Origin of the sequence: Burkholderia sp. AU39826 (genome assembly GCF_020419965.1) — a bacterium.
Classification (GTDB): Bacteria; Pseudomonadota; Gammaproteobacteria; order Burkholderiales; family Burkholderiaceae; genus Burkholderia; species Burkholderia semiarida.
On record NZ_JAIZQG010000004.1, the window covers coordinates 278,229 to 325,003 of the forward strand.

The 46,775-nt window shown below is 65.0% G+C and carries 48 protein-coding genes and 1 tRNA gene (1 of these 49 only partly in view); 37 read left to right on the forward strand and 12 right to left on the reverse strand.

From position 1 onward, the window contains the following. From LGM42_RS12415 to LGM42_RS12440, 6 genes are all read left to right on the forward strand, one after another. Positions 1-253: the 3' portion of an acetolactate synthase 3 catalytic subunit gene (locus LGM42_RS12415; protein WP_059583623.1), read on the forward strand. The gene continues 1,511 nt to the left of window position 1, outside the view; 253 of the gene's 1,764 nt are visible here — the last part of the coding sequence; its start codon lies off the left edge, out of view; its stop codon occupies positions 251-253. A 111-nt stretch (positions 254-364) separates the two neighbouring features. Beyond that, complete coding sequence (ilvN, locus tag LGM42_RS12420) at positions 365-856, forward strand: acetolactate synthase small subunit (protein WP_006398781.1); 492 nt, start codon at positions 365-367, stop codon at positions 854-856. 88 nt (positions 857-944) lie between these two features. Further along, the gene (gene ilvC, locus LGM42_RS12425) at positions 945-1,961 is read left to right on the forward strand and encodes a ketol-acid reductoisomerase (RefSeq protein ID WP_060312091.1); all 1,017 of its coding nucleotides are present in this window, start codon (positions 945-947) and stop codon (positions 1,959-1,961) included. A gap of 127 nt (positions 1,962-2,088) precedes the next feature. Then, entirely contained in the window at positions 2,089-2,733 is a 645-nt protein-coding gene (locus LGM42_RS12430; protein WP_060312093.1) for a phosphatidylserine decarboxylase, read from the forward strand. 15 nt (positions 2,734-2,748) lie between these two features. Continuing rightward, positions 2,749-3,621: a CDP-diacylglycerol--serine O-phosphatidyltransferase gene (gene pssA / locus LGM42_RS12435; protein WP_059583621.1), complete on the forward strand. Its 873-nt coding sequence runs from the start codon at positions 2,749-2,751 to the stop codon at positions 3,619-3,621. 326 nt (positions 3,622-3,947) lie between these two features. After that, positions 3,948-5,492 (forward strand): 2-isopropylmalate synthase, encoded by a 1,545-nt coding sequence (locus tag LGM42_RS12440; protein WP_060312095.1) that lies wholly within the window; start codon positions 3,948-3,950, stop codon positions 5,490-5,492. A gap of 74 nt (positions 5,493-5,566) precedes the next feature. On the opposite strand, the gene LGM42_RS12445 is transcribed toward LGM42_RS12440, so the two are convergent. From LGM42_RS12445 to LGM42_RS12455, 3 genes are all read right to left on the reverse strand, one after another. Further along, positions 5,567-7,117 (reverse strand): SulP family inorganic anion transporter, encoded by a 1,551-nt coding sequence (locus LGM42_RS12445; RefSeq protein WP_059583618.1) that lies wholly within the window; start codon positions 7,115-7,117, stop codon positions 5,567-5,569. Between the two features lie 40 nt (positions 7,118-7,157). Beyond that, a complete protein-coding gene (locus tag LGM42_RS12450; RefSeq protein WP_059646593.1) occupies positions 7,158-7,811 on the reverse strand; it encodes a carbonic anhydrase in 654 nt (217 codons plus the stop codon). A 382-nt stretch (positions 7,812-8,193) separates the two neighbouring features. Continuing rightward, entirely contained in the window at positions 8,194-8,706 is a 513-nt protein-coding gene (locus LGM42_RS12455; protein ID WP_059583614.1) for a hypothetical protein, read from the reverse strand. A gap of 165 nt (positions 8,707-8,871) precedes the next feature. On the opposite strand from LGM42_RS12455, the gene LGM42_RS12460 reads away from it, so the two are divergent. The 28 genes from LGM42_RS12460 (at position 8,872) to LGM42_RS12595 (ending at position 35,907) form a co-directional block, all read left to right on the forward strand. Then, positions 8,872-10,131, forward strand: coding sequence for a branched-chain amino acid ABC transporter substrate-binding protein (locus LGM42_RS12460; protein ID WP_226232321.1), 1,260 nt, complete (start codon positions 8,872-8,874; stop codon positions 10,129-10,131). A gap of 107 nt (positions 10,132-10,238) precedes the next feature. Further along, the gene (rpsO, locus tag LGM42_RS12465; RefSeq protein WP_006398792.1) at positions 10,239-10,508 is read left to right on the forward strand and encodes a 30S ribosomal protein S15; all 270 of its coding nucleotides are present in this window, start codon (positions 10,239-10,241) and stop codon (positions 10,506-10,508) included. A gap of 291 nt (positions 10,509-10,799) precedes the next feature. After that, the gene (gene pnp / locus LGM42_RS12470; RefSeq protein ID WP_059583611.1) at positions 10,800-12,947 is read left to right on the forward strand and encodes a polyribonucleotide nucleotidyltransferase; all 2,148 of its coding nucleotides are present in this window, start codon (positions 10,800-10,802) and stop codon (positions 12,945-12,947) included. 146 nt (positions 12,948-13,093) lie between these two features. Continuing rightward, a complete protein-coding gene (locus LGM42_RS12475) occupies positions 13,094-14,113 on the forward strand; it encodes an NAD(P)H-quinone oxidoreductase (RefSeq protein ID WP_226232322.1) in 1,020 nt (339 codons plus the stop codon). A gap of 140 nt (positions 14,114-14,253) precedes the next feature. Then, positions 14,254-15,009, forward strand: coding sequence for a triose-phosphate isomerase (gene tpiA, locus LGM42_RS12480; RefSeq protein WP_226232323.1), 756 nt, complete (start codon positions 14,254-14,256; stop codon positions 15,007-15,009). 72 nt (positions 15,010-15,081) lie between these two features. Then, positions 15,082-15,459: a preprotein translocase subunit SecG gene (secG, locus tag LGM42_RS12485; RefSeq protein ID WP_059533209.1), complete on the forward strand. Its 378-nt coding sequence runs from the start codon at positions 15,082-15,084 to the stop codon at positions 15,457-15,459. 110 nt (positions 15,460-15,569) lie between these two features. Beyond that, positions 15,570-15,654 (forward strand) — tRNA-Leu (locus LGM42_RS12490). A 153-nt stretch (positions 15,655-15,807) separates the two neighbouring features. Beyond that, positions 15,808-16,167, forward strand: coding sequence for an NADH-quinone oxidoreductase subunit A (locus LGM42_RS12495; RefSeq protein ID WP_006398798.1), 360 nt, complete (start codon positions 15,808-15,810; stop codon positions 16,165-16,167). A gap of 62 nt (positions 16,168-16,229) precedes the next feature. Next, positions 16,230-16,709 carry a NuoB/complex I 20 kDa subunit family protein gene (locus LGM42_RS12500; protein ID WP_006398799.1) on the forward strand — a complete coding sequence of 160 codons (480 nt, stop codon included), beginning with the start codon at positions 16,230-16,232 and terminating at the stop codon, positions 16,707-16,709. A gap of 21 nt (positions 16,710-16,730) precedes the next feature. Further along, positions 16,731-17,333 carry an NADH-quinone oxidoreductase subunit C gene (locus LGM42_RS12505; protein ID WP_059583606.1) on the forward strand — a complete coding sequence of 201 codons (603 nt, stop codon included), beginning with the start codon at positions 16,731-16,733 and terminating at the stop codon, positions 17,331-17,333. 9 nt (positions 17,334-17,342) lie between these two features. Further along, complete coding sequence (locus LGM42_RS12510) at positions 17,343-18,596, forward strand: NADH-quinone oxidoreductase subunit D (protein ID WP_059583605.1); 1,254 nt, start codon at positions 17,343-17,345, stop codon at positions 18,594-18,596. Positions 18,597-18,780: 184 nt separating this feature from the next. Then, positions 18,781-19,266, forward strand: coding sequence for an NADH-quinone oxidoreductase subunit NuoE (gene nuoE / locus LGM42_RS12515; RefSeq protein WP_006478266.1), 486 nt, complete (start codon positions 18,781-18,783; stop codon positions 19,264-19,266). Further along, a complete protein-coding gene (gene nuoF, locus LGM42_RS12520; RefSeq protein ID WP_006478267.1) occupies positions 19,263-20,573 on the forward strand; it encodes an NADH-quinone oxidoreductase subunit NuoF in 1,311 nt (436 codons plus the stop codon). Before nuoE ends, nuoF begins: the two co-directional genes overlap by 4 nt. 81 nt (positions 20,574-20,654) lie before the next feature. Then, complete coding sequence (gene nuoG, locus LGM42_RS12525) at positions 20,655-22,985, forward strand: NADH-quinone oxidoreductase subunit NuoG (protein WP_226232324.1); 2,331 nt, start codon at positions 20,655-20,657, stop codon at positions 22,983-22,985. Continuing rightward, the gene (gene nuoH, locus LGM42_RS12530) at positions 22,986-24,053 is read left to right on the forward strand and encodes an NADH-quinone oxidoreductase subunit NuoH (protein WP_034207963.1); all 1,068 of its coding nucleotides are present in this window, start codon (positions 22,986-22,988) and stop codon (positions 24,051-24,053) included. 15 nt (positions 24,054-24,068) lie between these two features. After that, entirely contained in the window at positions 24,069-24,557 is a 489-nt protein-coding gene (gene nuoI / locus LGM42_RS12535) for an NADH-quinone oxidoreductase subunit NuoI (protein ID WP_006478270.1), read from the forward strand. Between the two features lie 112 nt (positions 24,558-24,669). Further along, on the forward strand, positions 24,670-25,320 hold the full coding sequence (locus LGM42_RS12540; RefSeq protein WP_011545812.1) for an NADH-quinone oxidoreductase subunit J: 651 nt from the start codon (positions 24,670-24,672) through the stop codon (positions 25,318-25,320). Positions 25,321-25,338: 18 nt separating this feature from the next. Next, complete coding sequence (gene nuoK / locus LGM42_RS12545; RefSeq protein WP_006478272.1) at positions 25,339-25,644, forward strand: NADH-quinone oxidoreductase subunit NuoK; 306 nt, start codon at positions 25,339-25,341, stop codon at positions 25,642-25,644. Between the two features lie 17 nt (positions 25,645-25,661). Then, the gene (gene nuoL, locus LGM42_RS12550) at positions 25,662-27,716 is read left to right on the forward strand and encodes an NADH-quinone oxidoreductase subunit L (RefSeq protein ID WP_059583601.1); all 2,055 of its coding nucleotides are present in this window, start codon (positions 25,662-25,664) and stop codon (positions 27,714-27,716) included. 18 nt (positions 27,717-27,734) lie between these two features. After that, positions 27,735-29,225 (forward strand): NADH-quinone oxidoreductase subunit M, encoded by a 1,491-nt coding sequence (locus LGM42_RS12555; protein WP_059646613.1) that lies wholly within the window; start codon positions 27,735-27,737, stop codon positions 29,223-29,225. 39 nt (positions 29,226-29,264) lie between these two features. After that, positions 29,265-30,719, forward strand: coding sequence for an NADH-quinone oxidoreductase subunit NuoN (gene nuoN / locus LGM42_RS12560; protein WP_059583598.1), 1,455 nt, complete (start codon positions 29,265-29,267; stop codon positions 30,717-30,719). Continuing rightward, complete coding sequence (locus LGM42_RS12565) at positions 30,719-31,015, forward strand: DUF2818 family protein (RefSeq protein ID WP_059583597.1); 297 nt, start codon at positions 30,719-30,721, stop codon at positions 31,013-31,015. The genes nuoN and LGM42_RS12565 overlap by 1 nt, the downstream gene beginning before the upstream one ends. Before the next feature lie 39 nt (positions 31,016-31,054). Then, the gene (locus tag LGM42_RS12570; protein WP_226232325.1) at positions 31,055-31,645 is read left to right on the forward strand and encodes an NUDIX domain-containing protein; all 591 of its coding nucleotides are present in this window, start codon (positions 31,055-31,057) and stop codon (positions 31,643-31,645) included. Between the two features lie 136 nt (positions 31,646-31,781). After that, a complete protein-coding gene (locus LGM42_RS12575; RefSeq protein ID WP_050016483.1) occupies positions 31,782-32,204 on the forward strand; it encodes a DUF1178 family protein in 423 nt (140 codons plus the stop codon). Positions 32,205-32,584: 380 nt separating this feature from the next. After that, positions 32,585-33,781, forward strand: a complete 1,197-nt coding sequence (locus LGM42_RS12580; protein WP_059583591.1) for an acyl-CoA dehydrogenase family protein — start codon at positions 32,585-32,587, stop codon at positions 33,779-33,781. A 19-nt stretch (positions 33,782-33,800) separates the two neighbouring features. After that, positions 33,801-34,934: an acyl-CoA dehydrogenase family protein gene (locus LGM42_RS12585; RefSeq protein WP_059583590.1), complete on the forward strand. Its 1,134-nt coding sequence runs from the start codon at positions 33,801-33,803 to the stop codon at positions 34,932-34,934. A gap of 38 nt (positions 34,935-34,972) precedes the next feature. Beyond that, positions 34,973-35,434, forward strand: a complete 462-nt coding sequence (locus tag LGM42_RS12590) for a MaoC family dehydratase (protein ID WP_059583588.1) — start codon at positions 34,973-34,975, stop codon at positions 35,432-35,434. Continuing rightward, complete coding sequence (locus LGM42_RS12595) at positions 35,431-35,907, forward strand: MaoC family dehydratase (protein ID WP_060312114.1); 477 nt, start codon at positions 35,431-35,433, stop codon at positions 35,905-35,907. The genes LGM42_RS12590 and LGM42_RS12595 overlap by 4 nt, the downstream gene beginning before the upstream one ends. Before the next feature lie 45 nt (positions 35,908-35,952). On the opposite strand, the gene LGM42_RS12600 is transcribed toward LGM42_RS12595, so the two are convergent. Continuing rightward, the gene (locus LGM42_RS12600) at positions 35,953-36,645 is read right to left on the reverse strand and encodes a glutathione binding-like protein (protein ID WP_060312147.1); all 693 of its coding nucleotides are present in this window, start codon (positions 36,643-36,645) and stop codon (positions 35,953-35,955) included. Positions 36,646-36,865: 220 nt separating this feature from the next. After that, a complete protein-coding gene (locus tag LGM42_RS12605; protein ID WP_226232326.1) occupies positions 36,866-37,657 on the reverse strand; it encodes an oxepin-CoA hydrolase, alternative type in 792 nt (263 codons plus the stop codon). Between the two features lie 199 nt (positions 37,658-37,856). Between LGM42_RS12605 and LGM42_RS12610 the strand changes: the two genes are divergently transcribed. Further along, positions 37,857-38,513 carry a glutathione S-transferase gene (locus LGM42_RS12610; RefSeq protein ID WP_226232327.1) on the forward strand — a complete coding sequence of 219 codons (657 nt, stop codon included), beginning with the start codon at positions 37,857-37,859 and terminating at the stop codon, positions 38,511-38,513. A gap of 43 nt (positions 38,514-38,556) precedes the next feature. On the opposite strand, the gene LGM42_RS12615 is transcribed toward LGM42_RS12610, so the two are convergent. Then, a complete protein-coding gene (locus tag LGM42_RS12615; RefSeq protein ID WP_226232328.1) occupies positions 38,557-39,729 on the reverse strand; it encodes a pyridoxal phosphate-dependent aminotransferase in 1,173 nt (390 codons plus the stop codon). Between the two features lie 28 nt (positions 39,730-39,757). Continuing rightward, positions 39,758-40,255 carry a putative toxin-antitoxin system toxin component, PIN family gene (locus LGM42_RS12620; RefSeq protein ID WP_059583577.1) on the reverse strand — a complete coding sequence of 166 codons (498 nt, stop codon included), beginning with the start codon at positions 40,253-40,255 and terminating at the stop codon, positions 39,758-39,760. Positions 40,256-40,312: 57 nt separating this feature from the next. Between LGM42_RS12620 and yaaA the strand changes: the two genes are divergently transcribed. Next, positions 40,313-41,095, forward strand: coding sequence for a peroxide stress protein YaaA (gene yaaA, locus LGM42_RS12625; protein ID WP_059583575.1), 783 nt, complete (start codon positions 40,313-40,315; stop codon positions 41,093-41,095). Positions 41,096-41,234: 139 nt separating this feature from the next. Then, positions 41,235-42,389 carry a M14-type cytosolic carboxypeptidase gene (locus LGM42_RS12630; RefSeq protein WP_060312120.1) on the forward strand — a complete coding sequence of 385 codons (1,155 nt, stop codon included), beginning with the start codon at positions 41,235-41,237 and terminating at the stop codon, positions 42,387-42,389. An 82-nt stretch (positions 42,390-42,471) separates the two neighbouring features. On the opposite strand, the gene LGM42_RS12635 is transcribed toward LGM42_RS12630, so the two are convergent. The 5 genes from LGM42_RS12635 to LGM42_RS12655 all read right to left on the reverse strand — a co-directional run bounded on the left by LGM42_RS12635 (position 42,472) and on the right by LGM42_RS12655 (position 46,595). After that, on the reverse strand, positions 42,472-43,128 hold the full coding sequence (locus LGM42_RS12635) for a BspC domain-containing protein (protein ID WP_059583571.1): 657 nt from the start codon (positions 43,126-43,128) through the stop codon (positions 42,472-42,474). A 139-nt stretch (positions 43,129-43,267) separates the two neighbouring features. Then, positions 43,268-43,942 carry an energy-coupling factor ABC transporter permease gene (locus LGM42_RS12640; RefSeq protein ID WP_059583569.1) on the reverse strand — a complete coding sequence of 225 codons (675 nt, stop codon included), beginning with the start codon at positions 43,940-43,942 and terminating at the stop codon, positions 43,268-43,270. 76 nt (positions 43,943-44,018) lie between these two features. Further along, a complete protein-coding gene (locus LGM42_RS12645) occupies positions 44,019-44,855 on the reverse strand; it encodes a response regulator transcription factor (protein WP_059583567.1) in 837 nt (278 codons plus the stop codon). 210 nt (positions 44,856-45,065) lie between these two features. Beyond that, positions 45,066-46,283, reverse strand: coding sequence for a DUF2863 family protein (locus tag LGM42_RS12650; protein ID WP_060312122.1), 1,218 nt, complete (start codon positions 46,281-46,283; stop codon positions 45,066-45,068). Between the two features lie 153 nt (positions 46,284-46,436). Next, on the reverse strand, positions 46,437-46,595 hold the full coding sequence (locus LGM42_RS12655; RefSeq protein ID WP_196493576.1) for a hypothetical protein: 159 nt from the start codon (positions 46,593-46,595) through the stop codon (positions 46,437-46,439). Between the last annotated feature and the right edge of the window lie 180 nt (positions 46,596-46,775).

A 46,775-nucleotide genomic window follows, 5' to 3' on the forward strand; every position in this document is an offset into this window, starting at 1 on the left:
ATACAGCAAGCGCTATTCGCATTCGTACATGGATGCGCTGCCCGATTTCGTGAAGCTCGCCGAAGCGTACGGCCACGTCGGCATGCGGATCGAAAAGACTTCGGATGTGGAGCCGGCGCTGAAGGAAGCGCTGCGCCTGAAGGACCGCACCGTGTTTCTCGACTTCCAGACCGATCCGACCGAAAACGTCTGGCCGATGGTACAGGCCGGCAAGGGCATCACCGAGATGCTGCTCGGATCGGAAGATCTGTAACGGCGCGACGCGCGCTCGGGCCCGATGCGGCCGCCTTCACGAAGGGCGGTGCGGCACGCGGCGGCGCGCGGCGCGAGTGAATCGACACGGCACATTCTGGAAGAAGCGAACATGAGACACATTATTTCCGTCCTGCTGGAGAACGAACCGGGCGCGCTGTCGCGCGTGGTCGGCCTGTTTTCCGCACGCGGCTACAACATTGAAACCTTGACGGTGGCGCCGACCGAAGACCAATCGCTGTCGCGGCTCACCATCGTTTCCATCGGCTCCGACGACGTGATCGAACAGATCACGAAGCATCTGAACCGCCTGATCGAGGTGGTGAAAGTGGTGGACCTGACCGACGGTGCACACATCGAACGCGAGCTGATGCTGATCAAGGTACGTGCAGTGGGCAAGGAGCGCGAAGAAATGAAGCGGATGTCGGACATTTTCCGCGGCCGCATCATCGACGTGACCGAGAAGACCTACACGATCGAATTGACGGGCGCGAGCGACAAGCTCGACGCATTCATCCAGGGGCTGGACGCGGGCGCGATCCTCGAGACCGTGCGCACCGGCAGCTCAGGCATCGGGCGCGGCGAGCGCATCCTCAAGGTGTGATGCCGACGCCGGGTGCGCCGTCATGTCCCGGCCCGCAGTACTCCATCCGAACGAATTGTTGAATTTTTGAATTAGCGAAGGAACCATCATGAACGTTTTCTACGACAAAGACGCCGACCTCTCCCTCATCAAGGGCAAGCAAGTCACGATCATCGGCTACGGCTCGCAAGGCCATGCACACGCGCTGAACCTGAAGGACAGCGGCGTGAACGTGACGGTCGGCCTGCGCAAGGGCGGCGCGTCGTGGAGCAAGGCCGAGAACGCCGGCCTGTCGGTCAAGGAAGTCGCCGAAGCGGTGAAGGGCGCGGACGTCGTCATGATGCTGCTGCCGGACGAGCAGATCGCCGACGTGTACGCGAAGGAAGTGCACGAGAACATCAAGCAGGGCGCGGCGCTCGCGTTCGCGCACGGCTTCAACGTCCACTACGGCCAGGTGATCCCGCGCGCCGACCTCGACGTGATCATGATCGCGCCGAAGGCGCCGGGCCACACCGTGCGCGGCACGTACTCGCAAGGTGGCGGCGTGCCGCACCTGATCGCGGTGGCGCAGAACAAGTCGGGCGCGGCGCGCGACATCGCGCTGTCGTATGCGGCGGCGAACGGCGGCGGCCGTGCCGGCATCATCGAGACGAACTTCCGTGAAGAAACCGAAACTGACCTGTTCGGCGAGCAGGCCGTGCTGTGCGGCGGTACCGTCGAGCTGATCAAGGCCGGTTTCGAGACGCTGGTCGAAGCCGGCTACGCGCCGGAAATGGCGTACTTCGAGTGCCTGCACGAACTGAAGCTGATCGTCGACCTGATCTACGAAGGCGGCATCGCGAACATGAACTACTCGATCTCGAACAACGCCGAATACGGCGAGTACGTGACGGGCCCGCGCGTCGTCACGGAAGAGACGAAGAAGGCGATGAAGCAGTGCCTGACCGACATCCAGACGGGCGAGTACGCGAAGAGCTTCATTCTCGAGAACAAGGCAGGCGCGCCGACGCTGCAGTCGCGCCGCCGCCTGACGGCCGAGCACCAGATCGAGCAGGTCGGTGCGAAGCTGCGCGCGATGATGCCGTGGATCGCGAAGAACAAGCTCGTCGATCAGACGAAGAACTAAGCGCGCCGTGCCGTTCCGGCCCTTCGAATGGAGGGTCGGCATCAAAAAGCCGTCCGAAGGCAGCAGTGCCCCGGGCGGCTTTTGCTATGCTACGTGCTTTGCAATTCACCGAACACAGAACGAATCCATGAACTATCCTCATCCGATCATCGCGCGCGAAGGCTGGCCGTTCATCGCGATTGCAGCCGTCATCGCGCTGTTGATCCATGCCGTCGGGGGCTTCGGCTTCGCGTGGCCGTTCTGGCTGCTGCTCGTCTTCGTCATCCAGTTCTTCCGCGATCCGCAGCGCCCGATCCCGGCGCAGCCGAACGCGGTGCTGTGTCCGGCGGACGGCCGCATCGTCGCGGTCGAGACCGCGCAGGATCCGTACGCGAACCGCGAAGCGCTGAAGATCAGCGTGTTCATGAATGTCTTCAATGTTCATTCGCAGCGTTCGCCCGTCGATGGCGCGATCAGCAAGGTCGAATACTTCCCGGGCGCGTTCCTGAACGCGGCGATCGACAAGGCGTCGACCGAGAACGAGCGCAATGCGGTCGTGATCCAGACGGCGAGCGGCAAGACGGTCACCTCGGTGCAGATCGCCGGCCTGATCGCCCGCCGGATTCTCTGCTACGTCCGTGCCGGCGAGCCGCTGTCGCGCGGCCAGCGCTACGGGTTCATCCGCTTCGGTTCGCGCGTCGACGTGTACCTGCCGCTCGGCAGCCGCGCGAAGGTGTCGATCGGCGAGAAGGTCTACGCGTCGTCGACGATCCTCGCCGAGCTCGAACAGTAAGCGGCGGGGCGCACGATGGCCGCATTCAAACCGCGTCGGCCGCGCAACGGCGCCGGCCAGACGCCACGCCCGTTCCGCCGCAACAAGGTGATGGCGCCGGATTCGGCGCCCATCGAGAGCCGCCGCGCCGCGCGCCAGCGGTTCCTGAAGACGCGCGGCATCTACCTGCTGCCGAATGCATTCACGACCGCCGCGCTGTTCTGCGGCTTCTTCGCGGTCGTGCAGGCAATGAACGTGCGCTTCGAGATCGCCGCGATCGCGATTTTCGTCGCGATGGTGCTCGACGGGATGGACGGGCGCGTCGCGCGCATGACGCATACGCAGAGCGCGTTCGGCGAACAATTCGACAGTCTGTCGGACATGGTGTCGTTCGGCGTCGCGCCCGCGCTCGTGATGTACGAGTGGGTGCTGAAGGATCTCGGCCGCTGGGGCTGGCTCGCCGCGTTCGTCTATTGCTCGGGCGCCGCGCTGCGCCTTGCGCGCTTTAATACGAACATCGGCGTGGTCGACAAGCGCTTCTTCCAGGGGCTGCCGAGCCCGGCCGCGGCCGCGCTGATCGCGGGCTTCGTGTGGCTCGCGACAGACAACCGCGTGCCGATGAAGCTCGGCTGGCTGCCGTGGGTCGCGTTCGTGCTGACGATCTACGCGGGCGTGACGATGGTGTCGAACGCGCCGTTCTACAGCGGCAAGGCGCTCGACGTGCGCCACCGCGTGCCGTTCGCGGCGATCCTGCTGGTCGTCGTCGCGTTCGTGCTCGTGTCCTCCGATCCGCCGCTGATGCTGTTCTGCCTGTTCGTGCTGTACGGGCTGTCCGGCTACGTGTTTTGGGCCTACATGGCCGTGCGCGGGCGGGCGAACCCGGCGCGCTCGTCGCAGCGCGAGCACTGACGCCGCGCACGATCTGCGATTTGCCCGGAAACGGCGGCCTCGGGGCCGCCGTTTCCATTTGCCCCTTTTTCTAGTCGGGCCGCGCCGATTCCCGGGTGCCGTCCGATTGCGCGGTCAACGGAATGTCGCTATAGTCTTTGGCATGACTGCATTTCCCCGCCTCTCCCTCCTTCTAGCCGGTGCGCCGCTACGCGCGCTAGCTTCGGCGCGCCTGCCGCGCTGACCGTTCTCGCCCTCCGTCAAGCCTCGTCTGTTGTTGAGCGTCGCCAGCGGTGGCGCGATCTCGTTACGTTTGACTTCCGTATAAAAGAGCCCTGGAGCCCCCCATGACAGACAAGCTGATCATTTTCGATACGACGTTGCGTGACGGCGAGCAATCGCCCGGCGCGTCGATGACGAAAGAAGAGAAAATCCGCATCGCGAAGCACCTCGAGCGGATGAAGGTCGACGTGATCGAGGCCGGCTTCGCCGCGAGCTCGAACGGCGATTTCGACGCGATCCACACGATCGCCGGTCTCGTGAAGGACAGCACGATCTGCTCGCTGGCGCGGGCCAACGACAAGGACATCCAGCGCGCGGCCGACGCGCTGAAGCCGGCCAACAGCTCGCGGATCCACACGTTCATCGCGACGTCGCCGCTGCACATGGAGAAGAAGCTGCGGATGACGCCGGACCAGGTGTTCGAGCAGGCGCGTCTCGCGGTGCGTTTCGCGCGCAAGTTCACCGACAACGTCGAATTCTCGCCGGAAGACGGCAGCCGTTCGGATCTCGATTTCCTGTGCCGCGTGCTGGAAGCCGTGATCGCGGAAGGCGCGACGACGATCAACATTGCCGACACGGTCGGCTACGGCGTGCCGGAGCTGTACGGCAACCTCGTGAAGACGCTGCGCGAGCGCATTCCGAACTCGGACAAGGCGATCTTCTCGGTGCATTGCCACAACGACCTCGGGATGGCGGTGGCGAACTCGCTCGCCGGCGTGAAGATCGGCGGTGCGCGCCAGATCGAGTGCACGATCAACGGCCTCGGCGAGCGCGCAGGCAACACGTCGCTCGAAGAAATCGTGATGGCCGTGAAGACGCGCAAGGACTACTTCGGTCTCGACGTCGGCATCGACACGACGCAGATCGTACCGACGTCGAAGCTCGTGTCGCAGATCACCGGTTTCGTCGTGCAGCCGAACAAGGCGGTGGTCGGCGCGAACGCGTTCGCGCACGCGTCGGGCATTCACCAGGACGGCGTGCTGAAGGCGCGCGACACCTACGAGATCATGCGCGCGGAAGACGTGGGCTGGACCGCGAACAAGATCGTGCTCGGCAAGCTGTCGGGCCGCAACGCGTTCAAGCAGCGTCTGCAGGAGCTGGGCGTCTCGCTCGACAGCGAAGCCGAACTGAATGCCGCGTTCATGCGCTTCAAGGATCTGGCCGACCGCAAGGCGGAGATCTTCGACGAGGACATCATCGCGATCGTGTCCGAGGAATCGGCGCTCGCGCACGAGCAGGAGCACTTCAAGTTCGTGTCGCTGTCGCAGCGTTCGGAGACGGGCGAGCAACCGCAGGCGAAAATCGTGTTCGCGGTCGAAGGCAAGGAAGTGACCGGTGAAGCGCGCGGCAACGGCCCGGTCGACGCGACGTTCAATGCGATCGAGGGCGAAGTCGGCAGCGGGTCCGAGCTGCTGCTGTACTCGGTGAACGCGATCACGACCGGCACGCAGGCGCAGGGCGAAGTGACGGTTCGGCTGTCGAAGAGCGGGCGGATCGTCAACGGCGTCGGCACCGATCCGGATATCGTCGCCGCGTCCGCGAAGGCGTACATTTCCGCGCTGAACAAGCTGCACTCGAAGGACGACAAGGTCAATCCGCAGCGCTCGTAAGCGCCGCGCAGGACGCAGCCTCGAAACGCCCCGTGCGGCCCTGCGCCGCCGGGGCGTTCGTTTTCATTGGCCGCTCATTCGGCGGCCGGCGCGCGGAACAGCCAGCGGCGGGCGGCCGCGCGCGGCGCGGGGTTGCGCCGGCGGAACTCCACCGCGATCCCGCGCCGCGGCGCATCGGCGACGAACGCGTCGAGTAGCTCGAGCACGTCGTGGTCGATGTAGTCGGCGCGGGTTGCGTCGATGATCACGGCCGCCCGGTCCGGAATGTGTCGCAGGTGGTGCTTGACCTGCACCTTGCCCAGAAACGACACGTCCTTGCGGAACGACAGCAGGAAGTGGTCGTCGTGCTGCGCGAGCGTGACGGGGCTCTTCAGGTTCGCGACGGCCACGGCCAGCACGCTGCACGCGAGGCCGAGCGCGATGCCGAACAGCAGGTCGACCGCCAGCACGCCGACGATCGTCGCCGCGAACGGCGCGAACGCGGCCGGGCCTTGCTTCATGACCGAGCGGAACAGCGCCGGTTTCGCGAGCTTCATGCCGGTGTGGATCAGGATCGCGGCCAGGCTCGCGAGCGGGATCAGGTTGATCAGGCCGGTGAGCGCGAACACGCTCGCGAGCAGCAGGATCCCGTGCACGATCGCGGACATCCGGCTTTGCGCGCCGGCGTTGACGTTGGCCGAACTACGCACGATCACCGACGTGATCGGCAGGCCGCCGACGGCGCCCGCGACAAGGTTGCCGACGCCCTGTGCCTTCAGCTCGCGATCGGGCTGCGTCGGACGTCGCTTCGGATCGATCTGTTCGACCGCCTCGAGGCACAGCAGCGTCTCGAGGCTCGCGACGACCGCAAGCGTGATCGCCACGCGCCATACGTCCGGATTGAGCAGTTGCGCGAAGTTCGGGCCGAGTTCCGCATGCTTGAGCGATGCCGCGAGCGCCGCAAACGAGTCGAACTCGGGCAGCGTGACGCGATGGGCGGCGCCCGGTGCGGCTGCCGGAGCGACCATACCGAGCACGAGCGTCGCGCCGATGCCGAGCACGACGACCGCGAGCGGGGCGGGTACCGAGCGTACCCACGCGAAGCGCTTGAGCGCCGGCGTGTCCCACGCGATCAGCAGCGCCAGCGACACGAGCGCGATCGCCGTGGCGGCCCATGCGGTCGGCAAATGCAGCCAGTTCGCAAACGATTGCGCGGCCGGGCCGCCGATGCCGAATGCGAACGGAAGCTGCTTCACGATCAGCAGCAGGCCGATCGCGGCGAGCATGCCCTTGATGACGGGCGACGGCACGTAGGCGGCGAAGCGGCCGGCGCGCAGCATGCCGAACCCGAACTGCAGGACGCCGGACAGCAGCACCGCGAGCAGGAACGCGGAGAAGCTGCCGAGCTGCGCGATCCCTTCGACGACGATCACGACGAGGCCGGCCGCCGGCCCGCTGACGGACAGGGACGAGCCGCTCAGCAGCGCGACGACGATGCCGCCGACGATGCCCGATACGAGCCCGGCGAACGGTTCGACGCCGGAGGCGTTGGCGATGCCGAGGCAGAGCGGCAGCGCGACGAGAAAAACGACGATGCCGGCGACGATGTCGCGCGGCAAGGTGGACAGGCGCTCGTTCAGTTTCATGATTGGGGTGATTTCGTTGACATGGAGGGCAGGGCGCGGGTCAACCGAGCGCGACGGCGGTCGCGGCAGGCTCGGGCTCGGCTTCGGCTTCGGCTTCGGCCGGCGATGGCGCATAGCCGGAATCGAGTTCCTTCAGGTGGCCGTCGGCGAGCGAGAAGATCCAGCCGTGCACGAGCGGCGGCCGTTCGCGCCCGCGCACGATCGGCGACGCACGCAGCAGCCGCACCTGTTCGAGCACGTTCAGCTCGGCGAGGCGATCGGCGGCAGCCATGTCGTCGAGCCCGTCGAGCGTATCGCGATGGCGCCGCGCGAGCGCGCAGAGCGGCGCGATGCGGCGCGCGACGTGCGGCAGGTCGGCGGGCGGCGGCAGCAGCGATGCGCGCACGCCGCCGCACCCGTAGTGCCCGCACACGATCACGTGGTCGACCTTCAACACCCGCACCGCGTACTCGAGCACGCTGGCGGAATTGTCGTCGTCCGGGTGGAACAGGTTCGCGATGTTGCGATGGACGAACAGCTCGCCGGGCGCGCAGTGCGTGATGGTCTCGGCCGGCACGCGGCTGTCGGCGCAGCCGATCCACAGTACGCGCGGATTCTGGCCGCGTGCGAGCGCGTCGAAGAAGCCGGGCGTGTGTTCGCGCGTCTCGCGGGCCCAGGCAATGTTGGCAACCAGCATGCTCTTGGGGCGATTCATGAGGACTCCTTTTTGATCAAGGCAAATAAATATCGAGCGAAATGGCGCAGCCGCATTCTTTCTAAATTGAAAGGTTCGATTTCGACTGATATTAGGGGTATGCCCTAGCACTCGTCGTGGGTTGAAACAAATTGTTTCAAATTGATTGGGCGTAGTGCATTGCCTGCACCAGTGCGACGCATGACATGCACTGGCTATGCCTATTTCGGCTCAAGCGCCCGCATGACGGGGCGTTCAGCGTATTGCCATCGGAATATTAACGATCGGAAAAGTTTTCCGTCTTATTCCTGCAATTAAATAAGGCAGCGGAAAAAATGAAATGGCCATTCGGCAATCATTCGTGAATGGCCATTGCGACAATTGCGTGTCGATGCGCAATCGGTCAGAACAGGGTGCGGCGATCGGGATCGTGCAGCGGGTCCGGCGTTTTCTGCGTGGTGCGCAGGATGCCCTGCGGATCGAAGTAGAAGCTGTACATCATGTACCAGACGTTGTCCTCGAGATACCGGTACGTCCATACCTCGCGCTTCATCAGCGGGAAGTAGGAGGTCTCGACCGGGCGTCCGAAATTGACGAGGACGTCGGTTTTCGTCCACTTGCCGATCTCCGCGCGATAGAACTCGCTCGGCTGCAGCACCTGGCGCACGTTGACGATCCGGTGGGCGGCATCGACGTCGGCCGCGATCGTGATCTCGCCCATCGGCTGGGTCGGCCACATCAGGCGCTTGCCGCCGCCGGGCAGGTCGTAGATCTCGCGCGGCGGGCCCATGCGCGCGACGATCGCCGATTCGTCCTGGCCGGCCTGGTATTGCTGCCACGGTTGCGCGCAACCGGCCAGCAGCGCGGCGGCGCAGGCGGCGAGCACCGGCAGGCGCGCGGGAATGCGAATGCGCATCGGATTCTCCAGAACACGGAAACAGATCCCGTTTTATCACGGACGGCGCGCGATCGCGCATCGGCAGGAAAAAATCGATGCGGATCGGGCTCGCCGCGCTTGCGGGCGGCCGGCGCACCGGCCTATGATCCGCGCTTCTCGGGCAGATTGAAGGGCAGGTGGCCGATGCAGGGATGGAAGCGGTGGGCGCTCGCGTGGAGCGCGGGGTGGATGCTGGTGTCGTCCGCGTGTGCCGGCGGCGAGCCGGTGCGGATCGCGCTGATCGAAGGGATGTCGGGCCCGTTCGCGAACGCGGGCGCGGCGGTCGAGCGCAACCTGCGCTTCGGCGTCGAGCAGGTCAATGCGGCGGGCGGCGTGAAGCTGCGCGACGGCGCGCACCCGCTCGAACTCGTCGTGCTCGACAGCAAGGGCAGCCCGGAAGAGGCGCTCGTGCAGTTGCGCGCGGCGGCCGATCGCCATATCGGCTTCGTCGCGCAGGGCAACAGCTCGGCCGTCGCCGCCGCGCTCGTCGCGGCGCTCGACAAGCTGAACGCGCGCGATCCGGACAACCGGATGCTGTTCCTGAACTACTCGGCGGACGATCCGGCGCTGACCGGCGCGCGCTGCAGTTTCTGGCATTTCCGCTTCGATGCGCACGCCGGCATGCGAATGGCCGCGCTCGCGGACGTGATGGCGCGCGATCGCGCGCTGCGCAAGGTCTATCTGCTGAATCAGGACTACAGCTTCGGCCATGACGTCAGCACCCTCGCGCGGCAGGCGCTGGCCGCGCGGCGCCCGGACGTGACGATCGCCGGCGACGAATTCCACCCGATCGGCCGGATCAAGGATTTCTCGCCGTATATCGCGAAGATCCGGGCGAGCGGCGCGGACGCCGTCGTGACCGGCAACTGGGGCAACGACCTCACGCTGCTCGTGAAGGCGGCGCGCGAACAGGGGCTGAACGCGAAGTTCTATACGTTCTACGGCAACAGCCTCGGCGCGCCGGCGGCCCTGGGCGACGCGGGCGTCGGCCGCGTCGTGGCGGTGGCCGACTGGCATCCGAACGCCGGCGGCGCCAGATCCGACGCGTTCTACCGCGCGTTCCGCACCCGTTTCCCGGCCGCGCAGGACGACTATCCGGTGCGGCGGATGAGCCAGATGATCGAGATGCTGGCCGCCGCGATGACCCGCGCGGGTTCGGCCGACCCCGTCGCGGTCGCGCGTGCGCTCGAGGGCCTGCCGTTCGACGACGGCTTTCACGCGTCGCGGATGCGCGCGCAGGATCACCAACTGATCCAGCCCCTTTACGTGATGGAAATGGACAAGGTCGGCACGCCGGGCGTGCGCTTCGACAACGAGGGATCGGGCTATGGCTTCCGGACGGTCCTGGCGGTGCCGGCGCAACGCACGGAGATGCCGTCGGCGTGCTCGATGACGCGCCCGTGACGGGAGGCGGCAAGAACGGCGCCGAGTTGTGCTACAATGCGCGCCGGTTGTAAGTCACGGCACGGCCATTCTTCCGTGTCCGCCTGTTCAGTTAGAAAGGAAATCACATGTCTGTTGCAGATATCAAGAAGTCGGAAGTCGTTGCTCAGTTCGCCCGCGGTACCAACGACACGGGGTCGCCCGAAGTCCAGGTCGCACTGCTGACCGCACGTATCGTCGAACTGACGGGTCACTTCAAGACCCACGCGAAGGATCACCACAGCCGCCGCGGCCTGCTGCGCATGGTGAGCCGCCGCCGCAAGCTGCTCGACTACCTCAAGGGCAAGGATGCCGATCGTTACCGCGCACTGATCGAGAAGCTGGGTCTGCGTAAGTAATCGAGGCGATTGCCGCCAGCAAGATGCCTGTGTCAGTCCGCTGATACAGGCATTTTGTTTTTGCGCGGTGCGTAGCGTCACACGCATCGCAGGCTGTCCGGCACGTTCGTGCGGGGCCGCCGCCACGACCGATACCGGGGCAGGATTTGTGTCATTCCAGCGCGTCGCTGCGTGAGCGCCGCGCTGGAATGGCATAAAAAACACACCTTGCTCCGGGTGATTCGGTCGGGACGCCGCCGCGCGGGGGTCGCCGGCGCGGCGAATGAAATGCATGAATACAAAGGAGCAACCATGTCCATGTTCAACAAGGTCGTGAAGGAATTCCAGTGGGGCCAGCACAAGGTGCGCCTCGAAACCGGTGAAGTCGCTCGCCAGGCAAGCGGCGCCGTGATCGTCGACGTCGAGGATACCGTCGTGCTGGCAACCGTCGTCGGCGCGAAGTCGGCGAAGCCGGGCCAGGATTTCTTCCCGCTGACCGTCGACTACCTCGAGAAGACCTACTCGGCCGGCAAGATCCCGGGCGGCTTCTTCCGTCGCGAAGGCCGTCCGTCGGAGCACGAGACGCTGACGTCGCGCCTGATCGACCGTCCGCTGCGCCCGCTGTTCCCGGAAGGCTTCTACAACGAAGTCCAGGTCGTGATCCACGTGCTGTCCGTGAACCCGGAAATCCCGGCGGACATCCCCGCGCTGATCGGCGCATCGGCCGCGCTCGCCGTGTCGGGCCTGCCGTTCAACGGCCCGGTCGGTGCCGCGCGCGTGGCGTACATCGACAACGCGTACGTGCTGAACCCGACGCGTGACCAGCTCAAGGCATCGAGCCTCGACCTCGTCGTCGCGGGTACGGAGCGCGCCGTGCTGATGGTCGAGTCGGAAGCCGATCAGCTGTCGGAAGAAGTGATGCTGGGCGCCGTGGTGTTCGGCCACGAGCAGATGCAGGTCGCGATCGACGCGATCCACGAACTGGTGCGCGATGGCGGCAAGCCCGAGTGGGACTGGCAGCCGGCGCCGAAGAACGAGGCGCTGATCGCGCGCGTGACCGAGCTCGCGCAGAACGATCTGCTCGCCGCTTACCAGCTCCGCGACAAGCAGGCGCGCTCGGCGAAGCTGAAGGAAGTCTACGCGGCGACCTCGGCGAAGCTCGAGGAAGACGCGCTGGCGGCCGGCACGGTCGCGGCCGACAAGGCCACGGTCGGCAATATCCTGTTCGACATCGAAGCGAAGATCGTCCGTTCGCAGATCCTGAACGGCGAGCCGCGCATCGACGGTCGCGACACGCGCACCGTGCGCCCGATCGAGATCCGCACCGGCGTGCTGCCGCGCACCCACGGCTCGGCGCTGTTCACGCGCGGCGAAACGCAGGCGCTGGTCGTCGCGACGCTCGGCACGAAGGGTGACGAGCAGATCATCGACGCGCTCGAAGGCGAATACCGCGAGCGCTTCATGCTCCACTACAACATGCCCCCGTTCGCGACCGGCGAAACCGGCCGCGTCGGCTCGCCGAAGCGTCGCGAAATCGGCCACGGCCGCCTCGCGAAACGCGCGCTGGTCAAGTGCCTGCCGAGCGCCGACGAATTCGGCTACTCGATCCGCGTCGTGTCGGAAATCACCGAGTCGAACGGTTCGTCGTCGATGGCGTCGGTGTGCGGCGGCTGCCTCGCGCTGATGGACGCCGGCGTGCCGATGAAGGCGCACGTCGCCGGTATCGCGATGGGCCTGATCCTCGAAGGCAACAAGTTCGCGGTGCTGACCGACATCCTCGGCGACGAAGATCACCTCGGCGACATGGACTTCAAGGTGGCCGGCACGGAGCAAGGCGTGACGGCGCTGCAGATGGACATCAAGATCCAGGGCATCACGAAGGAAATCATGCAGGTCGCGCTCGCGCAGGCGAAGGAAGGCCGCCTGCACATCCTCGGCAAGATGACGTCGGCGGTGTCGGGTGCGAACACGCAACTGTCGGAATTCGCGCCGCGCATGATCACGATCAAGATCAACCCGGAAAAGATCCGCGACGTGATCGGCAAGGGCGGTTCGGTGATCCGCGCGCTGACGGAAGAGACGGGCACGACCATCGACATCTCGGACGACGGCGTCGTGACGATCGCGAGCACGAGCAGCGAAGGCATGGCCGAAGCGAAGAAGCGCATCGAGCAAATCACGGCCGAGATCGAAGTCGGCCAGGTGTACGAAGGCACGGTGCTCAAGCTGCTCGATTTCGGTGCGATCGTGAACCTGCTGCCCGGCAAGGACGGCCTGCTGCACATCTCGGAAATCGTCAACGAGCGCGTGAAGGACATCAACGACTACCTGAAGGAAGGTCAGCAGGTGAAGGTCAAGGTGATCCAGACGGACGAGAAGGGTCGCGTGCGTCTGTCGGCCAAGGCGCTGCTGAATGAAGCAGCGGCGGCAGCGCAGTCCGATACGCCGCCGCAGCAGTAAGCGGACAGGCGGATCAACGGCCGGCAGTGCGAAAGCGTGCCGGCCGTTTTTTCTGTAGCATCGTTGCGCGGCGCAGCAGCGCCGGCGAGGCGCTCGCGCCGTGCGCGCGCGTGCCATCCGATTCCGATCCTGGAGCGATTCTCACCATGAAAGCCATCGAAATCACCGAATTCGGCGCGCCCGACGTGCTGAAGCTCGCGGAGCGTCCGCGCCCCGAGCCGAAACGCGGCGAGGTGCTGATCAAGGTGGCGGCTTCCGGCGTGAACCGGCCCGACGTGTTCCAGCGCAAGGGCGCCTATGCGCCGCCGCCGGGTGCGTCGGATCTGCCGGGCCTCGAGGTCGCGGGCGAGATCGTCGGCGGCGATGTGTCCGATGTGGCACTGAACCCGTTCGGCCTGAAGCTCGGCGATCGCGTGTGCGCGTTGCTCGCGGGCGGCGGCTATGCCGAATATGCGGTCGCGCCGCTGCCGCAGTGTCTGCCGGTGCCGGACGGTCTCACCGATATCGAAGCCGCGTCGCTGCCCGAGACGTTCTTCACCGTGTGGAGCAACGTGTTCGACCGCGCGCGGCTCGGCGCGGGCGAGGGCGGCGAGCAGGAGACGCTGCTCGTGCAGGGCGGCTCGAGCGGCATCGGCGTGACGGCAATCCAGATCGCGCATGCGCTCGGCTTTCGCGTGTTCGCGACGGCCGGCACCGCCGACAAGTGCCGTGCGTGCGAGGCGCTCGGCGCCGAGCGCGCGATCGACTACAAGACCGAAGACTTCGTCGAAGTCGTGAAGTCGCTGACGCACGATCGCGGCGTCGACGTGATCCTCGACATGGTGGCGGGCGCGTACGTGCCGCGCGAGTTGTCCGCGCTCGCGGACGGCGGCCGCCTCGTGCTGATCGCGCTGCTCGGCGGTGCGAAGGCCGAGGTCAACCTCAACGAGATCCTGCGCCGCCGGCTGACGGTGACGGGCTCGACGCTGCGCCCGCGTCCGGTCGAGTTCAAGGCGCGCATCGCCGCGCAGTTGAAGGCGCGCGTGTGGCCGCTGCTGGCCGACGGTCGCATCAAGCCCGTGATTTATCGTGTGCTGCCGGCCGGCGAGGCCGCGCAGGCGCATGCGCTGATGGAGAGCGGCGAGCACATCGGCAAGATCGTGCTTGATTGGGGCGCGAACGCGTGACGGCCCGTGCGGCGGGCTTGACATGCGCGGTTTGACCGGTTCAAGCCGCGCGCAGTAAAATCGCGGGTTTGCTTCGCCAGATCCAACCTGACGGCCGGGTTCCGGCACGTTAATGACAAGATAGTGACGAGACAGACACGATGTCGAAACAACGAACAAAGCGAGTGATCGGCAACTGGAAGATGCACGGCCGGCTGGCCGGCAACCAGGCGCTGCTGAACGAAGTGGTGCAGGGTGCGGGCTTGGTGGCGGCTGAAACGTCGATCGGCGTGTGCGTGCCGTTCCCGTATCTGGCGCAGGTTCAGGCCCAGCTCGGCGGTGGCCGTGTCGCGTTCGGTGCGCAGGACGTGTCCGCGCACGAGCAAGGCGCGTTCACCGGTGAGGTGGCGGCCGCGATGGTGGCGGAGTTCGGCGCGCAGTATGCGATCGTCGGTCATTCGGAGCGTCGCGCGTATCACGGCGAAAGCAACGAGGCGGTCGCGGCGAAGACGCAGCGCGCACTCGCGGCCGGCCTCACGCCGGTCGTGTGCGTCGGCGAGACGCTCGACGAGCGCGAGTCGGGTGCGACCGAGCAGGTCGTCGGTGCGCAGCTCGACGCGGTGCTGGCCGTGCTGACGGCTGACGAGGCCGCTCGCATCGTCGTCGCGTACGAGCCGGTCTGGGCGATCGGCACGGGCAAGAGCGCGACGTCGGCGCAGGCGCAGGACGTACACGCGTTCCTGCGTGCGCGCCTGGCGGCAAAGGGTGCGGCGGACGTGTCCGTGCTGTACGGCGGCAGCGTGAAGCCGGACAACGCGGAAGAGTTGTTCGCGCAGCCGGACATCGACGGCGGCCTGATCGGCGGCGCGTCGCTGAAGGCGGAAGATTTCCTGGCGATCTGCCGGGCCGCGCGTTGAGCGGTCCGGGATCGAATTGAACCATGACGGCGGCCGGTCGGTCCGGTCGCCCGATCCAATCGGGTGGGTGTGATGCTGTTATTCAAGACGCTGATTATTGTGGTGCAGGTGCTGTCGGCACTCGGTGTGATTGGGCTCGTGCTGCTACAGCACGGCAAGGGTGCCGACATGGGCGCTGCCTTCGGCAGCGGCGCGTCGGGCAGCCTGTTCGGCGCGACGGGCTCGGCGAACTTCCTGTCGCGCACGACGGGCATTCTCGCGACGATCTTCTTCGTCGCGACGCTCGCGCTGACTTACCTCGGTTCGTACAAGTCGACGCCGTCGGCGGGCGTGCTCGGCACGGCCGCGACCGCGCCGGCATCGGCCCCTGCGGCATCGGCGCCGGCTGTCGCGGCGTCCGCCGCCGCCGGTTCGGCCGCGAGCGCGCCGGGCCAGGATGTCCCGAAATAAAAAGTTAATTTTTTTGCGGTTGTGCGTTGAACAAATCCAGGACTCGGGTTAGAATTTAATTCTTGAAGCGATTCGCGGGAACCAGCAGCACAACCCGAGTTGCATGCAGTGCCGACGTGGTGAAATTGGTAGACACGCTATCTTGAGGGGGTAGTGGCGAAAGCTGTGCGAGTTCGAGTCTCGCCGTCGGCACCAAAGTTACTCAATGCCAGCCGCTTCTAGTGGCTGGCATTTTTCATTTCTGGGGTGTGCTTGCGGTTGTCTTGCGATCGCCTGTACTCCGAAATGATTCCTTCCGCCGGAAGTGGTATTCTCCGGACGCTCAGAACCAACCGATAGAGGATTGCCTTGAACCTCGCAGCCTATTACCCCGTCTTGTTGTTCCTCCTCGTGGGCACTGGTTTAGGTATAGCGCTGGTCAGCATCGGCAAGCTCCTTGGTCCCAACAAGCCGGACGTCGAGAAGAACGCACCGTACGAGTGCGGCTTCGAAGCCTTTGAAGACGCCCGGATGAAATTCGACGTCCGGTACTACCTCGTCGCCATCCTGTTCATCATCTTCGATCTCGAAACCGCATTCCTGTTCCCGTGGGGCGTCGCGCTCCGGGACATCGGCTGGCCGGGTTTCATCGCAATGATGATTTTTCTGCTCGAATTCCTGCTGGGCTTTGCCTATATCTGGAAGAAAGGCGGGCTCGACTGGGAGTGATGGGTTAATCGCCGGTTTGCATGGGCGGCCGCGCTCGGTCGCTCGTCTGGAGTGGAAAGCAAATGAGTATCGAAGGGGTCTTGAAGGAAGGGTTTGTCACCACGACGGCTGACAAGCTGATCAACTGGACGCGTACCGGCTCGCTGTGGCCGATGACGTTCGGGCTCGCGTGTTGCGCCGTCGAGATGATGCATGCGGGCGCGGCCCGTTACGATCTGGACCGGTTCGGCGTCGTGTTCCGCCCGAGCCCGCGTCAGTCGGACGTGATGATCGTCGCCGGCACGCTGTGCAACAAGATGGCGCCCGCGCTGCGCCGCGTGTACGACCAGATGGCCGAGCCGCGCTGGGTGATCTCGATGGGGTCGTGCGCGAACGGCGGTGGTTACTACCACTACTCGTACTCGGTGGTCCGCGGCTGTGACCGGATCGTGCCGGTCGACGTCTACGTGCCGGGCTGCCCGCCCACGGCCGAGGCGTTGGTCTACGGCGTGATCCAGTTGCAGGCGAAGATCCGCCGCACCAATACCATCGCCCGTCAATAAAGCCCCGAGCGTCCCCTCAATATGGCAAGCAAAATCGAGACCCTGAAGGCGAACCTCGAAGCCGCGCTCGGCGCGCGCGTGGTGAGCCTCACCGAAGCGATCGGTGAACTGACGCTCGTCGTGAAGGCGAGCGATTACCTCGAAGTCGCAAAGACGCTGCGCGACGATCCGAAGCTCCGTTTCGAGCAACTGATCGACCTCTGCGGCGTCGACTACCAGACCTTCGGCGACGGCGCCTACGACGGCCCGCGCTTCGCGGCCGTGTCGCACCTGCTGTCGGTCACGAACAACTGGCGCCTGCGCCTGCGCGTGTTCGCGCCGGACGACGATCTGCCGATCGTGGCGTCGCTGGTCGACATCTGGGCTTCCGCGAACTGGTACGAGCGCGAAGCGTTCGACCTGTACGGCATCGTGTTCGAAGGCCACCCCGACCTGCGCCGGATCCTCACCGACTACGGCTTCATCGGTCACCCGTTCCGCAAGGACTTCCCGGTGTCGGGCTACGTCGAAATGCGTTACGACCCGGAAGAGAAGCGGGTCGTGTACCAGCCGGTGACGATCGAGCCGCGCGAAATCACGCCGCGCGTGATCCGCGAGGATCGCTATGGCGGTCTGAAACATTAAGGGGGCGTCATGGCAGAAATCAAGAACTACACGCTCAACTTCGGCCCGCAGCACCCGGCAGCGCACGGCGTGCTGCGCCTCGTGCTCGAGCTCGACGGCGAAGTCATCCAGCGTGCCGATCCGCACATCGGCCTGCTGCATCGCGCGACGGAAAAGCTCGCCGAATCCAAGACCTTCATCCAGTCCGTGCCGTACATGGACCGTCTCGACTACGTGTCGATGATGGTCAACGAGCACGGCTACGTGCTCGCGATCGAAAAGCTGCTCGGCATCGACGTGCCGGAGCGCGCGCAGTACATCCGCGTGCTGTTCGACGAAATCACGCGCGTGCTGAACCACCTGATGTGGATCGGCGCGCACGCGCTCGACGTCGGCGCGATGGCCGTGTTCCTGTACGCATTCCGTGAACGCGAAGACCTGATGGACGTGTACGAAGCGGTGTCCGGCGCCCGGATGCACGCGGCCTACTATCGTCCGGGCGGCGTCTACCGCGATCTGCCTGACGCAATGCCGCAATACAAGGCGTCGAAGATTCGCAACGAGAAGGCGCTCGCGAAGATGAACGAGGCGCGCAGCGGCTCGGTGCTCGACTTCATCGACGATTTCTTCACGCGCTTCCCGAAGTGCGTCGACGAATACGAAACGCTGCTGACCGACAACCGGATCTGGAAACAGCGTCTGGTCGGGATCGGCGTGGTGAGCCCGGAACGTGCGCTGCAGATGGGCCTGACGGGCCCGATGCTGCGCGGCTCGGGCATCGCGTGGGACCTGCGCAAGAAGCAGCCCTACGAAGTGTACGATCGCATGGATTTCGACGTGCCGGTCGGCGTGAACGGCGATTGCTACGACCGCTATCTGGTGCGCGTCGAAGAAATGCGCCAGTCGGTCCGCATCGCGAAACAGTGTATTGAGTGGCTCCGCAAGAATCCGGGGCCGGTGATGACGGACAATCACAAGGTTGCCCCGCCGTCGCGCGTCGGCATGAAGACCAACATGGAAGACTTGATTCACCACTTCAAGCTCTTCACCGAAGGTTTCCATGTGCCGGAAGGCGAAGCGTACGCGGCGGTCGAGCATCCGAAGGGTGAATTCGGCATCTACCTCGTGTCGGACGGCGCCAACAAGCCGTATCGCCTCAAGATTCGCGCGCCGGGTTTCGCACACCTGGCGTCGCTCGACGAAATGGCGCGCGGTCACATGATCGCCGACGCCGTCACGATCATCGGTACGCAGGACATCGTGTTCGGCGAAATCGATCGCTAATGGTTGCGCCGCCCGCGAGCGCGGGCGGCGAGCAGTCAGTCACACGCGAAGCACCATGCGGTATGCGCCGAACCGGCGCGGCTTCGCAAGCTGTCAACAGAGTGAGCGCCAGGTCTGCCGTCCATGCACCCCAGTGTGCGGCAGGTTGTTCGTTCGGTAGGAATTGAAAGAGTCGTGTCTGAAAATGATCTCAGCTGAAGGCCTGAAGGAAATCGATCGAGCGTTGACGAAGTATCCCGCCGATCAGAAACAGTCCGCCGTGATGTCGGCGTTGGCCGTGGCTCAGGAAGAGCATGGCTGGCTGTCGCCCGAACTGATGCAGTTCGTCGCGGACTATCTCGGCATGCCGGCCGTTGCCGTGCAGGAAGTCGCGACGTTCTACACGATGTACGAGCTCAAACCGGTCGGCAAGCACAAGATCACGCTCTGCACGAACCTGCCGTGCCAGCTCGGCCCGCACGGCGGCGCGGAAGCGACTGCCGACTACCTGAAACAGAAGCTGGGCATCGGCTTCGGCGAGACCACGCCCGACGGCAAGTTCACGCTGAAGGAAGGCGAATGCATGGGCTCGTGCGGCGATGCGCCGGTGCTGCTGGTGAACAATCACAGAATGTGCAGCTTCATGAGCCGCGAGAAGATCGACCAGCTGCTTGAGGAGCTCTCGAAATGACGTCCCTCCACGACCGTCACATCAAACCGCTGATCCTCGCTGGTCTGAACGGCGAGAACTGGCACCTCGAAGATTACGTTGCGCGCGGCGGCTACAAGCAGCTGCGCCGCATTCTCGAAGAAAAGATTCCGCCCGAGCAGGTGATCGCCGACGTGAAGGCGTCGGGCCTGCGCGGCCGCGGCGGTGCGGGCTTCCCGACCGGCCTGAAGTGGAGCTTCATGCCGCGCCAGTTCCCGGGGCAGAAGTACCTCGTCTGCAACTCGGACGAAGGCGAGCCGGGCACGTTCAAGGATCGCGACATCCTGCGCTGGAACCCGCACGCGCTGATCGAAGGCATGGCCATCGGCGCGTATGCGATGGGCATCACCGTCGGCTACAACTACATCCACGGCGAAATCTTCGAAGTGTATCGACGCTTCGAAGCCGCGCTCGATGAAGCGCGCGCGGCCGGGTTCCTCGGCGACAACATCATGGGCTCGGAATTCTCGTTCCAGCTGCACGCGCACCACGGCTACGGCGCGTACATCTGCGGCGAGGAAACGGCGCTGCTCGAGTCGCTCGAAGGCAAGAAGGGCCAGCCGCGCTTCAAGCCGCCGTTCCCGGCGAGCTTCGGCGTGTACGGCAAGCCGACCACGATCAACAACACCGAGACGTTCGCCGCGGTGCCGTTCCTGCTGTCCATCGGGCCGCAGAATTATCTCGAGATCGGCAAGCCGAACAACGGCGGCACGAAGATTTTCTCGGTGTCGGGCGACGTCGAGCGTCCGGGCAACTACGAAGTGCCGCTCGGCACGCCGTTCGCGACGCTGATGGAGCTCGCCGGCGGGATGCGCGGCGGCAAGAAGATCAAGGCCGTGATTCCGGGCGGTTCGTCGGCGCCGGTGATCCCGGGCGACATCATGATGCAGACCGATCTCGACTACGACTCGATCGCGAAGGCGGGCTCGATGCTCGGTTCCGGCGCGGTGATCGTGATGGACGAGACGCGCTGCATGGTGCGCTCGCTGCTGCGCCTGTCGTACTTCTACTACGAGGAATCGTGCGGCCAGTGCACGCCGTGCCGCGAAGGCACCGGCTGGCTGTATCGCGTCGTGAACCGTATCGAGCACGGCGAAGGCCGCCAGGAAGATCTGGATCTGCTGAACTCGGTGGCCGAGAACATCATGGGTCGCACGATCTGTGCACTCGGCGATGCGGCGGCGATGCCGGTACGCGGGATGCTCAAGCACTACTGGGACGAATTCGCGTACCACGTCGAGCACAAGCACTGCATGGTCGGCGGCCACGCGCACGCGGCGGCAGCCTGAGCGAACCCGGTTGCGGAATTTGAGCGCACGGTCGGGCGAACGCGCGAACGGGCGGAAATAGGTTAAGGACCATTCACCATCATGGTTGAACTTGAAATAGACGGCAAGAAGGTCGAGGTGCCCGAAGGCAGCATGGTGATCCAGGCTGCGCACAAGGCGGATACGTACATTCCTCACTTCTGCTATCACAAGAAACTGTCGGTCGCGGCCAATTGCCGGATGTGTCTCGTCGAAGTCGAGAAGATGCCGAAGGCCGTGCCTGCCTGCGCGACCCCCGTGTCGGCCGGCATGATCGTGCGCACGCAATCCGACAAGGCCGTGAAGGCGCAGCAGTCGGTGATGGAATTCCTCCTCATCAATCACCCGCTCGACTGCCCGATCTGCGATCAGGGCGGCGAATGTCAGCTGCAGGATCTGGCGGTCGGCTACGGCAAGTCGTCGTCGCGCTACTCGGAAGAAAAGCGCGTGGTGTTCCACAAGAACGTGGGCCCGCTGATCTCGATGGAAGAGATGTCGCGCTGCATCCACTGCACGCGCTGCGTCCGCTTCGGCCAGGAAATCGCCGGCGTGATGGAGTTCGGCATGCTGGGCCGCGGCGAGCACTCGGAAATCACGACGTTCGTCGGCAAGACGGTCGACTCCGAAATGTCGGGCAACATGATCGACCTGTGCCCGGTCGGCGCGCTGACCAGCAAGCCGTTCCGCTACAGCGCCCGTACGTGGGAGCTGTCGCGCCGCAAGTCGGTGAGCCCGCACGATTCCGTCGGCGCGAACCTCGTCGTGCAGGTGAAGAACAACCGCGTGATGCGCGTGCTGCCGTTCGAGAACGAAGCGATCAACGAATGCTGGATCTCGGACAAGGACCGCTTCTCGTATGAAGCCCTCAACAGCGAAGAGCGCCTGACGAAGCCGATGCTGAAGCAGGGCGGCCAGTGGATCGAAACCGACTGGCAGACCGCGCTCGAATACGTCGCGAAGGGCCTGAAGGGCATCGCCGCGGATCACGGCGCGAACGCGCTGGCGATGCTCGCGAGCGCGCACAGCACCGCGGAAGAGCTGTTCCTCGTGAAGCAGCTCGCCAACGAACTGAACACGCCGAACGTCGACTTCCGTCTGCGCCAGCAGGATTTCTCGGCGCCGGTCCAGGGCGCGCCGTGGCTCGGCATGCCGATCGCCGATCTGTCGAACGTGGACGCCGCGTTCGTCGTCGGTTCGTTCCTGCGCCGCGACCACCCGCTGTTCGCATCGCGCCTGCGTCAGGCGGCGAAGAACGGCGCGAAGCTGCACTTCCTGCACGCGACCGCCGACGATTCGCTGATCCCGACCGCGCAACGCATCGTCGCCGCGCCGTCCGCGTGGCTCGACGAGCTGGCCGGCATCGCCGCGGCCGTCGCGCAGCTGCGCGGCGTCGCGCTGCCCGACGCGCTCGCAGGCGTCACGGCGTCGCCGGCGGCCCAGGCTGTCGCGCAGTCGCTCGCGAACGGCGAACGCCGCGCGGTGCTGCTCGGCAACGTCGCGGTCCGTCATCCGCAATTCGCGAAGCTGCACGCCGTCGCGCAGTGGATCGCCGATAGCACCGGCGCCACGTTCGGTTTCCTGACGGAAGCGGCGAACACGGTCGGCGCGCACGTCGTCGGCGCGCTGCCGGGCGAAGGCGGCCTGAATGCACGCGAAGCATTCGCGCAGCCGCGCAAGGGCTACGTGCTGCTGAACGTCGAACCGGAATTCGACACCGCCGATCCGGCACAGGCATTGGCCGCGCTGAACCAGGCGGAGATGGTCGTCGTGATGTCGCCGTTCAAGCACGGCCTCGACTACGCCGACGTGCTGCTGCCGGTCGCACCGTTCACGGAAACGGCCGGTACGTTCGTCAACGCGGAAGGCACCGTGCAGAGCTTCAACGGCGTCGTGCGCCCGCTCGGCGACACGCGCCCCGCCTGGAAGGTGCTGCGCGTGCTCGGCAGCCTGCTCGGCCTGCCGAACTTCGAATACGAGACCGCGGAAGAAGTGCGTGTCGCCGCGCTCGGCGACGCCGGCGTCGCGGGCCGCCTGTCGAACCAGACGTCGGTCGCGCCGGCCCGCGCCGCGGCGAATGCCGCGAACGGCGGTTTCGAGCGCCTGGCCGACGTGCCGATCTATCATGCCGACGCGCTTGTGCGCCGCGCAGGTGCGCTGCATCTGACGGCCGCCGCGAAGGCGGCGCATGCCGCAGCCCTGCCGGCCGCGCTGTTCGACAAGCTGGGCTTGAAGGAAGGCGACGCCGTGCGCGTGCGCCAGGGCGAGCGTGCGGTGCAGTTGCCGGCCGTGCGCGACGCGAATCTTGCGGAGACGGTCGTTCGCGTGTCGGCGGCGACGCCTGCCGGCGCAGCGCTCGGCAGCCTGTCCGGTGAACTGGTGGTGGAGAAGGCGTAAATGAGCTTGTTCGATACGATCAACGCGGGCGGGGCCGAGCTTCTCGGCTTCGCGTGGCCGACGGTGTGGGCAGTCGTGCGCATCCTCGTCGTCTCCGTCGTCATCCTGCTGTGCGTCGCGTACCTGATTCTCTGGGAGCGCAAGCTGATCGGCTGGATGCACGTGCGTCTCGGCCCGAACCGCGTCGGCCCCGGCGGCCTGCTGCAGCCGATCGCCGACGTGCTGAAGCTGCTGCTGAAGGAAGTCATTCAGCCGAGCGCCGCCAGCCGCTGGCTGTACCTGATCGCGCCGGTGATGACCGTCGTGCCGGCGTTCGCCGTGTGGGCGGTGATCCCGTTCCAGGCGGAAGCCGTGCTCGCGAACGTGAACGCGGGCCTGCTGTACGCGATGGCGATCTCGTCGATCGGCGTGTACGCGGTGATTCTGGCCGGCTGGGCGTCGAACTCGAAGTACGCGTTCCTCGGCGCGATGCGCGCCGCGGCACAGATGGTGTCGTACGAAATCTCGATGGGCTTCGCGCTGGTGCTCGTGCTGATGACGGCCGGCAGCCTGAACCTGTCGGAAATCGTCGGTTCGCAGCAGCACGGCTTTTTCGCCGGCCACGGCGTGAACTTCCTGTCGTGGAACTGGCTGCCGCTGCTGCCGGCGTTCGTCGTCTACTTCATCTCGGGCATCGCCGAAACGAACCGTCACCCGTTCGACGTGGTGGAAGGGGAGTCGGAGATCGTCGCGGGTCACATGATCGATTACTCGGGCATGGCGTTCGCGCTGTTCTTCCTCGCCGAGTACATCAACATGATCGTGATCTCGGCACTGGCCGCGACGCTGTTCCTCGGCGGCTGGGACGCCCCGTTCGAATTCCTGTCGTTCATCCCGGGCATCTTCTGGCTGGTGCTGAAGGTCTTCGCGCTGCTGTCGGTGTTCATCTGGGTCCGCGCGACGTTCCCGCGCTTCCGTTACGACCAGATCATGCGTCTGGGCTGGAAGGTGTTCCTGCCCGTCACGGTGATCTGGGTGGTCGTGGTCGGCTTCTGGATGATGTCGCCGCTGAACATCTGGGTGAAGTAAAGATCGGACGAAATCATGACGGCAATCCAACACTTCTTTAAGACTTTCTTCCTGACCGAGCTGCTGAAGGGGCTCGCGCTGACCGGTCGCTACACGTTCAAGCGCAAGTTCACCGTGCAGTTCCCGGAAGAGAAGACCCCGATTTCGCCGCGTTTCCGCGGGCTGCACGCGCTGCGCCGCTATGAAAACGGTGAAGAGCGCTGCATCGCGTGCAAGCTGTGCGAGGCCGTGTGCCCCGCGCTGGCGATCACGATCGAATCGGAAACGCGCGCGGACAACACGCGCCGCACGACGCGCTACGACATCGACCTGACGAAGTGCATCTTCTGCGGTTTCTGCGAAGAGAGCTGCCCGGTCGATTCGATCGTCGAGACGCAGATTCTCGAGTACCACGGCGAAAAGCGCGGCGACCTGTATTTCACGAAGGAAATGCTGCTCGCGGTGGGCGACCGCTACGAGAAGGACATCGCCGCGGCGAAGGCTGCCGACGCGCCGTATCGTTGATTGTGTTTGCAGTGCCGGCCCGGCATGAACGATGAACGGGCCGAGCCGCCGCGACGGGTGCGGGTGTCCCGCAAGCCGCGCCTGACTATGGCCTAACGATGAACCGGTAATCATGGAATTCACGACCGTACTGTTCTACATCTTCGCGCTGCTCCTGGTGGTATCAGGGCTGAAGGTGATCACTTCGCGCAACCCGGTGGCGTCTGCGCTTTTCCTTGTGCTGGCGTTCTTCAACGCCGCTGCGATCTGGATGCTGCTGGAGGCCGAATTCCTCGCGATCCTGCTGGTTCTGGTCTACGTGGGCGCGGTGATGGTGCTGTTCCTGTTCGTCGTGATGATGCTGGACATCAACATCGACTACCTGCGCCGCGACTTCAAGCGCTTCGTCCCGATGGCAACCGTGGTCGGCGCGATCATCGTGATCGAAACCGCGCTGATCCTGTGGCGCGGCTACGGCGACACGCACACCGTGCATGCGATGGCGACGGGCGAGATGGCCAACTGGTCGAATACGCGCCTGATCGGCAAGGTGATCTACACCGACTACATCTTCGCGTTCGAAATCGCCGGCCTCGTGCTGCTGGTCGCGATCATTGCCGCGATCGGGCTGACCGAGCGCAAGGGCAAGGACAGCAAGCGCCAGCGCGTGTCGGATCAGGTTAAGGTGCGCCGCAACGACCGCGTGCGCCTCGTGAAGATGGAAGCGGACAAGCCGCAGCCGGAAACGGCGCAGAGCGAAGCCGGTTCGGGCACCAACGGCTAAGCGGAGGAAAAGAAAACCATGCTGACTCTTGCTCACTACCTTGTGCTCGGCGCGATCCTCTTTGCGATCGCGATCGTCGGGATCTTCCTGAACCGCCGCAACGTCATCATCATCCTGATGTCGATCGAACTGATGCTGCTGGCGGTGAACACCAACTTCGTCGCGTTCTCGCATTACCTCGGCGACGTACACGGCCAGATCTTCGTGTTCTTCGTGCTGACCGTCGCCGCAGCGGAAGCCGCGATCGGTCTCGCGATTCTGGTGACCCTGTTCCGTAAGCTCGACACGATCAATGTCGAGGATCTCGATCAGCTCAAAGGTTAATTTCAGGCAACGCTGTTATGTCAACGACACTCAATGAAAACCTGCTGCTGGCGATTCCGCTCGCTCCGCTGGCCGGCTCGCTGATTGCGGGGCTGTTCGGGAACGCAGTCGGGCGCAAGGGCGCACATCGGATCACGATCCTCGGCGTATTGATCGCGTTCCTCCTGTCGGCGAAAGTCTTCCTCGACGTGATGGGCGGCGCGAGTTTCAACGCGACCGTCTACGAATGGATGAACGTCGGCTCGCTGAAGCTCGAGGTCGGCTTCCTCGTCGATTCGCTGACCGCGATGATGATGGTCGTCGTGACCTTCGTCTCGCTGATGGTGCACGTGTACACGATCGGCTACATGGCGGAAGAGGACGGCTACCAGCGCTTCTTCTCGTACATCTCGCTGTTCACGTTCTCGATGCTGATGCTCGTGATGAGCAACAACTTCCTGCAGCTGTTCTTCGGCTGGGAAGCGGTGGGTCTGGTGTCGTACCTGCTGATCGGCTTCTACTTCACGCGTGAGAGCGCGATCTACGCGAACATGAAGGCGTTCCTCGTGAACCGCGTGGGCGACTTCGGCTTCCTGCTCGGCATCGGCCTGCTGCTCGCGTTCGCCGGCTCGATGAACTACGGCGAAGTGTTCGCGAAGCGCGCGGAGCTCGCGAGCCTGCACTTCCCGGGCACCGACTGGGGCCTGCTGACCGTTGCCTGTATCTGCCTGTTCATCGGCGCGATGGGTAAATCGGCCCAGTTCCCGCTGCACGTGTGGCTGCCCGATTCGATGGAAGGCCCGACCCCGATCTCGGCGCTGATTCACGCGGCGACGATGGTGACGGCCGGCATCTTCATGGTGTCGCGCATGTCGCCGCTGTTCGAGCTGTCGGATACCGCGCTGTCGTTCATCACGGTGATCGGCGCGATCACGGCGCTCTTCATGGGCTTCCTCGGCATCGTCCAGAACGACATCAAGCGCGTGGTCGCGTACTCGACGCTGTCGCAGCTCGGCTACATGACCGTCGCGCTCGGCGTGTCCGCTTACCCGGTCGCCGTGTTCCACCTGATGACGCACGCGTTCTTCAAGGCGCTGCTGTTCCTCGGCGCCGGCTCGGTCATCATGGGCATGCACCACGACCAGGACATGCGCAACATGGGCGGCCTGCGCAAGTACATGCCGATCACGTGGATCACGTCGCTCGTCGGCTCGCTCGCGCTGATCGGCACGCCGTTCTTCTCGGGCTTCTACTCGAAGGACTCGATCATCGACGCGGTGAAGCTGTCGCACCTGCCGGGCTCGGGCTTCGCGTACTTCGCGGTCGTGGCGAGCGTGTTCGTCACCGCGCTGTACTCGTTCCGCATGTACTTCCTGGTGTTCCACGGCGAAGAGCGCTTCCGCAAGCCGAAGCATCCGGAGTCGCCGATGGGCATGGCAGCCGCGCACGGCCACGACGATCACGGCCATGGCCACGGTCATGACGACCACGCGCACGAGCCGCACGAGACCCCGTGGGTCGTGTGGGTGCCGCTGGTCCTGCTGGCGATCCCGTCGGTGATCATCGGCGCGATCGCGATCAGCCCGATGCTGTTCGGCGATTTCTTCCAGCACGGCGTCGCATTCGACAAGGTGATCTTCATCGGCGAAAACCATCCGGCGCTGGCCGAGATGGCCGAGGAGTTCCACGGCTGGGTGGGCATGGGCCTGCACTCGGTGTCGGGCCTGCCGGTGTGGCTCGCGCTTGCCGGTGTCGTCGTCGCGTGGTTCCTGTACCTGAAGCGTCCGGAGCTGCCGGCGTCGATCCGCCGCGCGTTCGGCCCGATCTACACGCTGCTGGACAACAAGTACTACATGGACAAGATCAACGAAGTGGTGTTCGCCCGCGGTTCGGTGGCGATCGGCCGCGGCCTGTGGAAGGAGGGCGACGTCGTGGTGATCGACGGCCTCGTCAACGGCAGCGCCCGGTTCATCGGCTGGTTCGCCGGCGTGATCCGCTTCCTCCAATCCGGTTACATCTATCACTACGCGTTCGCCATGATCATCGGCATGCTGGGGCTCCTGACCCTGTTTGTAACGCTCGGCGGCAAATAAGGCGGGGAGACAACACTAATGCACGCTTTTCCGATTCTCAGTACCGCGATCTGGCTGCCGATCGTTTTCGGCCTCCTCGTGCTGGCGGTGGGTAACGACAAAAATCCGGGGACGGCTCGCTGGGTCGCGCTGATCGGCGCGCTGCTCGGTCTCGCGGTCACGATCCCGCTGATCACGGGCTTCGACTCCAGCACCGCTGCGCTGCAGTTCGTCGAGAAGTCGACGTGGATCCAGCGCTTCGACATCGCGTATCACCTCGGCGTCGACGGCATCTCGATGTGGTTCGTCGTGCTGACCGCGCTGATCACGGTGATCGTCGTGATCGCCGCCTGGGAAGTGATCACCGAGAACGTCGCGCAGTACCTCGCGGCGTTCCTGATCCTGTCCGGGATCATGATCGGCGTGTTCTCGGCGGCCGACGGCCTGCTGTTCTACGTGTTCTTCGAGGCGACCCTGATCCCGATGTACATCATCATCGGCGTGTGGGGCGGCCCGAACCGCGTATATGCGGCGTTCAAGTTCTTCCTGTACACGCTGGCCGGCTCGCTGCTGATGCTGGTCGCGCTGATCTACCTGTACACGGAAACGCACTCGTTCGACCTCGCGACGTGGCAGAACGCGAAGATCGCGATGACGCCGCAGATCCTGCTGTTCATTGCGTTCTTCCTCGCGTTCGCGGTGAAGGTGCCGATGTGGCCGGTGCACACGTGGCTGCCGGACGCGCACGTGGAAGCGCCGACGGGCGGCTCGGTCGTGCTGGCGGCGATCATGCTCAAGCTCGGCGCATACGGTTTCCTGCGCTTCTCGCTGCCGATCACGCCTGACGCGAGCCACTTCCTGGCGCCCGTCGTGATCACGCTGTCGCTGATCGCGGTGATCTACATCGGTCTCGTCGCGATGGTGCAGGCCGACATGAAGAAGCTGGTCGCGTATTCGTCGATCGCGCACATGGGTTTCGTCACGCTCGGCTTCTTCATCTTCAACCAGCTCGGCGTCGAAGGCGCGATCGTCCAGATGATCTCGCACGGCTTCGTGTCGGGCGCGATGTTCCTCTGCATCGGCGTGCTGTACGACCGCGTGCACTCGCGCCAGATCGCCGATTACGGCGGCGTCGTCAACGTGATGCCGAAGTTCGCGGCGTTCGCGATGCTGTTCTCGATGGCCAACTGCGGCCTGCCGGGTACGTCCGGTTTCGTCGGCGAGTTCATGGTGATTCTCGCGGCCGTCCAGTACAACTTCTGGATCGCATTCGGCGCGGCGTTCACGCTGATCCTCGGCGCGGCCTACACGCTGTGGATGTACAAGCGCGTGTATTTCGGCGCGGTCGCGAACGATCACGTCGCCAAGCTGAAGGACATCGGCCGTCGTGAATTCCTGATGCTGGCCGTGCTCGCCGCGTTCACGCTGCTGATGGGCCTGTATCCGAAGCCTTTCACCGACGTGATGCACGTTTCCGTCGAAAACCTCCTCTCCCACGTCGCGCAGTCGAAGCTGCCGCTGGCCCAGTAATCGCGAGCGGAGGAACTCAAGATCATGCAAAACGCCCCTATGAATGTTCTGTTGCCTGACGCGCTGGTGCTGGCCGCCATCGTCGTCGCATGGCTGAACGACACCTTTACCGGTGCGTCCGGCCGCCGCCTGACCTATCTGATCGCGGTCGTCTCGTCGGTCGTCGCCGGCGTGTGGTTCGCGGTCCAGGCGCTCGACCCGCAGCAGTACTACTTCTTCTCGAAGATGGTCGTCGTCGACTCGTTCGCGAGCATGATGAAGGCCGTCGTGTCGTTCGGTTTCGCGGTGTCGCTCGTCTATTCGCGCAAGTACCTCGAAGACCGCGACATGTTCCGCGGCGACGTGTTCCTGCTCGGCATGTTCTCGCTGCTCGGCCAGCTGGTCATGGTGTCGGGCAACAACTTCCTGACGCTGTACCTCGGTCTCGAACTGATGTCGCTGTCGCTCTACGCGGTCATCGCGCTGCGCCGCGACGCCGCGCAGTCGAGCGAAGCCGCGATGAAGTACTACGTGCTGGGCGCGCTCGCATCGGGCTTCGTGCTGTACGGCATCTCGATGCTCTACGGCGCGACCGGCTCGCTCGAGCTCGGCGAAGTGTACAAGGCGGTCGGCGGCAACACCGACGCGGCCGTCCTGATGTTCGGCGTGATCTTCATCGTCGCCGGTATCGCGTTCAAGCTCGGGGCCGTGCCGTTCCACATGTGGGTGCCGGACGTCTACCAGGGCGCGCCGACCGCGATGACGCTGTTCGTCGGCGGCGGTCCGAAGGTTGCCGCGTTCGCGTGGGGCCTGCGCTTCCTGGTGATGGGCCTGCTGCCGCTCGCCCAGAACTGGCAGACCGCGCTCGTGATCCTCGCCGCGCTGTCGCTGATCGTCGGTAACATCACCGGTATCGTCCAGCGCAACATCAAGCGGATGCTCGCGTACTCGGCGATCTCGAACATGGGCTTCGTGCTGCTCGGCCTGCTCGCCGGCATCGTGAAGGGCGACGCGGCGGCGCCGGCGAACGCCTACAGCTCGGCGATGTTCTACGCGATCGTCTACCTGATCACGACGCTCGGCTCGTTCGGCGTGGTGATGCTGCTCGCGCGCCGCGATTTCGAAGCCGAAACGATCGACGACTTCAAGGGCCTCAACAAGCGCAGCCCGGTGTTCGCGTTCGTGATGATGGTCATGATGTTCTCGCTGGCCGGCATTCCGCCGACCGTCGGCTTCTACGCGAAGCTCGCGGTGCTCGAGGCGACCGTCAACGCAGGCCTCACGTGGCTGGCCGTGCTGGCCGTGATCACGTCGCTGTTCGGCGCGTTCTACTACCTGCGCATCGTGAAGCTGATGTACTTCGATGCGCCGCAGGATTCGACGCCGATCTCGGGCGATTTCTGCAAGCGCACGATCCTCGTGCTGAACGGCCTGGCCGTCGTCGTGCTCGGCCTGATCCCGAGCCCGCTGCTGACCGCCTGCCTGCAGGCAATCCGCCACACGCTGCCGCTGTAATGTCGGCAGCCGGCTGGTTCATCGTGCTGTTGGCGCTCGTCTGCGCCAACCTGCCGTTCCTGAACCAACGCCTCTTCGCCGTCGTGCCGTTCGGCGCGACGAAAAAGAGTGCGTGGGTGCGGATCGGCGAGCTGATCGTGCTGTACTTCATCGTCGGCGCGCTCGGCTTCTGGCTCGAGTCGCGCGCCGGCAACCGCTTCGAACAGGGCTGGCAGTTTTACGCGATCACGTTCAGTCTCTTCGTCGTGTTCGCGTTTCCCGGCTTCACGTTCCAGTATCTCGTCAAACGACGCTGACGGCTTCGGCCGTCCGTCGTGCTCATCCAGGAGCCGCCGATGGCCGAACTACCCAATCACGACGCCGCACTGACCGAAACCTGCCTTGAGAGCGAGGCGATCTTCGAAGGCGCGTTCCTCAAGCTCAAGCGCGATACCGTCCGTCTGCCGGACGGCAAGAAAGCCACGCGCGAATACGTGCAGCATCCGGGCGCGGTGATGGTGATCCCGCTGTTCGACGACGGCCGCGTGCTGATGGAGAGCCAGTTCCGCTATCCGATCGGCAAGGTGATGGCCGAATTCCCGGCCGGCAAGCTCGATCCGAACGAAGGCACGCTCGCGTGCGCGGCGCGCGAGCTGCGCGAGGAAACCGGCTACACGGCGCGCGAGTACGTGTTCCTGGCCCGCATTCATCCGATCATTTCCTATTCGACCGAATTCATCGACCTGTACCTCGCGCGCGGGCTGACGGCCGGCGAGCGCAAGCTCGACGAAGGCGAATTCCTCGAAACCTTCACCGCGACGCTGGACGACCTGCAGGAGTGGGTGCGCACGGGCCAGATCTCCGACGTGAAGACGATCATCGGCACCATGTGGCTCGACAAGGTGCTGTCCGGCACGTGGCCGCTCGGCCCGGTCGTCACGCCCTGAGCGCGGCGTCGGCGGCGGCCGGGGCGCCGCGTTACAATCTGGCGACGCAGCGCGTTCGCGCTGCGCAATCCGGATTTAGCACGATCGTTCACAAAACCGCTTTTTGCGCTACACTCGTCACACGCCCTGATTCAGCATGAAGGTCCTCGATTTACAGTGTCCGCACGGTCATCGGTTCGAAGGCTGGTTCGCTTCCGCCGATGAATTCGAAGCGCAGTTGTCCCGCAAGCTGGTCGAATGTCCGGTGTGCGGAACGACGGAGATCAACCGGATGCCGTCGGCGCCGCGCCTGAACCTGTCGGGCGCGACGCAGCCGCAGCCGGCCGATCCGCGCGCGCTGCAGGCGCAGGTGATGCGCGCGCTGCGCGAGGTGCTGGAGAAGACCGAGAACGTGGGCGAGCGCTTCGCCGAGGAAGCGCGGCGCATTCATTACAACGAGGCGCCGGCACGCAGCATTCGTGGCGTCACGACGCCGGAGGATGCGCAGTCCTTGGTCGAAGAAGGCATCGACGTGATGCCGCTGCCGATTCCTGCCGCGCTGAAAGAACCGCTGCAATGACGTACGCAGTGGGTCCTTGGCCGGGCCGGACGGTCGCGGCCAGCCTTGCATGAGATCGGAGTAAGCGCTAGAGCGCGAACTCGGGGCGACCGCCGTGGGGGTGGAGTAAGCGCTGAAGCGCTAACTCCATCCAACCACGCCATGGGACCCGAGTAAGCGCTAAAGCGCTAACTCGAATCGACCGCCGTGGGGGTGGAGTAAGTGCTGAAGCACTAACTCCACCCAACCACGCCATGGGACCCGAGTAAGCGCTAAAGCGCTAACTCGAATCGACCGCCGTGGGGGTGGAGTAAGTGCTGAAGCACTAACTCCACCCAGCCACGCCATGGGACCCGAGTAAGCGCTAAAGCGCTAACTCGGGTCGACAGGAGACACTGCGCATGGATCTGGATTATTCCCCCGCCGACGACGCGTTCCGCGCCGACGTCCGCGCCTGGCTCGAGGCCAACCTGCCTCACGCACTGCGCGCCAAGGTACTCGATCACAAACGACTCGACCGCGAGGATTTCGCGAGCTGGCACCGGATTCTCGGCCAGCGCGGCTGGTCCGCGCCCGCCTGGCCGGTCGAATATGGCGGCCCGGGCTGGAACGCGACGCAGCGGCACATCTGGGACGAGGAGTGCGCGCGCATCGGTGCGCCGACCGTACTGCCTTTCGGGGTGTCGATGGTCGCGCCGGTCCTGATGAAATACGGCAGCGAAGCGCAGAAGCGCCGCTATCTGCCGCGTATTCTCGACGGCTCGGACTGGTGGTGCCAGGGTTATTCGGAGCCGGGTTCCGGGTCCGATCTCGCGTCGCTGCGCACGCGCGCCGAGCGCCACGGCGATCACTACGTCGTCAACGGCCAGAAGACCTGGACCACGCTCGGCCAGTACGCCGACATGATGTTCTGCCTCGTGCGCACCGATCCGGCCGCGAAGAAGCAGGAAGGCATCTCGTTCCTGCTGATCGACATGAAAACGCCCGGCATCACGGTGCGCCCGATCGTGATGCTCGACGAGGACCACGAGGTCAACGAGGTGTTCTTCGAGGACGTGAAGGTGCCGGTCGAGAACCTCGTCGGCGACGAGAACCGCGGCTGGACCTACGCGAAATACCTGCTCGGCCACGAGCGCACCGGCATCGCGCGCGTCGGCGCGTCGAAGCGGGAGCTCGCGTTCCTGAAGCGCATCGCGTCGAACCAGCGCAAGAACGGCAAGCCGTTGCTCGCCGATCCCGTGTTCGCCGCGAAGGTCGCGGCGCTCGAAGTCGAGTTGATGGCGCTGGAAGTGACGGTGCTGCGCGTCGTCAGCCGCGAGACGAGCGGCAAGGGGCCGGGCCCCGAAGCGTCGATGCTGAAGATCAAGGGCACCGAGGTGCAACAGGCGCTCACCGAGCTGATGGTCGAAGCGATCGGCCCGCTGGCCGCACCGTTCGACGTGCCGTTCCTCGCCGGCGAGCGCGAGCACAGCATCGCCGGCGACGACGATGCGGCGCCGCTCGCCGCGTACTACTTCAATTACCGGAAGACGTCGATCTACGGCGGGTCGAACGAGATCCAGAAAAACATCATCGCGCAGATGATTCTCGGGCTGTGATCAGGGAACGGAGACAACCATGGATTTCAGCTTTACCGATGAGCAGCAGCAGTTCGCCGATGCGCTGCGCCGGTATCTCGGCGAGCAATACGGCTTCGAGGCGCGTCAGGCGATCGTGCGCAGCGATACCGGTGTGTCCGACGCGCAGTGGAGCGCATTCACCGAACTCGGATTGACCGCGTTGCCGGTGCCGGACGCCCAGGGCGGCTTCGGCGGCGGGCCGGTCGACATGCTGGTCGTGATGCAGGAACTCGGCCGCGCGCTCGTGATCGAGCCGTACTGGGCCACGGCGGTCGGCGTCGAGGCGTTGCGGATCGCCGGCTCCGGCGCGGGCGACGACGCCGCGCTGCTGGAGGCGATTGCACAAGGACAAAAGCGCGTGGCGGTCGCGTTCCATGAGCCGCAGGCGCGCTACGACCTGTACGAACTCGACACGCGCGCGCGCGAGCAGGACGGCACGTACCGGCTGACCGGGATCAAGTCGGTCGTTCAGCACGGCGCCCAGGCGCACGTCTGGATCGTGCCCGCGCGTGTCGACGGCGGCGGCATCGGCCTCTTCGTCGTCGAACGCGATGCGGCCAACGCGAAGGTGGTCGACTACCGGACCATCGACGGCCAGCGCGCCGCGACGCTCACGTTCGACGACACGCCGGCCCGACTGCTGACGGGCGGGGCGCGAGACGCGGCGGCGCTCGAGCAGATTGCCGATTACGCGACCTTTCTGCTATGCGCGGAAGCGGTTGGCGCGCTCGACGAACTGAATCGCGCGACGGTCGAATACACGAAGACGCGCGAGCAGTTCGGGGTGCCGATCGCGCGCTTTCAGGCGCTACAGCACCGGATGGTCGACATGCTGATTCATGCCGAGCAGGCGCGTTCGCTGACCTATCTCGCGGCGGTGCGCTATGCGAACGGCGATGCCGATGCGCGGCGCAAGGCCGTGTCGGCCGCGAAGGCGCGGGTCGGATCGGCCGCGCGCTTCGTCGGCCAGCAGGCGATCCAGTTGCACGGCGGCATGGGCGTGACCAACGAGGTGGCCGCCGCGCACCTGTTCAAGCGGCTGTCGATCATCGAGACGACGCTCGGCGATACCGATCATCACCTCGCCCGCCTCGCGGCGCTGCCGGATTTCGCGCAGACCGACGTAGCATGACGGCGACGCGCGAGCGCGCCAGACAAGGAGACTTATCAGTGGGCATCAGTTACGAAGATCTGGTGGTGGGCAGTACCACCGAAGTGGGCCGCTACACGTTCGAGCCCGACGACATCAAGACGTTCGCGCAGCGCTACGATCCGCAGCCGTTCCATGTCGACGAGGAAGCAGGGAAGGCATCGCACTTCGGCGGGCTCGTCGCGAGCGGCTGGCATACGTGTTCGGTGTTCATGAGCCTGCTGGTCCAGAAGCTGGGGCCGGATTCGACCAGCATGGGCTCGCCGGGCATCGATTCGATCCGCTGGCTGAAGCCGGTGCGGGCCGGCGACACGATCACGATGTACCAGAAGGTGCACGACAAGCGCGTGTCGGAGAGCAAGCCCGATCGCGGCATCGTGTCGACGGAATGGGTCGGCGTGAACGAAGCCGGCGAGACGGTGATCAGCGTGCACACCAAGGTGATTTTCGGGCTGCGCCATCCGGCAGGCGCGAACGCATGACCGACGTGACCTTGCCGCTGATCGCGTCCGCGCAGGCGCTGCAGGCGCGGATTGGCGCGGAACCGCTCGCGAGCGGCTGGATCGAGATCGACCAGCCGCGCGTCGACGGTTTCGCCGACGCGACCGGCGATCACCAATGGATTCACGTCGACCCCGAACGCGCGCGGCGCGAGTCGCCGTTCGGTGGGCCCATCGCGCACGGGTTCCTGACGCTGTCGCTGATTCCTGCATTGATGACCGACGCAATGCGCTTCGAGCAGAAGATGGGCGTGAACTACGGGCTCAACCGCGTACGGTTCTTGAAGCCGGTGCCGGTCGGGGCGCGCGTGCGCGCGTTGTTCGCGGTGAAGGAAATCGCCGACGCCGCGCGCGGCGGTATTCAGGTGACGTGGTCGGTATCGATGCAGATCGAGCGTCCCGACGCGCCGCTGCCGGTATGCGCGGCGGAATTCATCACGCTGCATTACTTCTGAAGCCCGCAGCGGCACGCGCGGATGCCGCTGCGTCCACCCTGCGTGTCAGTGCTTCGCGTATTGCGTTGCGCCGAACAGCACCTCGCGTGCCTTGTCGTCCTGCAGCGCCTTGCGCATCGACGCGAGTACCTCGACTCCACGCTGCACGGCCGGTCGCGCGGCGATCGCCTCGTGCCAGCGCTTCACGTTCGGCAACGCGTCGAGCTCGATGCCCTGGTTCCGCCACGACCGCGTCCACGGGAACGTCGCAATGTCCGCGATCGTATACGTGTCGCCCGCGAGATACTCGGATTCGCCGAGCCGCTTTTCCATCACGTTGTACAGGCGCTTCGCTTCGTTCGTGTAGCGGTTGACCGCGTACTCGATCTTCTCCGGCGCATACAGCCGGAAGTGGTGCGCCTGCCCGAGCATCGGGCCGACACCGCCCATCTGGAACATCAGCCACTCGAGCGTCGCATAGCGCGCGGCCGGATCGGTCGGCAGGAACTTGCCGGTCTTCTCCGCGAGGTAGATCAAGATCGCGCCCGATTCGAACAGCGAGATCGGTTGGCCGCCGGGGCCATCCGGATCGACGATCGCGGGGATCTTGTTGTTCGGGCTGATCTTCAGGAACGCGGGCTCGAACTGGTCGCCCGCACCGATATCGACCGGATGGGCGCGATACGCGAGGCCCGTTTCCTCGAGCATGACGTGCACCTTGTGGCCGTTCGGGGTCGCCCAGCTATAGACGTCGATCATCGTCAACTCCTGTGTGGCATGCGCGAAAACGGCGCCGGCGGCGCCGCGACAGGCGGTCATTAGAGCATGGATCGACGCGGGCTGCTGGTGGCGGAAACGCCCGTGCCGACGGGCATGCGCGGCCGGGCCGGCGAGCGTCGCCGGCGGTGCACGCGGCGTCGACGTGCCGCACCGGATGGACGCGGTGGCGTGGCGTCGGTTCGAAGGCCGACGCGGTGGATCAGCGCTTGTAGCGCGGTTGGCGCTTCTCGAGAAAGGCGCTGATGCCTTCGAGCCCGTCCGCATGATGCAGCGACGCGACGAAATGATCGCGCTCGGTGCCGAGGTGCGCGTCCAGCGGTTGGGCGGTGGCGTCGTCGAGCAGCGACTTGATGCGCGTGAGCGCGTTCGGCGAGATGCCGGCGAGCGTGTCGGCCCACGCCAGTGCGTCGCTCAGCGCCGTGCCAGGCGTGGCGAGCCGATTGACGACGCCCAGCGCGTGCAGGCGTTCCGCGGCAACGGGTTTGCCTTCGAACAGGATCTCGGCGGCGGTCGCACGCGGCAACGCGCGGGCGAGAAACCACGAGCCGCCGCCGTCGGGTGTCAGGCCGACGCGTGCATACGACATCACGAATTTCGCGTCGTGTGCGGCAACGATCAGGTCGCACGCGAGCGCGAGCGAGAAGCCGGCGCCGGCCGCGGCGCCCTCGACGGCCGCGATCACCGGCTTCGTCGACGCGCGGATCGCCGTGACCCATGCCGCGAGCTGATCGATGCTGTCGGCCTGGAAGGACGGATCCTTCGAGCGATTCTCGAGCAACCGGTTCAGGTTGCCGCCTGCGCAGAAGAAGCGATCGGCACCCGTCAGCACGACGGCGCGAATCGCCGGATCGCGCTCGGCGGTGGCCAGCGCTTCGATGCCGGCCGCATACATGTCGGGATGCAGTGCGTTGCGCGCACCGGGATTGGACAGCGTGAGGACGAGCGTCGAATCGCTCTCGGGTGGGCGCGAGGCCAGCAGTTCAGCACTCATGCGAGCGTGTCTCCATCGGGTGGCGCGGCGACGCCGCGTGTGTCGCGTGAACAGCGAGGTCCGTCGCCGCAGCGGATGTAATGTTGTCGTGACGGACGCAAAACTTGCTTTAGACTAGCACGGACGTGCTTTTCGGCGCGATGAATCTCGATGCGGCCGGCGTCGATGCGGCCGCGCTCCAGCAACGAAGGAGACTCCGATGCTACAGCTGTGCGGTATTCCGTTGTCCAACTACTACAACAAGGTGAAGTTCGTCCTGCTCGAGCACGATATTCCGTTCGAGGAGTCGGTGTGCGCTTTGCCGGTCAGCGATCCGGTGCAGCTTGCCGATTCGCCGCTCGGCAAGATTCCGTTCCTGAAGACCGAAGAGGGTGCGCTGTTCGAGTCCCAGGTGATCATCGAATACCTGGCGGCGCGCTATCCCGAGAAAGGCATTTTGCCCGAGAGCCCGTTCGCGGCGGCGAAGGTGCGCGAACTGGTCGAGACGCTCGAGCTGTATCTCGAATGGGTGGCGCGCGAGGTGTACACGGAAGCGTTTTTCGGGGGCAAGGTCAGCGACGGGATGAAGGCGCACGTCGAGAAGCGCCTGCCGCGCGCGATCGATGCGTTCAAGCAGATGACGCGGTTTTCGCCGTATGTGCTCGGCGAGTCGTTCGGCCTCGCGGACATTGCCGCGTGGGTTCATCTGCCGGTGATCGGGATGGCGACGAAGGCCATATTCGGCCGCGACTTCCTGCTCGATGCAGGCATCGACTGGAAGGCGCACGCCAAGACGGTGAGTGAACGCCCTGCCGCGCAGCGCGTGGCAGCCGAGCGCAAGGCGTATGTCGAAGCGGCGAACGTCGCGCGTTCGTAACCGCGTTTCCCGAAGGGCGGCGTGCGGCCGCCCCCGTGCGGGCTTACAGGCGGGCGAGCCGCTCGAGCGCGGATGCGAGCGTGCTTTCCCGCTTCGCGAAGCAGAAGCGCACGACGCCCGATTCGTGCGGCTCGTGATAGAACGCCGACACCGGAATGGCGGCCACGCCGATCTCCGACGTGAGCCACGTCGAGAATTCCGCTTCGGGCAGGTCGCTGATCGCCGAGTAATCGACGCACTGGAAGTACGTGCCCGTGCACGGCAGCAGCTTGAAGCGCGTGCGCTCGAGGCCGGCCCGGAACAAGTCGCGCTTTTGCTGATAGAAGCCGGCGAGCGACAGGTACGGCGTCGGGTCGCGCAGGTAGTCGGCGAGCCCGATCTGCATCGGCGTGTTCACCGTGAATACGTTGAACTGGTGGACCTTGCGGAATTCAGCGGTCAGCGCGGCAGGCGCCGCGACGTAACCGACCTTCCAGCCGGTCACGTGATAGGTCTTGCCGAAGCTCGACACGATGAAGCTGCGTGCGGCGAGTTCCGGATAGCGCGCGACGCTCTCGTGGCGCGCGCCGTCGTAGACCATGTGTTCGTAGACCTCGTCGGATAGGATCAGCACGTTGGTGCCGCGCACGATGTCCTCGAGCTTGCGCATGTCCGCCTCGCGCCACACGGTGCCCGTCGGGTTGTGCGGTGTGTTGATCAGGATCATCCGCGTTTTCGGCGTGATCGCGGCCGCGAGACGGTCGAACGGGATCGCGTAGTCGGGCGCCTCCAGCGTGACGAACACGGGCTTGCCGCCGGCGAGCTCGATCGACGGCAGGTAGCTGTCGTAGGTCGGCTCGACGACGATCACTTCGTCGCCCGGATGCACCGCGCACAGGATCGCCGTCAGCAGCGCCTGCGTCGCGCCGGCCGTCACGGTGATTTCGGCGGCCGGATCGTAGCGCCGGCCGTACACCTGCGCGATCTTGTCGGCGATCGCGTCGCGCAGCGGCGCGACGCCGGCCATCGGCGGGTACTGGTTGTGCCCGTTGCGCATCGCGGCGGCCACCGCATCGACGATGCGCGGATCGCAATCGAAATCCGGGAAACCCTGGCCGAGGTTCACCGCCCCTTTTTCGGCGGCAAGCGCGCTCATCACCGTGAAGATCGTCGTGCCGACGTTCGGCAGGCGCGAGGGGAAAGCGGGTGTCGTTGGCATATCTGAAGGAGCGTTCATCGATACGGTCGGAATCGGGTGAGGTGCGTCAGGCCGGCGTCGCCGTGACGGGCGGCGCGGCGTCGAGTGCGCAGGCTTGCGCGAACGGCGCGGGTTGCGCGATCCGGAAACCGAAGTCGCGGGCGGTGCGCTTCGCGAGCTTCAGCAGCGCGCGGTCTTTCGACACGAGCCAATCGGCGTGCGCGGCGCGCGCGAGTTCGAGAAACTTCTGGTCGTCGCGGTCCTTGCACTTCGGCAGCGGCGGCGCGCCGGCGTCGACGGGCGGCGGTTCGACGAGGCTCGCGAGCCGGGCGACGGTCGCGAGCGCGGCCGCCTTGTCGATCGCGCGCGACTGGAACTGCGGATAGTCGAGCACGTATTCGAGTTCGGTCAGGCAGCGGCCGTCGATCACGGCGGCCAGCGTGCCGTGCTCCAGCGCGGCGCGGATCGGGCGCGTGGCGGGGTCGTCGAATACGAGAATGTCGATCCAGACGTTCGAGTCGAGCACGACGCGGTGTGCGGCATGCGGGGCGAGAGAGCGGGTCATTCGTTACAATCGGTGGTTTTCGTCTGACCGCAAGGCACGGCGTGCCAGCGAGCCTCTATGATAATCGTTCTCTCTCCCGCCAAATCCCTCGACTACGACACGCCCGCGCACGTCCAGTCTTACACGAAGCCTGCATTCGTCGACGATGCGTCGGAGTTGATCGACGGCCTGCGCAAGCTGTCGCCGCAGGACATCGCGACGCTGATGGATATCTCCGATCCGCTCGCGCGCCTGAATTTCCAGCGCTACGCCGACTGGTCGCCGACCTTCACGCCGGCCAACGCGAAGCAGGCTGTGCTGGCGTTCAACGGCGACGTCTACGAGGGTTTCGACGCGAAATCGCTGTCGTCCGCCGATCTTGACTACGCACAGCATCACGTGCGCGTGCTGTCGGGCCTGTACGGGCTGCTGCGTCCGCTCGACCTGCTGCAGCCGTACCGGCTCGAGATGGGCACGCGGTTCGCGAACGCGCGCGGCAAGGATCTGTATGCGTTCTGGGGCGATCGCATCACGCGGGCGCTGAACGAGCAACTCGAGACGCGCAGCGGCGCGGCGCGCGTGCTCGTCAACTGCGCGTCGACCGAATACTTCAAGTCGGTCAAGCCGAAGCTGCTGGCCGCACCGGTCATCACGCCGGTATTCGAGGACTGGAAGGGCGGCCGCTACAAGATCATCAGTTTTCATGCGAAACGCGCGCGCGGCCTGATGGCGCGTTTTGTCGTCGAGAACCGTATCGCCGACCCGAAGGCGCTGAAGGAATTCGCCACCGAAGGCTATGCGTTCGATGCGGCTGCGTCGAACGATTCGACTTACGTATATCGCCGGCGCGTCGGCGAGTGACCCTGCCGGCCGTTCGCGAGACGGTCGGCGCATGCGTGAGGCCGGACCGGCGACATACCGCCTGCTTCGGTCGACCGCTTTGCATGGCACCGGCGTAAGCGCTGAAGCGCCAGCGCCGGTCGACAAAGGAGATGCACAGATGGCACTTTCGATCACCAGTAATTTCGACGCAGGCGCAATCGACGTCGTGTCGTGCGACAGCCCCGACGCAATCCGGCTGCGCGTGCGCGGCGACAATCGTTCGGAATTCGCGCAATGGTTCTACTACCGCTTGACGGGCGCGCGCGGCGAGCGATGCGTGATGACGTTCGAGAACGCAGCCGAATGCGCGTATCCGTCGGGCTGGCGCAACTACCACGCGGTGGCGAGCTATGACCGCGTCGACTGGTTCCGCGTGCCGACGACGTTCGACGGCAAGACGATGACCATCGACCATACGCCGGAGTTCGACAGCATCTACTACGCGTATTTCGAACCGTACTCGGAAGAGCGTCACGCGGCGTTTCTCGGCGCGGTCCAGCAGTTGCCTCAGGCGAGCGTCGTCGAACTCGGCCGCACGGTCGAGGGCCGTCCGATGTCGCTGCTGACGCTCGGCACGCCCGAGCTCGACGGCGCGCCGAAGAAGAAGGTGTGGATCATCGCGCGGCAGCATCCGGGCGAGTCGATGGCCGAGTGGTTCGTCGAAGGGCTGGTCAAACGGCTGGCCGGATGGGGCGACTGGGCCGGCGATCCGGTTGCGCGCAAGCTCTACGATCGCGTGACGTTCTACATCGTGCCGAACATGAATCCTGACGGCAGCGTGCACGGTAACCTGCGCACCAATGCGGCCGGCGCGAACCTGAACCGCGAGTGGATGGCGCCCGATGCCGAGCGCAGCCCCGAAGTGCTGGCCGTGCGCGACGCAATCCACGCGATCGGCTGCGACATGTTCTTCGACATTCACGGCGACGAGGATCTGCCGTACGTGTTCGTCGCCGGCTCGGAGATGCTGCCGAGCTTTACCGAGCAGCAGGGCAAGGAGCAGGCCGCGTTCATCGAAGCGTTCAAGGTCGCGAGCCCGGACTTCCAGACCGAGCATGGCTACGCGGCGAGCAAGTACAAGGAAGATGCGCTGAAGCTCGCGTCGAAGTACATCGGCCACCAGTTCGGCTGCCTGTCGTTGACGCTCGAAATGCCGTTCAAGGACAACGCGAACCTCCCCGACGAGCGCGTCGGCTGGAACGGCGAGCGTAGCGCGGCGCTCGGCGCGGCGATGCTCGCCGCGATCCTGGTGCACGTCGACACGTTCGCGTAGGCGCTGCCGTCGTCGCATGAAAAAAGCCGGTGCATCGCGAGATGCGCCGGCTTTTTGCTGCTGTCGTTGCCGCTCCGTCGTATCAGGATTTCTTCGCGGTTTTCTTCTTCACGGCTTTCTTTTGGCCGCCTGATTTCTTCGTCGAGACGGCCTTCTTGCTGCCGGTGCGGCCCGATGCCTTCGCCTTGGCTTTGCCGCGGTGCGACTTGCCCTTGAACTTCTTCGTCGAGGACGACGAGCGCTCGACGCGCGGCTTCAGCGGCGGAACCGGGTCGTTCCAACTGAACGCAAGCATTTGCTGGCCGACATAGCCGCAGCGAAACTTCAGCGGCGTCGGATCGCTGCCGTTGCTGTGGATGCCGAGCCCGTCGACGGTGACGATGTTGTCGACTTTCACGCGCTGCTTGCCCTGGTCGAACGAGTCGTTCCACGGCGTGATCGTCGCGTTGCCGCTGTCGAATGCGTTCGGCGCGAAGTCCACGCGGTCGAACGCCGTCGATGTGCTGGCGATGAAGCTGCCGTGCGCCGCACAATCCGCGGCGAGCGGATCGGCATGCATCTCGTTGACGAATTTGTTGATCAGTTCGGAGCGCTGGTCGAGCAGGTCGGCAAATACCGGAGCGGGAAGCGCAAGCGACAGGCCCGCGATACAGGCTGCCAGCTTGCCGAGCGCCCGGAAAATCCGGAGCGAGGCAGGTGAGCTGTCCATCTGGTTATTGGTGAGGAGCGAAGGAGACATCGGGCACGTATAGAGGCCCGATGAAGAACAGGAGTTCAATCTTAGCGTAAAAAAGTTGTGCGGCAGTAGGCGACGTACTCGGCGCGCGCCGCGGAAAGTGCCCCGGCACGCAGATGCGTGGAGCCGATCCGGAGGAAATTCAGGCGCGCGGGCCGCCGAGGCGGTAGCGGCGGACGTCGAAGGTCGTGACCCACGCGGGGCGATAGACGGCGATGAGTGCCGTTGCCATGCCGGTGAACCATGCTTCGCCGAGCGCGAGCAGCGCGGTGTTCAGCAGATAGCCGGCCGGAATCACGACGGGCACGCCGTCCGCGAGCGCGAGCTGAACACCGGCCGCCGCGGCGGCGACCGCGACGATCGCGATGGCGGGCGACAGGAAGCCCTGTCCGGTGATGAACGACGCGAGGTTGTGCGGCAGCCAGGCGAGCGCGGCGCGTTGCAGCAATGCCGACACGCCGACAGGCAGCGCACCGTAGACCAGATAGGTCAGGCCGACGCCTTGCCACGGCGCGTCGAATATCACTGCGGCCATCGCCGTGACGGCGCCCATCGCGACCAGTGCGAGTGTCCAGTCGAACAGCGTGACGAGCAGCGTTGCGCCAAGCAGATGCATGACGATGCCATCTTCGAGCCATGCGTTCGAGGCCCACAGGACCGTGATCGCAGTGACGAGCGCGAGCCACACGTGCTGAAGCGTGGCGTCCTGCAGGCGTACGAACGGGCGATTCCACATCGCGAGCGCGAGCAGGGCCACGGCGGCGATCCAGCCACCGATGCCAACCCAGAGCGGAAGCGGTGTGAAAAGAAAACCCATGCGTCCATATTACTCGTTGAGCATCAAAGGTGGGAGCCTGCACATGCCCGACCGTCGCAATATCGAGACTGTTGGCCTAGCGTCCGCGCCGGAACCGTGCCGGCGGCTCGGCGGCGAGCGGCAGGTCCTGTGTGCCGGCGTTGGCGATAGGCAACGGGTACGGACGGTCATGCCGTTGTGTTCGCAGCGGAGCGGGGCCGTGTTCGCCGATGGCCAGCTTGCGGGCGCGATTGCGGTTCGCCAGCAGTACCTCGAGATGGGGCGACAGCCAGCCGTTGTAGATCGCGACCGCGGCGGCGCGGTTTGCGGCGCCGAGCTGCTGGAAGATGCTCGCGAGGTGGATCTTCACGGTGCCTTCGCTGATGCCGAGCGTACGGGCAATCATCTTGTTCGTGCTGCCCATGTGGACGAACCGCATGATCTGGGCTTGGCGCGGCGACAGGAGGCCGCTCGGCGGGCGCCGTGGAAGCGAGCCGGCGAGCGTCTGGAAATGGGCGTCGTGGCGCGCCATTGCCGTTGACGGCAGCAGGCTGAGGGCGATCGGCGGAATGTAGTGTCCGCCCAGCAGTACGATCTCGAGCGCACGCACGATCAGGTGCGGCCGCGTGGAATGCGGGATGACGCCCGCGACGCCGTAATTGAAGAAGCGCTGGATGGCTTCGGGCGAGATGTCGTCGACCAGAACGGCGACCGGTGTCGGCGAGCATGCGTTGCCGAGCGCCTGAAGCTCGCTGAGCCGGCCCACGTCCAGCCAGTCGATCGCGACGAGGTCGAAACGCTGGGTGCGCAGCAGCCGGCGTGCCTGGAAACCGTCAGGCGCGTCGTTGATGCTGGCGTGCCGGTCGATCTGCCGCAACAGGGTCTTCAGTCCGTCACGCCGTTCGGCGTCTGAGTTAAGTACCAAGAACCGCATATTCAACCTCCATAAGGTGAGTCATTGATTGCCGTCGGGTATAAGCTGGCCCCGATAATGACAAAGACCTTACACGATGTCTGCTTGGCTGAAAGGCTTAGGAAAAGTTCGAAATTTTGGGCGGCGGGGCAGCGGACAAGAAAAAAGCCGCTCCGGTGGTCACCGGAAGCGGCTTTGGGCGGGGCAGGCTGTCGGGGCCTGCGGGGTGGATCAGTGAAAGTGCGGTTGGGCGGGCGACGCGTCTTCCGGCATTTCCGCATGGACGATTTCACCGAGCGGATCGGCGTAAAGCGGTACGCCGCAGTCGTCGCAGTATTCGGGTTCGAAACGGCCCGCGTGCCGCCGGACGTCGGTTACGCCGCATTCTTTCAGCAGGCTCACGATTTCCTCGAGCGGTCCTTCGATCGGCGCTTCGCCCTCGAGCGTCGCGCTGTCGATCGATACGTCGCCGTTTTCACGGCCGTAGAGCGGCCACACGACACCATAGATCACGTCGTTGCTGGCACGCCGCGTGAAGCCGACGCGATACTCGTCGATGCGACGTTCGCCGAAGCCGGCGACCACCGCGCGCAGCTCTTGCGGCGCTGCACCAAGTGTGTCGAATAGATAACGAATGGCCGTTCGGACGGTGTGCGGACGCACGCGTTCGTCCGCATCGCGGCAGGCCGAGTAGTACGCGTCCGGAAGCAGGCATTCGAATTCGCAGCCAGGCAGCGCGATCGACAGGTTCGGGCCGCCCTGTGCGGCCCATTGTTCGAGGCACTGACCGCGCTCGATACGGCTGCCGTTTTCTTCTTCCTGCCAGCGGAACAGCGGCGAACCGGCCGGCGCGGCGACGACCGCCAGCAGGAAGCGCGGATCGGCCAGGATCGGCGAAGTTTCCGGCAGGTCGCCGAAGCTCAGCTTCGGCGTGTGCTGGCCGATCGCCGCATGTGCGAGCTGCTGGGCGAGCCGGTAGGTTTCCACATGGTGTCGCGGCAACTGGTCGATGCTGTAGAGGAACGGAGCGAGCCCGACGAGCGTGCCGTCCGCCAGCACGTGCGCTTGCAGGTGTGTTCGCAGCGCGTCGGCAACGTCGCCCTTGAGCGGACCAGACGGAATCATGTAGCGCGTCCAGGCGAGAACCGGGACGGCGACCAGCAGCGCATCGTACGGTTGGCCGTCGTGTTCGATCACCATCGACTCGCTGTGCGTCTCGGCCATGTCGGCGAGCGCGCCGTAGGCGTCGGGATGATTCTGTTGAAGATGGTCGAGCGCGGCATCGAGCGTCGTCTGATTGCCGTTGCGGACAATCTTGGCGAGCAGCGCATCGAGCTTCGCTTCCCAGAAGCGATCCTCGATGCGGCTGCCCGACGCGAAGAGCGCAAGTGACAGACCGACCAGTTTGTCGGCATCGGGGGGAAGGCGTTTGGCGATTCGCTGGCGCATATTAAAGACGTATATAGAAAGAGGCGAAGAACCTCACATTCTAGTCCGTTCTTTGCACCATAAGCGGTCTGGTGCCGACGCATGGCCGGACGGCCGAATTGCGTAAAAAAGTTGCTGCAAGCCCCTTGCGCGAATGCCGCGAGCTGCTTAGAATCACGCCTCTTTCGCGCTACCGGAAACGCGGCGCGGGAGGAGGGAAGCGGTGCTGTTGGGGTTCGGTGGTAGCGAGCCGCGGCGGCGCAGGAAGTTGAGCCCCGCGGTCGCAACGAAGTCGTTCAGAAAGTTGTTGACGAGCTGCGAAACACGGTTCATAATCTCGCTTCTCTGCTGCTGAAAACGCAGCGCTGCTGGGAAACACGAAGTTTCTCGCAGAAACGCTCTTTAAAAATTAACAGCCGATAAGTGTGGGCGCTTGATGAAAGCGAGCTGATCCTCGGATCAGATAGCGAAAGTATCAAGAGTCTCACACTAAAGTAAGTCAGGTTTATGAAG

Excerpts from the sequence above, each read along its gene's own strand:
- ilvN (WP_006398781.1), top strand. The coding sequence starts at position 365 with ATGAGACACATTATTTCCGTCCTGCTGGAGAACGAACCGGGCGCGCTG.
- ilvC (WP_060312091.1), top strand. The coding sequence starts at position 945 with ATGAACGTTTTCTACGACAAAGACGCCGACCTCTCCCTCATCAAGGGC.
- LGM42_RS12430 (WP_060312093.1), top strand. The coding sequence starts at position 2,089 with ATGAACTATCCTCATCCGATCATCGCGCGCGAAGGCTGGCCGTTCATC.
- pssA (WP_059583621.1), top strand. The coding sequence starts at position 2,749 with ATGGCCGCATTCAAACCGCGTCGGCCGCGCAACGGCGCCGGCCAGACG.
- LGM42_RS12440 (WP_060312095.1), top strand. The coding sequence starts at position 3,948 with ATGACAGACAAGCTGATCATTTTCGATACGACGTTGCGTGACGGCGAG.
- LGM42_RS12445 (WP_059583618.1), bottom strand. The coding sequence starts at position 7,117 with ATGAAACTGAACGAGCGCCTGTCCACCTTGCCGCGCGACATCGTCGCC.
- LGM42_RS12450 (WP_059646593.1), bottom strand. The coding sequence starts at position 7,811 with ATGAATCGCCCCAAGAGCATGCTGGTTGCCAACATTGCCTGGGCCCGC.
- LGM42_RS12455 (WP_059583614.1), bottom strand. The coding sequence starts at position 8,706 with ATGCGCATTCGCATTCCCGCGCGCCTGCCGGTGCTCGCCGCCTGCGCC.
- LGM42_RS12460 (WP_226232321.1), top strand. The coding sequence starts at position 8,872 with ATGCAGGGATGGAAGCGGTGGGCGCTCGCGTGGAGCGCGGGGTGGATG.
- rpsO (WP_006398792.1), top strand. The coding sequence starts at position 10,239 with ATGTCTGTTGCAGATATCAAGAAGTCGGAAGTCGTTGCTCAGTTCGCC.
- pnp (WP_059583611.1), top strand. The coding sequence starts at position 10,800 with ATGTCCATGTTCAACAAGGTCGTGAAGGAATTCCAGTGGGGCCAGCAC.
- LGM42_RS12475 (WP_226232322.1), top strand. The coding sequence starts at position 13,094 with ATGAAAGCCATCGAAATCACCGAATTCGGCGCGCCCGACGTGCTGAAG.
- tpiA (WP_226232323.1), top strand. The coding sequence starts at position 14,254 with ATGTCGAAACAACGAACAAAGCGAGTGATCGGCAACTGGAAGATGCAC.
- secG (WP_059533209.1), top strand. The coding sequence starts at position 15,082 with ATGCTGTTATTCAAGACGCTGATTATTGTGGTGCAGGTGCTGTCGGCA.
- LGM42_RS12500 (WP_006398799.1), top strand. The coding sequence starts at position 16,230 with ATGAGTATCGAAGGGGTCTTGAAGGAAGGGTTTGTCACCACGACGGCT.
- LGM42_RS12505 (WP_059583606.1), top strand. The coding sequence starts at position 16,731 with ATGGCAAGCAAAATCGAGACCCTGAAGGCGAACCTCGAAGCCGCGCTC.
- LGM42_RS12510 (WP_059583605.1), top strand. The coding sequence starts at position 17,343 with ATGGCAGAAATCAAGAACTACACGCTCAACTTCGGCCCGCAGCACCCG.
- nuoE (WP_006478266.1), top strand. The coding sequence starts at position 18,781 with ATGATCTCAGCTGAAGGCCTGAAGGAAATCGATCGAGCGTTGACGAAG.
- nuoF (WP_006478267.1), top strand. The coding sequence starts at position 19,263 with ATGACGTCCCTCCACGACCGTCACATCAAACCGCTGATCCTCGCTGGT.
- nuoG (WP_226232324.1), top strand. The coding sequence starts at position 20,655 with ATGGTTGAACTTGAAATAGACGGCAAGAAGGTCGAGGTGCCCGAAGGC.
- nuoH (WP_034207963.1), top strand. The coding sequence starts at position 22,986 with ATGAGCTTGTTCGATACGATCAACGCGGGCGGGGCCGAGCTTCTCGGC.
- nuoI (WP_006478270.1), top strand. The coding sequence starts at position 24,069 with ATGACGGCAATCCAACACTTCTTTAAGACTTTCTTCCTGACCGAGCTG.
- LGM42_RS12540 (WP_011545812.1), top strand. The coding sequence starts at position 24,670 with ATGGAATTCACGACCGTACTGTTCTACATCTTCGCGCTGCTCCTGGTG.
- nuoK (WP_006478272.1), top strand. The coding sequence starts at position 25,339 with ATGCTGACTCTTGCTCACTACCTTGTGCTCGGCGCGATCCTCTTTGCG.
- nuoL (WP_059583601.1), top strand. The coding sequence starts at position 25,662 with ATGTCAACGACACTCAATGAAAACCTGCTGCTGGCGATTCCGCTCGCT.
- LGM42_RS12555 (WP_059646613.1), top strand. The coding sequence starts at position 27,735 with ATGCACGCTTTTCCGATTCTCAGTACCGCGATCTGGCTGCCGATCGTT.
- nuoN (WP_059583598.1), top strand. The coding sequence starts at position 29,265 with ATGAATGTTCTGTTGCCTGACGCGCTGGTGCTGGCCGCCATCGTCGTC.
- LGM42_RS12565 (WP_059583597.1), top strand. The coding sequence starts at position 30,719 with ATGTCGGCAGCCGGCTGGTTCATCGTGCTGTTGGCGCTCGTCTGCGCC.
- LGM42_RS12570 (WP_226232325.1), top strand. The coding sequence starts at position 31,055 with ATGGCCGAACTACCCAATCACGACGCCGCACTGACCGAAACCTGCCTT.
- LGM42_RS12575 (WP_050016483.1), top strand. The coding sequence starts at position 31,782 with ATGAAGGTCCTCGATTTACAGTGTCCGCACGGTCATCGGTTCGAAGGC.
- LGM42_RS12580 (WP_059583591.1), top strand. The coding sequence starts at position 32,585 with ATGGATCTGGATTATTCCCCCGCCGACGACGCGTTCCGCGCCGACGTC.
- LGM42_RS12585 (WP_059583590.1), top strand. The coding sequence starts at position 33,801 with ATGGATTTCAGCTTTACCGATGAGCAGCAGCAGTTCGCCGATGCGCTG.
- LGM42_RS12595 (WP_060312114.1), top strand. The coding sequence starts at position 35,431 with ATGACCGACGTGACCTTGCCGCTGATCGCGTCCGCGCAGGCGCTGCAG.
- LGM42_RS12600 (WP_060312147.1), bottom strand. The coding sequence starts at position 36,645 with ATGATCGACGTCTATAGCTGGGCGACCCCGAACGGCCACAAGGTGCAC.
- LGM42_RS12605 (WP_226232326.1), bottom strand. The coding sequence starts at position 37,657 with ATGAGTGCTGAACTGCTGGCCTCGCGCCCACCCGAGAGCGATTCGACG.
- LGM42_RS12610 (WP_226232327.1), top strand. The coding sequence starts at position 37,857 with ATGCTACAGCTGTGCGGTATTCCGTTGTCCAACTACTACAACAAGGTG.
- LGM42_RS12615 (WP_226232328.1), bottom strand. The coding sequence starts at position 39,729 with ATGAACGCTCCTTCAGATATGCCAACGACACCCGCTTTCCCCTCGCGC.
- LGM42_RS12620 (WP_059583577.1), bottom strand. The coding sequence starts at position 40,255 with ATGACCCGCTCTCTCGCCCCGCATGCCGCACACCGCGTCGTGCTCGAC.
- yaaA (WP_059583575.1), top strand. The coding sequence starts at position 40,313 with ATGATAATCGTTCTCTCTCCCGCCAAATCCCTCGACTACGACACGCCC.
- LGM42_RS12630 (WP_060312120.1), top strand. The coding sequence starts at position 41,235 with ATGGCACTTTCGATCACCAGTAATTTCGACGCAGGCGCAATCGACGTC.
- LGM42_RS12635 (WP_059583571.1), bottom strand. The coding sequence starts at position 43,128 with ATGTCTCCTTCGCTCCTCACCAATAACCAGATGGACAGCTCACCTGCC.
- LGM42_RS12640 (WP_059583569.1), bottom strand. The coding sequence starts at position 43,942 with ATGGGTTTTCTTTTCACACCGCTTCCGCTCTGGGTTGGCATCGGTGGC.
- LGM42_RS12645 (WP_059583567.1), bottom strand. The coding sequence starts at position 44,855 with ATGCGGTTCTTGGTACTTAACTCAGACGCCGAACGGCGTGACGGACTG.
- LGM42_RS12650 (WP_060312122.1), bottom strand. The coding sequence starts at position 46,283 with ATGCGCCAGCGAATCGCCAAACGCCTTCCCCCCGATGCCGACAAACTG.
- LGM42_RS12655 (WP_196493576.1), bottom strand. The coding sequence starts at position 46,595 with ATGAACCGTGTTTCGCAGCTCGTCAACAACTTTCTGAACGACTTCGTT.